General features: G+C 33.8%; 59 protein-coding genes and 4 pseudogenes (2 of these 63 running past the window's edge). 48 read left to right on the forward strand and 15 right to left on the reverse strand.

Going from position 1 to position 57,671, the window contains the following annotated elements:
• Window positions 1-1,172: the 5' portion of an MDR family MFS transporter gene (locus tag BM350_RS12525; RefSeq protein ID WP_090914814.1), read on the reverse strand. The gene continues 40 nt to the left of window position 1, outside the view; only the first 1,172 of its 1,212 coding nucleotides appear in the window; the start codon lies at window positions 1,170-1,172; its stop codon lies off the left edge, out of view.
• Between the two features lie 100 nt (window positions 1,173-1,272).
• On the opposite strand from BM350_RS12525, the gene BM350_RS12530 reads away from it, so the two are divergent.
• On the forward strand, window positions 1,273-3,048 hold the full coding sequence (locus BM350_RS12530; RefSeq protein ID WP_090914812.1) for an SgrR family transcriptional regulator: 1,776 nt from the start codon (window positions 1,273-1,275) through the stop codon (window positions 3,046-3,048).
• A gap of 62 nt (window positions 3,049-3,110) precedes the next feature.
• Here the strand turns inward: BM350_RS12530 and BM350_RS28030 are convergent.
• Window positions 3,111-3,182 (reverse strand): annotated as a pseudogene (locus BM350_RS28030) (recombinase family protein); the annotation flags it as partial.
• Between the two features lie 167 nt (window positions 3,183-3,349).
• Complete coding sequence (locus BM350_RS12540; RefSeq protein ID WP_090914810.1) at window positions 3,350-4,015, reverse strand: TetR/AcrR family transcriptional regulator; 666 nt, start codon at window positions 4,013-4,015, stop codon at window positions 3,350-3,352.
• A 169-nt stretch (window positions 4,016-4,184) separates the two neighbouring features.
• Here BM350_RS12540 and BM350_RS12545 point away from each other — a divergent pair, with 169 nt between their 5' ends.
• The 8 genes and pseudogenes from BM350_RS12545 to BM350_RS12585 all read left to right on the forward strand — a co-directional run bounded on the left by BM350_RS12545 (window position 4,185) and on the right by BM350_RS12585 (window position 11,411).
• Window positions 4,185-5,153 (forward strand): aldo/keto reductase, encoded by a 969-nt coding sequence (locus BM350_RS12545; protein ID WP_090914808.1) that lies wholly within the window; start codon window positions 4,185-4,187, stop codon window positions 5,151-5,153.
• 111 nt (window positions 5,154-5,264) lie between these two features.
• Window positions 5,265-5,470, forward strand: a pseudogene (locus tag BM350_RS12550) (oxidoreductase); the annotation flags it as partial.
• 65 nt (window positions 5,471-5,535) lie between these two features.
• Window positions 5,536-6,381, forward strand: coding sequence for a hypothetical protein (locus BM350_RS12555; RefSeq protein ID WP_090914806.1), 846 nt, complete (start codon window positions 5,536-5,538; stop codon window positions 6,379-6,381).
• A 196-nt stretch (window positions 6,382-6,577) separates the two neighbouring features.
• Window positions 6,578-7,075, forward strand: a complete 498-nt coding sequence (locus BM350_RS12560; protein ID WP_090914804.1) for a DinB family protein — start codon at window positions 6,578-6,580, stop codon at window positions 7,073-7,075.
• Window positions 7,076-7,403: 328 nt separating this feature from the next.
• Complete coding sequence (locus BM350_RS12565; RefSeq protein ID WP_170857699.1) at window positions 7,404-8,729, forward strand: RNA-guided endonuclease InsQ/TnpB family protein; 1,326 nt, start codon at window positions 7,404-7,406, stop codon at window positions 8,727-8,729.
• A 600-nt stretch (window positions 8,730-9,329) separates the two neighbouring features.
• Complete coding sequence (locus tag BM350_RS12575; protein WP_090914798.1) at window positions 9,330-9,953, forward strand: YhbD family protein; 624 nt, start codon at window positions 9,330-9,332, stop codon at window positions 9,951-9,953.
• A gap of 13 nt (window positions 9,954-9,966) precedes the next feature.
• The gene (locus BM350_RS12580) at window positions 9,967-10,677 is read left to right on the forward strand and encodes a polymer-forming cytoskeletal protein (protein ID WP_090914796.1); all 711 of its coding nucleotides are present in this window, start codon (window positions 9,967-9,969) and stop codon (window positions 10,675-10,677) included.
• 26 nt (window positions 10,678-10,703) lie between these two features.
• Window positions 10,704-11,411, forward strand: coding sequence for a cytoplasmic protein (locus BM350_RS12585; RefSeq protein WP_090914794.1), 708 nt, complete (start codon window positions 10,704-10,706; stop codon window positions 11,409-11,411).
• 150 nt (window positions 11,412-11,561) lie between these two features.
• Here the strand turns inward: BM350_RS12585 and BM350_RS12590 are convergent, their stop codons facing one another.
• Window positions 11,562-11,882 carry a hypothetical protein gene (locus tag BM350_RS12590; RefSeq protein WP_090914792.1) on the reverse strand — a complete coding sequence of 107 codons (321 nt, stop codon included), beginning with the start codon at window positions 11,880-11,882 and terminating at the stop codon, window positions 11,562-11,564.
• Window positions 11,883-12,567: 685 nt separating this feature from the next.
• Here BM350_RS12590 and BM350_RS12600 point away from each other — a divergent pair.
• The 4 genes from BM350_RS12600 (at window position 12,568) to BM350_RS12615 (ending at window position 15,964) form a co-directional block, all read left to right on the forward strand.
• The gene (locus tag BM350_RS12600; RefSeq protein WP_090914790.1) at window positions 12,568-13,425 is read left to right on the forward strand and encodes a DegV family protein; all 858 of its coding nucleotides are present in this window, start codon (window positions 12,568-12,570) and stop codon (window positions 13,423-13,425) included.
• A gap of 147 nt (window positions 13,426-13,572) precedes the next feature.
• Window positions 13,573-14,220 (forward strand): response regulator transcription factor, encoded by a 648-nt coding sequence (locus BM350_RS12605; protein ID WP_090914788.1) that lies wholly within the window; start codon window positions 13,573-13,575, stop codon window positions 14,218-14,220.
• Window positions 14,213-15,592, forward strand: a complete 1,380-nt coding sequence (locus tag BM350_RS12610) for a HAMP domain-containing sensor histidine kinase (protein WP_090914786.1) — start codon at window positions 14,213-14,215, stop codon at window positions 15,590-15,592. The genes BM350_RS12605 and BM350_RS12610 overlap by 8 nt, the downstream gene beginning before the upstream one ends.
• A gap of 141 nt (window positions 15,593-15,733) precedes the next feature.
• Window positions 15,734-15,964, forward strand: coding sequence for a hypothetical protein (locus BM350_RS12615; RefSeq protein ID WP_090914784.1), 231 nt, complete (start codon window positions 15,734-15,736; stop codon window positions 15,962-15,964).
• A gap of 183 nt (window positions 15,965-16,147) precedes the next feature.
• Here the strand turns inward: BM350_RS12615 and BM350_RS12620 are convergent, their stop codons facing one another.
• On the reverse strand, window positions 16,148-17,308 hold the full coding sequence (locus BM350_RS12620) for a tyrosine-type recombinase/integrase (RefSeq protein ID WP_090914782.1): 1,161 nt from the start codon (window positions 17,306-17,308) through the stop codon (window positions 16,148-16,150).
• A 351-nt stretch (window positions 17,309-17,659) separates the two neighbouring features.
• On the opposite strand from BM350_RS12620, the gene BM350_RS12625 reads away from it, so the two are divergent.
• The 3 genes and pseudogenes from BM350_RS12625 to BM350_RS12635 all read left to right on the forward strand — a co-directional run.
• On the forward strand, window positions 17,660-18,643 hold the full coding sequence (locus tag BM350_RS12625) for a DNA-binding protein (RefSeq protein ID WP_090914780.1): 984 nt from the start codon (window positions 17,660-17,662) through the stop codon (window positions 18,641-18,643).
• 339 nt (window positions 18,644-18,982) lie between these two features.
• Entirely contained in the window at window positions 18,983-19,585 is a 603-nt protein-coding gene (locus BM350_RS12630) for a DJ-1/PfpI family protein (protein ID WP_090914778.1), read from the forward strand.
• A gap of 212 nt (window positions 19,586-19,797) precedes the next feature.
• Window positions 19,798-20,226, forward strand: a pseudogene (locus BM350_RS12635) (FAD-dependent oxidoreductase); the annotation flags it as partial.
• Between the two features lie 121 nt (window positions 20,227-20,347).
• Here the strand turns inward: BM350_RS12635 and BM350_RS12640 are convergent.
• Complete coding sequence (locus tag BM350_RS12640) at window positions 20,348-21,109, reverse strand: DUF1836 domain-containing protein (protein ID WP_090914776.1); 762 nt, start codon at window positions 21,107-21,109, stop codon at window positions 20,348-20,350.
• A gap of 262 nt (window positions 21,110-21,371) precedes the next feature.
• Between BM350_RS12640 and BM350_RS12645 the strand changes: the two genes are divergently transcribed.
• The 3 genes and pseudogenes from BM350_RS12645 to BM350_RS12655 all read left to right on the forward strand — a co-directional run.
• Window positions 21,372-21,824 (forward strand): hypothetical protein, encoded by a 453-nt coding sequence (locus tag BM350_RS12645; RefSeq protein WP_090914774.1) that lies wholly within the window; start codon window positions 21,372-21,374, stop codon window positions 21,822-21,824.
• Window positions 21,812-22,120 carry a YxcD family protein gene (locus tag BM350_RS12650; protein ID WP_090914772.1) on the forward strand — a complete coding sequence of 103 codons (309 nt, stop codon included), beginning with the start codon at window positions 21,812-21,814 and terminating at the stop codon, window positions 22,118-22,120. The genes BM350_RS12645 and BM350_RS12650 overlap by 13 nt, the downstream gene beginning before the upstream one ends.
• 63 nt (window positions 22,121-22,183) lie before the next feature.
• Window positions 22,184-22,294: pseudogene (locus BM350_RS12655) on the forward strand (carboxymuconolactone decarboxylase family protein); the annotation flags it as partial.
• A gap of 49 nt (window positions 22,295-22,343) precedes the next feature.
• Here the strand turns inward: BM350_RS12655 and BM350_RS12660 are convergent.
• A complete protein-coding gene (locus tag BM350_RS12660; RefSeq protein ID WP_090914770.1) occupies window positions 22,344-23,168 on the reverse strand; it encodes an alpha/beta fold hydrolase in 825 nt (274 codons plus the stop codon).
• Window positions 23,169-23,416: 248 nt separating this feature from the next.
• Between BM350_RS12660 and ppaC the strand changes: the two genes are divergently transcribed.
• The 3 genes from ppaC (at window position 23,417) to BM350_RS12675 (ending at window position 25,736) form a co-directional block, all read left to right on the forward strand.
• Window positions 23,417-24,349 (forward strand): manganese-dependent inorganic pyrophosphatase, encoded by a 933-nt coding sequence (gene ppaC, locus BM350_RS12665; protein WP_090914768.1) that lies wholly within the window; start codon window positions 23,417-23,419, stop codon window positions 24,347-24,349.
• A gap of 478 nt (window positions 24,350-24,827) precedes the next feature.
• Complete coding sequence (locus BM350_RS12670; protein ID WP_090914766.1) at window positions 24,828-25,280, forward strand: DUF6884 domain-containing protein; 453 nt, start codon at window positions 24,828-24,830, stop codon at window positions 25,278-25,280.
• Between the two features lie 75 nt (window positions 25,281-25,355).
• Window positions 25,356-25,736, forward strand: a complete 381-nt coding sequence (locus BM350_RS12675) for a hypothetical protein (RefSeq protein ID WP_090914764.1) — start codon at window positions 25,356-25,358, stop codon at window positions 25,734-25,736.
• A 195-nt stretch (window positions 25,737-25,931) separates the two neighbouring features.
• Here the strand turns inward: BM350_RS12675 and BM350_RS12680 are convergent, their stop codons facing one another.
• Window positions 25,932-26,291, reverse strand: a complete 360-nt coding sequence (locus BM350_RS12680) for a cytoplasmic protein (RefSeq protein ID WP_090914762.1) — start codon at window positions 26,289-26,291, stop codon at window positions 25,932-25,934.
• Window positions 26,292-26,828: 537 nt separating this feature from the next.
• Between BM350_RS12680 and recQ the strand changes: the two genes are divergently transcribed.
• A complete protein-coding gene (gene recQ, locus BM350_RS12685) occupies window positions 26,829-28,946 on the forward strand; it encodes a DNA helicase RecQ (RefSeq protein ID WP_090914760.1) in 2,118 nt (705 codons plus the stop codon).
• A gap of 162 nt (window positions 28,947-29,108) precedes the next feature.
• Window positions 29,109-29,579: a DinB family protein gene (locus tag BM350_RS12690; RefSeq protein ID WP_090914758.1), complete on the forward strand. Its 471-nt coding sequence runs from the start codon at window positions 29,109-29,111 to the stop codon at window positions 29,577-29,579.
• 141 nt (window positions 29,580-29,720) lie between these two features.
• Here the strand turns inward: BM350_RS12690 and BM350_RS12695 are convergent, their stop codons facing one another.
• Window positions 29,721-30,407, reverse strand: coding sequence for a YukJ family protein (locus BM350_RS12695; RefSeq protein WP_090914756.1), 687 nt, complete (start codon window positions 30,405-30,407; stop codon window positions 29,721-29,723).
• A gap of 322 nt (window positions 30,408-30,729) precedes the next feature.
• Here BM350_RS12695 and BM350_RS12700 point away from each other — a divergent pair, with 322 nt between their 5' ends.
• Window positions 30,730-32,838, forward strand: a complete 2,109-nt coding sequence (locus BM350_RS12700) for a HelD family protein (RefSeq protein ID WP_090914754.1) — start codon at window positions 30,730-30,732, stop codon at window positions 32,836-32,838.
• 515 nt (window positions 32,839-33,353) lie between these two features.
• Here the strand turns inward: BM350_RS12700 and BM350_RS12705 are convergent.
• Entirely contained in the window at window positions 33,354-33,677 is a 324-nt protein-coding gene (locus BM350_RS12705; RefSeq protein ID WP_090914752.1) for a 2Fe-2S iron-sulfur cluster-binding protein, read from the reverse strand.
• Between the two features lie 180 nt (window positions 33,678-33,857).
• Here BM350_RS12705 and BM350_RS12710 point away from each other — a divergent pair, with 180 nt between their 5' ends.
• The 10 genes from BM350_RS12710 to BM350_RS12770 all read left to right on the forward strand — a co-directional run bounded on the left by BM350_RS12710 (window position 33,858) and on the right by BM350_RS12770 (window position 42,096).
• A complete protein-coding gene (locus tag BM350_RS12710) occupies window positions 33,858-34,553 on the forward strand; it encodes an RNA polymerase subunit sigma-70 (protein WP_090914750.1) in 696 nt (231 codons plus the stop codon).
• Between the two features lie 24 nt (window positions 34,554-34,577).
• On the forward strand, window positions 34,578-35,153 hold the full coding sequence (gene clpP, locus BM350_RS12715) for an ATP-dependent Clp endopeptidase proteolytic subunit ClpP (protein ID WP_090914748.1): 576 nt from the start codon (window positions 34,578-34,580) through the stop codon (window positions 35,151-35,153).
• Window positions 35,154-35,304: 151 nt separating this feature from the next.
• A complete protein-coding gene (locus BM350_RS12720; RefSeq protein WP_090914746.1) occupies window positions 35,305-36,357 on the forward strand; it encodes a P1 family peptidase in 1,053 nt (350 codons plus the stop codon).
• 35 nt (window positions 36,358-36,392) lie between these two features.
• A complete protein-coding gene (locus BM350_RS12725) occupies window positions 36,393-36,740 on the forward strand; it encodes an NIPSNAP family protein (protein ID WP_090914744.1) in 348 nt (115 codons plus the stop codon).
• A 53-nt stretch (window positions 36,741-36,793) separates the two neighbouring features.
• Complete coding sequence (locus tag BM350_RS12730; protein WP_090914743.1) at window positions 36,794-37,264, forward strand: HIT family protein; 471 nt, start codon at window positions 36,794-36,796, stop codon at window positions 37,262-37,264.
• Window positions 37,242-38,081: a PP2C family serine/threonine-protein phosphatase gene (locus tag BM350_RS12735; protein ID WP_090914741.1), complete on the forward strand. Its 840-nt coding sequence runs from the start codon at window positions 37,242-37,244 to the stop codon at window positions 38,079-38,081. The genes BM350_RS12730 and BM350_RS12735 overlap by 23 nt, the downstream gene beginning before the upstream one ends.
• 30 nt (window positions 38,082-38,111) lie before the next feature.
• The gene (locus BM350_RS12740) at window positions 38,112-38,678 is read left to right on the forward strand and encodes a GNAT family N-acetyltransferase (RefSeq protein ID WP_090914739.1); all 567 of its coding nucleotides are present in this window, start codon (window positions 38,112-38,114) and stop codon (window positions 38,676-38,678) included.
• Between the two features lie 1,242 nt (window positions 38,679-39,920).
• On the forward strand, window positions 39,921-41,111 hold the full coding sequence (locus BM350_RS12760) for a DUF2515 domain-containing protein (protein WP_090914733.1): 1,191 nt from the start codon (window positions 39,921-39,923) through the stop codon (window positions 41,109-41,111).
• Window positions 41,077-41,484: a CBO0543 family protein gene (locus tag BM350_RS27535; protein WP_090914731.1), complete on the forward strand. Its 408-nt coding sequence runs from the start codon at window positions 41,077-41,079 to the stop codon at window positions 41,482-41,484. The genes BM350_RS12760 and BM350_RS27535 overlap by 35 nt, the downstream gene beginning before the upstream one ends.
• A 90-nt stretch (window positions 41,485-41,574) precedes the next feature.
• Window positions 41,575-42,096, forward strand: a complete 522-nt coding sequence (locus BM350_RS12770; RefSeq protein ID WP_090914729.1) for a DinB family protein — start codon at window positions 41,575-41,577, stop codon at window positions 42,094-42,096.
• A gap of 110 nt (window positions 42,097-42,206) precedes the next feature.
• Here the strand turns inward: BM350_RS12770 and BM350_RS12775 are convergent, their stop codons facing one another.
• Window positions 42,207-42,698, reverse strand: coding sequence for a DinB family protein (locus tag BM350_RS12775; protein WP_090914727.1), 492 nt, complete (start codon window positions 42,696-42,698; stop codon window positions 42,207-42,209).
• A gap of 528 nt (window positions 42,699-43,226) precedes the next feature.
• On the opposite strand from BM350_RS12775, the gene BM350_RS12780 reads away from it, so the two are divergent.
• The 3 genes from BM350_RS12780 to BM350_RS12790 all read left to right on the forward strand — a co-directional run bounded on the left by BM350_RS12780 (window position 43,227) and on the right by BM350_RS12790 (window position 44,929).
• Window positions 43,227-43,856 (forward strand): TetR/AcrR family transcriptional regulator, encoded by a 630-nt coding sequence (locus tag BM350_RS12780; protein ID WP_090914725.1) that lies wholly within the window; start codon window positions 43,227-43,229, stop codon window positions 43,854-43,856.
• Between the two features lie 25 nt (window positions 43,857-43,881).
• Window positions 43,882-44,046: a DUF2197 domain-containing protein gene (locus BM350_RS12785; protein WP_090914723.1), complete on the forward strand. Its 165-nt coding sequence runs from the start codon at window positions 43,882-43,884 to the stop codon at window positions 44,044-44,046.
• A 250-nt stretch (window positions 44,047-44,296) separates the two neighbouring features.
• On the forward strand, window positions 44,297-44,929 hold the full coding sequence (locus BM350_RS12790) for a LysE family translocator (protein WP_090914721.1): 633 nt from the start codon (window positions 44,297-44,299) through the stop codon (window positions 44,927-44,929).
• Window positions 44,930-45,087: 158 nt separating this feature from the next.
• On the opposite strand, the gene BM350_RS12795 is transcribed toward BM350_RS12790, so the two are convergent.
• On the reverse strand, window positions 45,088-45,813 hold the full coding sequence (locus BM350_RS12795) for an MBL fold metallo-hydrolase (protein ID WP_090914719.1): 726 nt from the start codon (window positions 45,811-45,813) through the stop codon (window positions 45,088-45,090).
• 222 nt (window positions 45,814-46,035) lie between these two features.
• On the opposite strand from BM350_RS12795, the gene BM350_RS12800 reads away from it, so the two are divergent.
• Window positions 46,036-46,842 carry an HAD family hydrolase gene (locus tag BM350_RS12800; RefSeq protein WP_090914716.1) on the forward strand — a complete coding sequence of 269 codons (807 nt, stop codon included), beginning with the start codon at window positions 46,036-46,038 and terminating at the stop codon, window positions 46,840-46,842.
• A 30-nt stretch (window positions 46,843-46,872) separates the two neighbouring features.
• On the forward strand, window positions 46,873-47,472 hold the full coding sequence (locus tag BM350_RS12805) for an HD domain-containing protein (protein WP_170857701.1): 600 nt from the start codon (window positions 46,873-46,875) through the stop codon (window positions 47,470-47,472).
• Between the two features lie 326 nt (window positions 47,473-47,798).
• On the opposite strand, the gene BM350_RS12810 is transcribed toward BM350_RS12805, so the two are convergent.
• On the reverse strand, window positions 47,799-48,638 hold the full coding sequence (locus tag BM350_RS12810; RefSeq protein WP_090914713.1) for an oxidoreductase: 840 nt from the start codon (window positions 48,636-48,638) through the stop codon (window positions 47,799-47,801).
• 267 nt (window positions 48,639-48,905) lie between these two features.
• The gene (locus tag BM350_RS12815; protein ID WP_090914711.1) at window positions 48,906-49,517 is read right to left on the reverse strand and encodes a TetR/AcrR family transcriptional regulator; all 612 of its coding nucleotides are present in this window, start codon (window positions 49,515-49,517) and stop codon (window positions 48,906-48,908) included.
• A gap of 161 nt (window positions 49,518-49,678) precedes the next feature.
• Between BM350_RS12815 and kynU the strand changes: the two genes are divergently transcribed.
• The 5 genes from kynU to BM350_RS12840 all read left to right on the forward strand — a co-directional run bounded on the left by kynU (window position 49,679) and on the right by BM350_RS12840 (window position 54,451).
• Window positions 49,679-50,965: a kynureninase gene (gene kynU / locus BM350_RS12820; RefSeq protein WP_090914709.1), complete on the forward strand. Its 1,287-nt coding sequence runs from the start codon at window positions 49,679-49,681 to the stop codon at window positions 50,963-50,965.
• Between the two features lie 2 nt (window positions 50,966-50,967).
• Window positions 50,968-51,597: an arylformamidase gene (gene kynB, locus BM350_RS12825; RefSeq protein ID WP_090914708.1), complete on the forward strand. Its 630-nt coding sequence runs from the start codon at window positions 50,968-50,970 to the stop codon at window positions 51,595-51,597.
• A 36-nt stretch (window positions 51,598-51,633) separates the two neighbouring features.
• Complete coding sequence (gene kynA, locus BM350_RS12830; RefSeq protein WP_090914706.1) at window positions 51,634-52,473, forward strand: tryptophan 2,3-dioxygenase; 840 nt, start codon at window positions 51,634-51,636, stop codon at window positions 52,471-52,473.
• Window positions 52,474-52,596: 123 nt separating this feature from the next.
• Complete coding sequence (locus BM350_RS12835) at window positions 52,597-53,421, forward strand: NPP1 family protein (RefSeq protein WP_090914704.1); 825 nt, start codon at window positions 52,597-52,599, stop codon at window positions 53,419-53,421.
• Between the two features lie 121 nt (window positions 53,422-53,542).
• Complete coding sequence (locus BM350_RS12840; protein ID WP_090914702.1) at window positions 53,543-54,451, forward strand: serine hydrolase domain-containing protein; 909 nt, start codon at window positions 53,543-53,545, stop codon at window positions 54,449-54,451.
• 205 nt (window positions 54,452-54,656) lie between these two features.
• On the opposite strand, the gene BM350_RS12845 is transcribed toward BM350_RS12840, so the two are convergent.
• Window positions 54,657-54,992, reverse strand: coding sequence for a YqzG/YhdC family protein (locus tag BM350_RS12845; RefSeq protein ID WP_090914700.1), 336 nt, complete (start codon window positions 54,990-54,992; stop codon window positions 54,657-54,659).
• A 145-nt stretch (window positions 54,993-55,137) separates the two neighbouring features.
• On the opposite strand from BM350_RS12845, the gene sleB reads away from it, so the two are divergent.
• The 3 genes in view from sleB to BM350_RS12860 are tightly spaced (at most 18 nt apart) and all read left to right on the forward strand, a layout consistent with a single transcriptional unit that may run on beyond the window.
• Entirely contained in the window at window positions 55,138-55,905 is a 768-nt protein-coding gene (gene sleB, locus BM350_RS12850) for a spore cortex-lytic enzyme (protein ID WP_090914698.1), read from the forward strand.
• A gap of 18 nt (window positions 55,906-55,923) precedes the next feature.
• Window positions 55,924-57,264 carry a germination protein YpeB gene (gene ypeB, locus BM350_RS12855; RefSeq protein ID WP_090914696.1) on the forward strand — a complete coding sequence of 447 codons (1,341 nt, stop codon included), beginning with the start codon at window positions 55,924-55,926 and terminating at the stop codon, window positions 57,262-57,264.
• Between the two features lie 18 nt (window positions 57,265-57,282).
• Window positions 57,283-57,671 carry the 5' portion of a YhcN/YlaJ family sporulation lipoprotein gene (locus tag BM350_RS12860; RefSeq protein WP_170857702.1) on the forward strand. The gene runs 217 nt beyond the window's last position, so the window shows 389 of its 606 coding nt (coding positions 1-389); the start codon lies at window positions 57,283-57,285; its stop codon lies beyond the right edge, outside the window.

The following is a 57,671-nucleotide window of genomic DNA, read 5'->3' on the forward strand; positions in this document are numbered from 1 at the left end:
TAAGTTATAAAAAGATATTGGCAGGTGCCGCCAATAATAAGAAAAACGGCACAAATATTAAATAAGAAACTCCCGCTAAAGTGTTGTAATAATAACGCTCCAGCTGCTGGACCAAGCATGCGTGAAATATCCCAGTGCGTACCGTAAATAGAGAAATAAATCCCTCGCATATGTTCCGGGGCTAATTCGGAAACGAAACGTAACAGATGATTTAAAGCTATACTTTCTCCAATTGTTAAAATAAGTATTGTGAAAAATAGTAACCATAATGTATGAGAGTAGCCGTAGCCCATCGCAGCAATCGTATAACAAACATAAGAGATAACAATAATTTTTTGCATAGAAAATTTCTCTGCCCATTTTACGACTCCTACTTGCAAAACAATTTCCATGATTCCTTTACATGAAGCCATGAAAGTAAAAACAAACATAAAATTTGTGAATAATTCTTTTTCGGCATATATTCGATAGTTTGTTTCTATTTGAGCGTAGAAAAAACTAATCGGCAACATAAAGATCATAAGTCCAAACACACTAAAATGTTGTGATAAAAAATTTCTCCAATTCGTAGGTGTAGTTCTTTGTTCATCATGTTGTAATAGGGGAGCAGTTTCTGGAAGTTGTGCCCACACAAGAATAGAATAGAGAAATAAAGCAGTAGCTTCTAAGATAAAAAGAATAATTGGATTATCATTGTAGAATAGATATCCAAGTGCAGGACCAATGATTGCTCCGACTGCTCCAACTGTTTGAATGAGAGCAAATACTTCGGCTTGCTTTTCTTTCTCTGTTACATCAGCAATTTGTGCTCGTTGTGCAGGAATATAAAGAGAACGCCCTAGACCATTCATAATGTAAAAGAGAGCAAATAGTATAACGGATTCGGCAAAAATAAAACCAGTCATAGCGCATGCTTGTAATAATAGTCCAGTTAGAATAATTTTTTTTCGTCCATATCGATCTGTAATGCTACCGCCAAAAAGTGTAAAGATAATTTCACTAAGCGGTTGCAGCCCAAAAAGTAACATTGTAAACAAGGCGTTTCCATTTAATGCTTTGTTTACATATATGATAAAAATTAGTGCGAGCATTGCTCCTGTTATACTTGTTAATAGCTCTCCAAACAACCGGATCCATATAGGTTTACTGTAACGTTTTGCAAATGTCATCATTTCATTCTCTCCTTTCTATATGGAAATTTTATGATGGAAAGGAAAGAGGAAAAAGAGTAGAATGAAGCAAAGAAATTTTTCATCTTTTAGGGGGATATGCATGATCATTTTGGACCATTACATACAACTTTGGCTGCATTATGCAAAGGGGAAAGAACTTAGTGAAAACATAGAAATATCGCTGCAAGACATTTCAAAATCATTATATTGTACAGATCGAAATAGCAAATTCACAATAAAAAAACTAGAAGAAATACAATGGATTAGTTGGTTTCCAGGACGCGGAAGAGGAAATCGCTCGAAAATCGCTTTTTTACAAGATCCGGCAACGCTTATTTTTGAAAAAGGAAAAGAACTTGTAAAGCAAGGTGAAATTAAAAATGGAAAAAATTTCATTCAAACATATGCAGAGCATTTTCCCTACATAATAGAACAATTCCAAATTTGGATTGATACACTTTTTGGATACCACATTGAACATTCACCGCAAGGAAGAATCGATGTTTTACGTTTAAACATGCGCATACAACCAATTACATGTCTAGATCCTATGTATGTAACTCTTCGTTCTGAGTGTCACATTGTTAAGCATGTTTGTGATACGCTTGTTCATTATAATGAAATAACGAATGAAGTTGAACCGCGCCTCGCTTTTTATTGGGAATACAATCATACACATAAAATATGGACATTTTATCTCCGCAAAGGCGTTCATTTTCATAATCAAAAATCGTTTACTGCACATGATGTCAAATATACTTTCACTCGTTTTTTAAGTACAAAAGACAATCCTTATCGTTGGATGCTACAAGATATTGAAAGAATACATATTGTAGATGAATATACGATTGAAATTCATTTACAAAGAGAAAATGAATTATTTTTACATATTTTAGGTGGGGAACATTGTTCTATTATTTCCGAATCGCATGCAAAGGAGAATAATCAATACATATTAAATGGAACAGGTCCATTCAAACTCGTTAAAAATAATGATGCACTACTTATTTTAGAAGTAAATCCTTTGTATTTTCGTGAGCGCCCATTTCTTGATCGTATTGAGCTTTGGTATTCACAAGATATAAGTAGTCATAGCGGCTATGAAGTTTTATTAGATTCTTTACAGCATGATAGAAAGGACGTTCAAAAAGAAATGTCTCAATTAGAAGCGAACGTAACATATATAACACTCAATACAAAAAAACAAGGTCCTATGCAACATATGGTTTTTCGACAAGCATTAAAACAGATTATCAATGGCATGCAAATATTAAACGATTTAAAAGGTGAACGCAAAGAAGTAGCGACGAATCTGTTATTAGGAAAAACCAATGAAATAAGTAAAGAAAGTTCAATCAAAGAGTTATTAGGAAATAGTGGATATAACGGAGAAACATTATATTTATGTACCTTTCAAGAGCAAGATCATGTTGAGGATTCACATTGGATTCAAAGGGAATGTGCTAAGTATGGAATTAAAATAGAATTATCTTTTTTAGATGCACACGAACTTCTTACATTTCGAACAATACAAGAAGCTGATTTGATTCATGATAGTGCTACAATAAGCGAGCACGCTGAATTAAGTTATCTATATTTACTACTAACGACCAATAGTTTTCTTCATCAGCATAGTTCTTTCAATTTAAATGAGAAGTTGAAACGTGTATTTAAGGAACAGAACCGGAGTATGCGTATGCAATTGTTAGGGGAAACAGAACAGGAGCTGTTAGAGAATATTCATATCATTCCTTTGTATCGAAATTATATGACGATACATACGCATGAGACTATACAAAATGTAGCAATTAACTCCCAGGGCTGGATTAACTTTTATCATATATGGTTTAAGCATACATATAACGTAACAAAGTAATAAAATAAAGTGCTCATAACCCATCATTTCTTCGATCGTCGTACGATTTAACTCGGGGCGGTTTCGTTTAATTGTTGTTCTTGGCGATCTACATTTTGGTCAACTGTAGATACTCGCATATATCCAAATTTCATATAGTTCCTCCCATACAAAAACGCTATCCTTTCTTATGATTCTTATAGAAGGAATAGCGCATTTTTCATTTTAGGGGGTAATTTGTTGTATTAGCTTGATAGCTCCCTATAAGGTCTTTAAATGTTGAAAGAAATGGATGTAAAAAAAGTGTTAGTTAGCATCTTGTCTATATATAACTTGATACTTTTTGAACAATATACTGTATTGTGGATACCATTTTTGAATCATCTATCTCGTCCTTATATTTATGATGAATGACTTGTTGCTTTTTAAGAATGTAATAATCAAAAAGTGCTTGATATAAAGTCATATTGTTTTGAATTAAAATTGTAGGTTCAAAGAGCTTCCGCAGTAGTACATCGTCTTGGATAAGGATGAGTGCAGGGTTTATCTTGTTGAACACTTCTTTATTTATATGTTCTTCATAGAATTTTTTTAATTTATTATTTCGTTCGTTTTGAGCTTGTATGATTTGTTCATATAGTACAGGAGCACTATGTTTTAAATCTAATATAAAGGTATCAGATATATATATAGCAATGAGTAATGACTGCTCAAATGTTTTTTGAAAACGCTCTCCGAACGGGACTGATTCTTCAAAAATGGTTTGATCAATACTAGTAATATATTCGGCATAAACCTTGACGATGTATTGGATAATCTCATCTTTTGATGAGAAATATTTGTACATAGTTGCTTTGCTAATATCCATGTAACGAGCAATATCATCTGTTCGTAATGGGCTTATACCTTGTTTTTTTACAATTGGTAATAATTTAAAAATGAGCTTTTTTCTCATTTCTGCTTGATTATCAATATTGTTATTTAACATAACAACCCTCCTTGCGATTCATTTTATTATAAGTTAATTTATGAATTTACACAAATTAAACTAATTAAACCCTTTATACTAATTGAACCAAAAATATAAAAATAGTTTACTTGTTTTTGGGTGTATGTTATTCTCTTTTTACACCAACTTTTTGAAAGAAGGCGAATTTATGAAAAAGAAGCAACTAGGTTCACAAGGTTTAGAAGTAGCAGAAATCGGATTAGGTTGTATGGGGATGTCTGAATTTTATGGTCAAACAGATGAGACAGAGGCGACAAAAACAATTCACCGTGCTTTTGAATTTGGAATTACAATGTTCGATACAGCAGATATTTATGGATATGATGAAGAGGGAATAGGAACAAATGAAAAACTAGTAGGGAGAGCGTTACAAGGAGTTCGGCATGATGTGAAAATTGCAACGAAGTTTGGAGCGCTGCGAAATGAAACAAAATCACTAGGATACAACGGTTCTCCTCGATATGTGAAGGAAGCATGTGAAGCAAGTTTAAGAAGATTAGGAACAGACTACATCGACTTATATTATCTACATCGTGTTGATCCAAATACACCAATTGAAGAAACTGTAGGGGCGATGGAAAATTTAGTACAAGAAGGAAAAGTGCGTTATATTGGACTATCTGAAGTAACGGTTGAACAATTAAAAACAGCTCATACAATTCATCCAATTTCCGCTGTTCAAACAGAATATTCCCTTTGGTCTCGCGAACCAGAGAAAGATATTTTGCAGGCTTGCCGTGAATTAGGCGTTGGATTTGTTCCGTATAGTCCACTCGGTCGTGGGTTTTTAACGGGTAATATAACAAGTCGTGATCAATTAACACCTGATGATTGGAGATATTATAATCCGCGTTTTTCAGAAGAAGCGTTTGCTTCTAATATGAAAATTGTCAAAGGAATTAAACGGCTTGCGCTAAAGAAAGAATGCACGCCTGCACAATTAGCACTTGCTTGGGTTGTTGCACAAGGCGAAGGAATCGTACCAATTCCAGGTACAAAGCGAGTGAAGTATTTGGAACAAAATGTGGCAGCTCTTGAAATTACTTTAACAAAAGAAGAACTAGCATATTTAAATACAATTGCGCCAATTGGTAGTACGATTGGTAATCGATATTAAGATTGATTATCAATTCATAGTTCTTTCACAATAAAGTCAATTAAATAAAATCTAGGAGGGATTTATATGAAATATACAGTTATTCCGGGTGCTAGTTCAGGAATTGGGTATGAAACGGGATTTGCTAAACGTTCTTTTGGGCAGATGAATTCCAATATGAAGGTGTAATTCCTAAATTTCATACTGCAAAAGAAATGGCTGGATTTATGTTAGAACTTTATGATAGCGACAAGGTTGTTGGTATTGTGAATGGAGAAACGTATGAGTTTCAATTAAGAGACCCGATTTTTCCGCATGTGACAAGAATAAGAAAATAATTTAGTGTACCCAATTTGAAGTTTTAAATCATAATCAATTTAAATCCTAAAGGAGCGTAAAAAACATGGGGAAATTTGCAGACATTCAAAATAATCATTTAGCATTAATACAATACTATCGTTGGTATCAAGTATATGAAGTCCCATTTAACAAAGCACGTATTGATAATCAGTTAGATATTTTAGCGGATGAAGTCGAAATTTCATCGCAAGCTGGAACGACGAAAGGTAAAATGGGTTTAGCAGATAGATTAAGAATGTTTGAAGGATGGCAAAATGCGCATCATGTTGAAAACGCATCAATCAAACAGTTGAACGATGAGGAACTTTCATTAGAAGCAGATATTCTTTATCAAAATATACGCCCAGATGATAGTAGATACAGCTATAGAATTCATTATTCAACAATCCTGAAACTTAGAGAGAACGACTTGCCTCTTTTTACAAAGGTCCATTTAGAGCCAATCGGTACTGTAGAAAATCCAGAATTTACATCTGCCTATGCAGACAATAGAGCAAAATCATTTATGCATTATTGGTTATATTTAATGGAAACAGCATCTGTGAACGGTGACAAATTCAAAGAACTACTAGCAGAACCATTTGAATTGAATTTAAGTACAGCTTCTAAAATCGATACATTAAAAGGATTTAACGAATGGTTATCAACCGCTCCGAGTCAAGTGAAGGGAAGCGGACATTATCCGAAAAATCTCTCAGTTACAGAAAATGCAGATAATACAATAAGTGTTTCCGTAGATTTTGAATGGGAAGGTATTTCTGTTGAAAATAAGCCGATGGTCGCAGAAACGCATCATGAATGGGTACTTGAAAATAATTTAGATGAGAGATTTGCTCGTATGAAAATGATGAAAGTAACTCAAACAAAGCCATTTCAAATAGTAGAATAATTTAAAATATAGTCTTGATCTGAACAAAACAAGAAAATTGCACGTTAAGAAGTCGATGATTCTTGTTATTTTTTTCTCGTTTTATTTTCCCGTAATGGTCATAAATCTTCTATAATAATATATTTAGCGCGAATAAAGGGAGCGGAACAATAAAATCCGCAAATTAAAAAATAAAACAGCATGGGAGTCGGTTATTATGGAGCAATCAAATACAGCGTTTAGCGAGGCATTAGTAAAATCGTTAAAAGGAGAACGAGGACATCTTCCCATCAAGAATGCTTTGTCGGATATAGACGTGGCTCTTGCAGGGAAACGCAGAGAGGAACTGCCTTATTCTATTTATCAATTAGTGAAACACATGACCTACTGGCAAGATTTTCTCTTATTAGCCGCTCAGGACGAAAAGCCTGCACTGCCTTTCCATGTGAGAGAGAGCTGGCCTGAAGAAGAATGCCCTGGCAGTGAGGAAGAGTGGAAACAGACTATTCAGTATTTTCTTCAGGGGATTGAACAGGCTTGCACGGTTGCCCAAAATGTTCAATTGGACAAACCATTGGAGAGCTGGCCTGGTGAAACCCCGGGCGGTGTGCTACGCAATATTGCATCTCACAATTCCTACCATTTAGGAGAAATCGTACTGATTCGTAGATTATTTAGTGCTTGGCCACCGCCAACAGGCGGATATCCGGTCTAAACAAGGTTATGGGTTGAACCCTTTCCTTTGAAGTGATTCAATATAATTATATTGCGGATATTAAGTGAATTTTTGAGGAAATGGAAAGTTGTAAGAAGAGTTGAGCGCCATTATGTGAAGAGAAACCGCCTGTTAAAACAGGCGGTTTTTTCTTTTAACATATTTACCGAAAAGAAGTCCCCTTCCTCAAGGAGCGAGAAGTGTGTAGTCCAGCGAGTAGGTGGGGGATGAATTTTCGATAGGCGACAGCCTATATATGTTCTTTGTATGTACTTTTGAGACTATGCGATATAATAAATATGAAAATACGAAAGAAAGGAGAAGGTATATGGCAACCACAAAAGAGGGTGTGCATATAAAAGGAACAAAAAAGTCGTTACCGGATGGATGGTCTACCTATGCATTTCGATACGCTATTTTTCCCACACCTGAACAAGTAACGAAATTAGAAAAATCGTTTGGATGTGAACGAAAAGTGTATAACGAATATGTCTCTGGTTTGTATGAATATTTAGAATCTATCGGTTTTGAAAGTGGATGTATTCGTTATAAAGTTCCAAATTATACAACGATCACGGCCAAATATGATTACTTAGATAAAAGTAATGATTCTTTTGTTTATAATGACGCAAAAATGAGATTCCAGGCAGCCATTAAAAAATATAATGAAACCTACGCGAAACAACCTATTCAATATAAAAAGTCAGTTCGTAAAAAGATGCAAACAATCGGTTATGTTCCTACGTTGAAAGATATAAAAGGCATGCCTAAATTCCATAGTAAAAAACAGGGGAAATTAAGCTATACTACGAATCAAACCAACGGAAACATAAAAATCACACAAGAAAACGGTTCTTATTTTTTATGTATTCCAAAGTTTCAAGAAGGTATTTCTATTCATCTACATCGAGAATTACCGATGGATGGAATCATTAAAAAAGCAACAATTAAGCGAGAAGGATCAAAATATGTTGTTTCTCTTTCTGTTGATTATTTTTGTCCAAATGAAAAACAAGTAGAATTAGTGACTGCTGACGAAGTAATTGGACTAGATTACAGTCAAAGCGAATTGTATGTAGACAGCGAAGGACGAACAGCTCAGTACAGTCGGTATAACAAAATCATAGAAAAAAGGCAACGAAGAATAAATAAATCCTTAGCACGCAAAAAGAACAATGCAAAAACAGATGAAACAGGAAATATTGTATATAGTAAAAATTATGAAAAGCAAGTGAAAGAATATCAAAAAGTAACAACAAAAGCAAAAAACCAAAGAAAAGATTTTCTACACAAGAAAAGTAATCAGATAACCAATGATTATCATGCCATTGTTGTAGAAGATTTGAACTTAAGTAACCTTGCACAATGTTTGAGTTTAGGAAAAAAGCTACATGATAATGGATTTGGTATGTTTCGAACGATGTTACAGTACAAATCTAAGAAAAAAGGCAAATATTATATCGTTGCGGATAAGTATTTTGCATCGAGTAAATTATGCAGTGAGTGTAATCACAAAAAAGATAAGTTAAAATTATCTGAAAGAATCTATACGTGCGATAATTGTGGCACGAAAATCGATAGAGATTACAATGCGGGTCGTAATCTAAAATATTATGGCATTCGTATTCTGCACGAACAAAGTATAATTGCGTAGTTTGTATCGATTTTATTAGCGGTAGGGACGCCGCGAATTCAAGGCTTTGGACATGAGTCGCTAGGCTTGTGGATGAATTAGCAATAAAAGAGAAAGTCTTTTGACTTTTGAAGCCCCCACTTCAAACAGACCGTAAGGTCGTTAAGTGGTGGGTAGTTCACTAGTATTCTGACCTATATTCTTTTGGGCTATATTGTAAGCCCGACATAAATTTTTCTTGAATGATTTTTTCAAATCCATATTCAGTAAGTAAATGGATTTGACGATCCAGTAGGAAATAATGGTCTGAGTTCCAGCGTGTTCGTGAAGAGATTACAGCAAGCATTAAGTATTTTGCCGAAATAGGAAAATAGAAATTGATATAAAACATAATGTTAAAAGAAACTTCCTATCACCATGAGGAAGTCTCTTTTTATTTGAAAATAAAATAGCATCAGTTACCTTTGAAATGGATTGTGAAATATATTCTTCATATTGACGAATAGCTGGCCATTAAGCATAGTTATGATTTTAGTCTATTTTTCATAAAAATGGGAAAATGCATCTTTACAGCGTAACAGTGTTATGTTACATTGAATAAAAAGAAGGGAGAGCAAAATTTTGAGTCAGGACTTAATTTCGAAAAAAGATTTGCTAGATCTTACTGGAATCTCCTATGGTCAGCTATATAGGTGGAAAAGAAAAAACCTAATACCAGAAGATTGGTTTGTGCGAAAATCCACGTTTACAGGGCAGGAGACGTTTTTTCCTAAAGAAAAGATTTTAGATAGAATCGAAAAAATTCAAACGATGAAAGAAAATTTATCTCTTGATGATTTGGCGGATATGTTTTCACCAAATGTGAATGAGGTTTGTTTAACAAAGGAAGAAATTATACAACGTGGGATTGCTTCAGAATCAGTGGTCCGTGTTTTTATAGAGCAAAATCAAGAAATGAATGAATTTCGTTTTGCAAAAATCCTTTTTATTTATATTTTAGAAAAAGTACTTCAGTCTGGAGAGATTAGCCTTGAAGAAGGAAAAATGGTTTTACATGTTTTAAATGAGCACTATGAAATGATGAAGAACAAACATGGTGAGCTTATTTTTATTCGAAAGTTAGGTATTTCAACATGTTTCTTACTTTCGAGTGTAGAGGATTTATATTTTGATCAGGGTACTAAAATTGTTATACGTTTACCTTTAATGATTTGTACAGAAGAATTAAAAACAAAGTTGTTATGATGGAGGGAAAGTAGTGAAAACAGATGACTTATTAATTAATGGACATGGAATGTCGAACGGAGGGCAGTTTCGCAATGTACAATTAAACGGAAGAGGGACAGTAAATGGGGATTTAGAATGTGTGGATTTCGAATGTAACGGTTCTGGTCATGTAAATGGAGATATAAAAGCTGAGACAGTAAAAATAAGTGGTTCCGGAAAGATAAATGGAAAAATAGATGCCATGCAAATGAGCATTGAAGGCAGCGGCAGTATACAACAGGATGCGGTTGTAAAGAAAATAAAAATTTCCGGTAAAGGAACAGTCGGAGGAAATGTATCTGGTGAGGACATGAATATTCGCGGTAAAGCAATTATTGATGGGAATTGTGAAGTAGATACATTCAATTCAGAAGGACAATTTATCGTGGGTGGCTTATTGAGTGCAGATGATATTTTTATTGATATGCACGGAGAATGTAAAGCAAAAGAAATAGGCGGTCAAACGATTAATATAAAATATAAGAAATCCGCTTTAAGTTGGCTCTTCGAAACAATGTTTACTCCTCGAATGGAAACAGAGTTAATAGAAGGGGACAATATTATAGTTGAGTATACAAACACGAACACAATTCGAGGTAACAATGTTACGATTGGACCAAATTGTGAAATTAATCTTATTGAATATACAGGGGTTTGTACAATCGATAAAAACGCTAACGTAAAAGAAAGTCGAAAAATTTAAATTTTTAATAGAAAGGGAAAGATAGCATGAAAGAACAGTATAACCTTAGTTTAAATGGTTCTGGTAATTCATCAGGCGGTACCTACAAAAATGTCAAAATTCGCGGAGAAGGAACAATTTTGGATGATATTGATTGCGATGCGTTTAAGACGTATGGAGCGAGTGAAGTGCAAGGAAATGTAAAAGCACACATGGTAACTGTGTTTGGAGAGACGAAAATTCGTGGAGATTTACATTCAGAAAATGTGAAAGTTAACGGTAATCTTGAAGTTAGTGGTCCGGCAGAAGTGAAACGTACAAAAGTACGAGGGATGTTTGACATTGGTGAAAATTTTACTGGTGAAGAGATCGATATAACAGGTGGAATAAATGTGAAAGGAAACTTAGAAGCAGAGGATTTTACATTAAATGGAGGCTTTACGATTACAGATATGCTGAATGCGGGAAATATTAATATCATTCTAAGATATGAGCACAGCAATGTAAAAGAAATAGGCGGCGAGAAAATTACAGTTCAAAAAAAATCATCGTTTTTTCCTTTCTCAAAACACGGAGGATATCTTCATGCCAATATAATCGAAGGGGATGAGATTTATCTTGAATACACAAAAGCTGATGTTGTTCGAGGTAACAATGTTACGATTGGTCCAGAGTGTGAAATCGGTGTGGTAGAATATCACGAAAGTTACAAAAATGCAGATCAATCAATTGTGAAAGAATATAAACAAATATAGCGGGAGTACTGAAAAACATGATTTAAGAGCTATTTTATTCCGTGTTTAACCTCAAGATTTAGAGAAAAGTTTAAGTAAATTGAATAAAAGCACTCCCTTCATATGAAGAGAGTGCTTTTATTTTAATGATTCAGAAACCACAAACTGGAATTATTCTTCAATAATTTCGTATTCTTCATCTGCTAATAATAAAATTTGTAATTTCTTACCCTTATTATGTATTTCAATTACATCATACGTTCCTAAATTTTTTACTTTATTTGCTGAAGCATTTACCATTCCTTCAACAGAGTCGATTAAAATATCTTCTTCGATGTAAGATTCAGGTAAAGACATATCTTCAGTTTCTAATACACATGCATATAAATTTTGTAAATCAGTAGCTGATGGGTTTAATTCCTCAACATCAATTATATTTTTTACTGCATCTACATGCTCTTCTTTTGGTTGATATACTTTAATTTTAGCCATATTCTATTCTCCTTTATTTCTTAATCTAAGAGGCTATATATTATTATAACGTTTTTTATGAAAAACATGAAACAGTAACATAGCTATAAATAAAAAGTAATACAATTCTATAAACTTTTATCGATTTTTTATTTATCCCGCTATTCGTGGGCAGTAAAACCCCCACTGATGGAAGTTTCACTTTATGTATACAAGTTAAAAAATGACATACCCTCTTTCTTTTTAAGGGGAGCATCTGGCTGTGCATAGAAACGGTCTTACCACATACAAGGTTTAAAACAAAAAGAAAAAACGAGTATAGGTTATGTTGTATTCTGCATAGCAACGACTTATAAAGAAAAGCGGAAGCGGCTCGCTCAGAACAAGAGGGGGATGGAGCTTCTGACATAGAGGCGCTTTTTGCCTCGGCGGAAGACGCGAAGCCACCGACTGTTCTAGCCGCTGGAGCTGGATCATAAAGAAAAGCGGAGCCGACTAGAAGGTAGAGCTAGACAAAGATGTCGGAAAATTAAAATGGATATATATTTTAGAAAAAATTCATTGTTGCTTCCGTGTGTGAATACAATATAGTAGAAATGTTATATATATAATTTTTCCCTTTCTTAATTTTTGTATTGCATATATAATTTAGAGGAGACGAATCGGACTGTTATGTATTTATAAAAGAATTGAGGTTTAACGAACAATGACAATAAAAATTATTACAGATAGTGCGGCGGACTTACCGAAAGAACTGCTTCATACTTATGATATAGAGGTTATCCCTCTTCGTGTATATGATGAACAAGAAAATGAATTTTTTGACGGGATAACACTAGATCCGATTGACTTACTTCGAAATATGAGAGAAGGAAAAGTATATAAAACATCATTACCTTCTTTAGAAAAAATTCAAGAAGTATTTACTACATACGCAAAACAAGATGCTACCTGTATTTATTTAGCTTTTTCTTCCGAGCTTTCTGGCACATATCAATCTTCTGTTCTTGTAAAAGAGGAAGTAAAAGAAACATACCCTAATTTTTCTTTAGATATTATTGATACAAAATGTGTATCAATTGGTCAAGGATTAGTTGTATTAGAAGCTGCCAAACTGGCACAAAGCGGAGCAACAAAAGAAGAAGTATTAAATCGTATTGCATTTATGACTAAGCATATGGAACACATAGTTACTGTTGCAGATTTACAATATTTAGTTCGTGGTGGACGATTAAGTAAAGTAGCAGGGTTTATAGGTGGTTTATTAAATATTAAGCCTATTTTAAACATAGAAGAGGGAAAACTTATTCCGCTAGAAAAAATACGCGGCCGGAAGAAAGTATTTCAACATATAATAGATATGATGGAAACAAGGGGTAAGGACCTTGAAAATCAAACAATTGGAATTTCACACGGTGATGATTTAGAAAGTGTTAACATATTAGCAGAAATGATTACTGAAAAATTTGGATGCAAAGTATTTGTAGTAAATTCAATTGGTGCGGCTGTAGGAGCCCATGCTGGTCCGGGAACATTAGCTATCTTTTTCTTAAATGAACTATAAGAAGGAAAAAGTCTCTTGAAAATAAGGGGCTTTTTCTTTTTTATTTGTCACTTTGCTGTAACAAACACTAATTATAATCATAAATGGAAATAGCAGAAATGAGAGAGTATATTAGTAAAATATATGTATTGTATACGGGGGAATAATATGAGGATATTAATTGCTGATGATGAACAAGATATGTTGAAAATTTTAAAAGCTTATTTTGAAAAGGAAGGCTTTCAAGTTTTTTTAGCTAAAGATGGAGAGGAAGCTTTACATACCTTCTATCATGAGAAAATAGATTTAGCAATTTTAGATTGGATGATGCCGAAAATAAATGGCTTATCTGTTTGTAAAGAAATGAAGAAAAATTCCAGTATAAAAGTTTTAATGCTCACAGCAAAAAGTGAAAATGATGATGAATTAACAGCACTAAATTGCGGAGCAGATGAATATGTAAAAAAACCATTTCATCCAGGAATTTTAATTACGCGAGCAAAGAAACTTCTCAATAAAGGCGAAGTTGTTCGAATCAAAAATATAAAAATTGATTTGAATAAGTATAAAATATATAAAGATGAAGAAGAACTTGATGTAACAAAAACAGAATTTGAGCTAATTAAATGCTTCTTATATCATAAAGGAAGTATTTTAACACGAAAGAAATTACTAGATATGGCATGGGGATTCGATTATTTTGGAGAAGAAAGAACGGTTGATACTCATATTAGAAGATTACGCAAAAAAATAGGAGAAGGTATTATAAAAACACATCGAGGTTTAGGATATAGTTTGGAGGAACATAGTGAATAAACTTGGTAAAAAACTATTCATTAGTATATCGATTGCAATTTTTTTAATTTTCACCATTTCACTACTTTTAACGAATTATTTCTTACCAAAGTATAATTTATACAAAACGAAAGAACAAATAAATAAAGTTACAGCTCAAATAAAACAGCAGTCAAAAGAAGAATTTATAAATGATATTTCAAGAATAGAACAGCAGTACAATATATCTATTGTGTATGTGCCAATTAATAGTACAGCAGATGATATAAATTGGTCTTTACGTGAACGACTATCAAAAAAACAAATTACACTAAGTAAATTTTGGATTGTAAAAGAAGATTTAAAACATGTAAAAGAGGGAGGGAAAGTAAATACATTATATGATCAAGAAAAATTGAAAGCCAGCTTCTTTGCTAGTTTTATTGCTAAAGACGACATGCTTGTTTTAGTAGGTGTTTCTATTGCACATTCTAATGAAATTATACAAATGATCAATCAATTTAACCTATATATATTTGGTTTTTCAATTGTTCTTGTGATTGTATTAGTATGGGTACTATCTAAAAATATAACAAGGCCGCTAAAAGAATTAAGTGATGTTGCAAAAGATATTTCAAATCTAAACTTTAAAAAAACAAACATTAAAACAAATGATGAAATTGAAGATTTAGCAGTGAGTATTAATGTAATGAGCAATAAATTAAATAAGGCTCATCAAGATTTAACACAGAAAAATGAAAATTTAAAAGTATTTATGGCAAATATTACACATGAATTAAAAACACCTATATCGTTAGTAAAAGCTTATTCTTTAGGAATAAAAGATGGATTAGACGATGGAACGTATGTAGATACGATTATAAAACAAACAGATAATATTTCAAATTTGATAGAAGAATTGTTGCGGTTTTCTAAAATAGAACGAGATGCTATTAGTAGGGAAACATTTAATGTGGTCACGCTTTTTTATTCTATATTACAAAAGTATGAAATCGAAATACAGTCTAAAAATATAAAAATAGATATTGAAGCGAATCAAAGTGAGATGTTTATTACTGCTGATAAAGATCAGATGGAAAGGGTTTTCAACAATCTCATAACAAATGCTATTAAATACACAACGAACTACAAAATTATCGTGGAATTTAAAGAGTTAGAAGAACAAGTATTATTTAATATTAGAAATGGTGCAGATCAACTACACATAAAAGATATTGAAAAGATTTGGGAGCCTTTCTTTGTTTTAGAATCATCTAGAAGTAAAGAAATATCTGGGACAGGATTAGGTTTAGCTATTGTAAAAGGAATACTTGAGCGACATGGCTTTCAATATGGTGTGCGTACTTTTGAAAAGGAAATTCAATTTTATATGTATATGGAAAAGAGCTTATAGTATAGGCTCTTTTTTTGTTTTAACATAAAAGTATATACTGTGAGATAATTATTAAGACAAAATAGAGATTTTATTATATAATTTTCACATAATAAATATTAAAATTTAAACGTTTAAAAATTTTTTCAAGGAGATTTGTGCGTGAAAAACATTGATTTTATTCTTGAAAGTGATGAACTATTAAAGCCGTCAGAACGACTTATTTTATTATTATTAGAAAAACATAGAATACTATATACAAATGATTTACTCGTTTTATCAAATTTATCGTATAAAACATTAGTAGATTCTTTAGCAACACTTATTATGAAATCTTATATAATAAAAGAAACTGGAAAAGGCCGCAAACAAAACAGATATAGTTTAATATAATTTAATTATTGTAAACTAAAAAGAGGAAGAGCTTATTTGATAGCTCTTCCTCCCTTTGTTTTAAAACTCGCATGTGGCAGGAAAAAGCCCTGACCGCTTCTATGCACGGCCAGCTGCTCTCATCCTCCCCTAAAAAGAAAGAGATTTTTATGCTGTTTTTTTAACTTGTATATATAAAGAGAATTAAAACTCATCCTCGTGAATTAAAGTACCAGCGTCATGATCTTTCATTAATCGTTGCTTCAAATAATTCTCTTTCGTTGTTCTATCATCTTTATGACCAACAGTTGCTGCGATGATATGTGGAGGTAATTTCTTGTAATCGTATAAATATTGAACATAAAAATGCCGAAAGAAGTGCGGGGTTATTTTTTCATTCCTTGTAAACGATAAACCTGTTTCTTTTATAATTTTGGTGATATATTGTGAAAGATAATTTTCTTTATATGCTTTGTGATTTTTTGTCTGAAAAATTGTGCCGCCATGCTGGACTCCTAACTCAATTGGCAAGCGGCGGCGTATTCGGAAAGCAATAATTCGTTCAAATACAGCTTTATTAATAGGTACAATTCGTTCAGAATTCCCCTTTGTATTTACATAAAGATAATAACGATCGCGTAATGCATCAAATTCTAAGTCTTCCCATCTTGCATGTGCAACCTCCGCAACACGTAATCCAGTTGTTGCTAATATGGAAAGCAGGGCATAATTGATAGGATTATTTTTATAATAGGAAAGCAATTGTTTTACTTCTTCATAAGATAACTCTCTTCTTGGCTTATGTTTTTTTGTTATCGTTGTACTTAGTATATCAATGTACAAAGGTTCTTTAATGTATTCAATTTCATATAACCACTTTAAAAAAGAACGTATAATCCGTAACTTTCTACTTATTGTTGCTGGCTTATAAGTTTCATTTGATTGATAGGAAATAGCTTCTTCAGCAAGCCACTTTTGATAATTACGAATATGTCGTTTTCGTAAATTTATCCAAACTTTACCTTCTATGAAATGTTTCACATCCATTTGTAAAAATTCCGTATGTTCTTTAATAAAAAAATAAAATTGTGATAAATCTCTAGAATAGAGAAGACGTGAAGTATCTTTCACTCGTTTTTCTTTATCAAAATGCGTTTGGCGATTTAAATAATAGTACAAAATTTCTTCATCGGAAAAACCTTCATATGAATATGTATGTTGACGTTCATTTTGTTCTTTTCGATCTTCAGCTTCCTTTAAAAAATCTTCGTTCCAAATCGCAATCGTATTTGCGAATTTTTCTTTATTATTTTTACTATGTAATAACGAATATTGATTATGAATTGGTATTAAATTAAATTTCATGTTATATCAAATCCTTATTTATTTCTTTTATAGTATGAATGAAAGAAAATAAAATATATCTATTATTTATTTTAAAATGAGTTTATATAAAATACAATATTTATTCTAAATCATAGAAAATCACACATTTTCTATAGTTTAAAATTCATTTGTAAAATTTATATTTTGTAAGTTGAATTAAAATAATATAAAATTTAATTTAAAAACAAAAAGAAATTAAGTATGTTTGTAATATACTTATAGTTTCGTATTTACATGTGATATAATAAATTTATACTGTATAACATTTATCTTTTAAGTTCTATTTTCATATAAATTATATTTAGTTTTGATTAGAAAGGATTTATTTTTATGTACGATCAAACATACGAACAATATATGGATACAAATGAGGTAAAAGAATATTTACGTATTTCAAATTTCACATTTAAGAAATTAATGAAGGAACATAAATTAACGCCAATTAATAAAGCTACGTGGCGATTGGATGGAAGTTTTTTGTTTCGAAAAAATGAGGTTACTGCATTACAACCTCAATTATGTATAGAAGGAATGACATTAAACCAAGCAAGTAAACAGTTTCATATTAGTATGTATCAATTATGGAAATGGATTGAAGAAGAGAAGTTGTCCTATACAATTCAAATGCATAGAAATAAAGAAACAAAGTTTGTACAAGAAGAAGATGTAAAGAATCTGGCTGAAAAATTAGATGATACCAATAGTCTTTATACATATTCTCGAAAATATAATGTTGTTTTATTTCAAAAGTTTATACAAGGGAATACAATTGCCCGTATAACCTCCATTCCAAAACGGGGAGATATTATTGTAACAGATGAATTTGGAAATGAAATGACATTGCAGCAGGCAAAAGAAGGGGGCTTTTTTGCAGCATATCAATTATCAGACAAGCCAAGAAGCCACCATCAAAAATTCATTAAGTTTCGCTTTTTGAAAACACATAATTTACGAAACGATATTTTTCAGCGAATAGATTTCTTATTGCAATATGTTTCGCCACGAAACCTTCGAATTTCAGAAGAACACAATTTTTGGATCGTTGAAATTCGCCAATCGCTTATTCAAGTTCCTATACAAATTCAACAAGAGTGGATCGATTCTCTTATACCATATATAATAGAAGGAAAATTAGCAAAACGCCCCAATAATAGTATTTACTTAGATAGCAATAGTGTCACGAAAAGCATTGTACTATCTTCATCAGAGTATCAATCTATCTCAAATATTGTAAATGAAGAAAAGATTTCAATAGAGGATTTTATTACTTCAGCAATCCGTGAAAAATTAGATCGGTACATGATGAAAAACTAAAAGGCTTATCATATTGTTGATAAGCCTTTTTATATACAAAAATATCCAATTATTATTAAAAATGACCTTTCAGATTCGTTTTTAAGAGGAAATGAAGTGGAAAGTAATACGATAAGGTTTAATTTCTATAAAATTCTTTAAAGGGCCTTATAGGAGTCTTAAATTAATTTTGTCCTGTTTAAACCCGCAAATAGTTTACATAATAATTTTATGAAGCAGAATATTATATAAAATAGCGAAGAATAGATAACATTTTCTTATACCTCTTGATAATGATAATATTATGTAATTATTTTGCAAACTCATTTATCATGGATGCTATAAATGGGGGGGATAATAATGAATATTCAAATCGTATTATTTGATGGATTTGACGAATTAGATGCGATAGGACCATATGAAGTATTGAAACGTGCAAATGAATTTGGAGCAAATTTCGATGTAAAAATGGTTTCATTACATTTGAATTCGGTGACTGGATTTTATGGTTTAATAGTGGAAGTCAATGATTTTCTTAGCGAAGACAATTGTCCGGATATTTTAATTGTACCAGGAGGCGGATGGAACCATAAAGGTGAGAAAGGAGCACGAATAGAAGCAGATAAAGGTGTGTTACCTGAATATATTGCTAAGTTTTATAAGCAAGGTGCTATTATCGCTGGTGTTTGTACAGGTGGAATGTTAATGGCTGTTTCAGGAATTACAGCAGGACACAAAACTACAACGCATTATCTTGCGCAAAAAGAAATGGAATCATACGGTTGCAAGGTATTAGGGGATAGAGTTGTAGATGATCATGAAATTATAACAGCAAGAGGAGTAACATCCGGCATCGATTTAGCTCTATGGATTATTGAACGTTTTGTAAGTTCTGAAATAGCGGATTCCGTTGAAAGAAGACTGGAATATGAAAAAAGAGGTACGGTATGGAGAAGAACATAATTTTAATTTGCAGAAGAAATAAGTAAATTTTTAGAGGGAATCAGTACTTTATAATGAAGTGCTGATTTTTTATTTATCCCGCTATTCATTGGCTACAAAAAAGTGAAAAAAATATCTTTACTAATGAAAATATAGATTTCTATACATGAGAATAAATGATATAATTTCAATTAAGGTGTAATATTACACCTTAATTGAAGGGGGAGGATATATTGAAAAGCACTAAGCTGATAATTTCTCTAGTGATATATACAAGTTTACTAACTGTATCTATACATACATATACAAAACAACTAGCGCAACCTGTTATAGCAGATGCCGGACGGCTACTTCCGACAAAGGTTAAGAGAATAGAGAGTGTTGAAGATGAAAAGAAATTACAACAATTTGTTCGGTATGCAAATGCTTCAAATGAAAAACTCTCTATTGCGGGGATGCAGCATACGCAAGGTGGTCATACATACTATCCAAATGGCACTGTTTTAGATATGAAAAGTTACAATAAAATATTGGGGTTTAATCCAGAGCAAAAAAGAATAAAAGTACAGAGCGGTGCAACGTGGAATGACATTCAAAAAGTAATTAATCCATATGGTCTTGCGATTCAAGTTATGCAATCACAAAATATCTTCACGATTGGAACGATTTTTTATGTCGCTTCTATTCTATATATGATAAGTGGAATCGTACTATGGCTCACTAACAACGAAACAACATATAACCGATAACATTTGTTTTCGGTTATATGTTGTTTGCGAACGTTTAATTCACATTTAAGTGTTGTAAAAACAACGTAGCTGATACGTAGCGCTTTGCTAATTTTTGTACATAAGCAGTATGAACAGATAACGTTGCAATAACAATTGCATTTCGAATTGCTTCGCGTTGTTCCTTGTTTATATGCTCAATTTTAGCTGCCAACTGATCAGCATTTTCTTTAATAGTTTGTTCAATGGTATAAATTGTATTCGTTGTATTGAATTGAATGAAACCTCGTTGATTTAATTTTTCAAATAGAGAAGAGTAAAAAACATATAATTGAATCGGGTTAATTAAATCGTCATTACGATCGGCAGGGTCATTCACAATAAGCTTTAACAACTTTCGAATGGAGTCAAAATCGAGCGCTGTTTTTAAATCTTCTACAATAAATAATAAGGCCGCTTGTTCAATTGAATATTTTTTTCCTTTTTGCGGAGAACCAATCATTTCTTTTATATCGCGTTTCACCCAATTTTGCAGTGCGGTAACAGAAAAGTTAGTATTTTCAATTTGATTCCCAAGAGCTACAATTTCATTTAAAGAGAATCCAATATCCGTTTCTTCTATTTTAATAAGCTTTTCGAAAATAGGTGCTAGTGCAGTTGTAATAATGGCTGTAAAACTTTGACCGTTCTCAATATCTTCTTTATGTGACTTTGCCCAGGCTTCTTGTAAAATTGCAAGAGGCTTTTTTGTATCCCATCCTCTAAGAGAAAGAAGGAGCATCGCCATTTCGTTTCGTGTGAGATGAAATGTTTCCATCTTTTCACCTCCAATAATATAAAAGTTCTTATGAACTTATATTATGCATTGCTATATGTAAAGTCAATTGTATTTTTATAATTTCTCTTATAGTTGAACAAATTAACAATCATAAAAATTTACTCTTGATTATTATAGAAAAAGTTCATATAATAAGTTCATAAGAACCTCTTGAAACACCTTAAAAACAATCTATCTTTTCATAATTTAAGAGAATGATAGATGTTATATACATTTATAGTAGAAGGAGAATGAATCGTATATGTTAAAGAAAATCGTTACAATATTGACAGCGTTTATGTTTGTCTTTGCTGCTAGTAGTTTCGTATCAGTAGATAGTGCTTACGCAAAAAGCTACAAATCTGGTAAAAAATCATTTACTCCAAGTTCAGGTCAAACACAAAAATCAAAAGTAGATTTGAACAAAAAAGATTCTAATGTAAATGCAAATAAAACAACAGATTCAAAAACAAAAGCAACAAATACAGCACCAAAAAGTAATAAAGGAAGCTTTATGAAAGGTCTTTTACTTGGTGGTCTTGGTGGTTTATTAATGGGAAGCTTATTTGCTAACATGGGAGCTCTTGGTTCTGTATTAGCATTTATGGTGAATATGCTAGTAATGGCTGGTATTATAATGCTAGCGGTTCGCGCATTCAAATATTTTAAAAATCAACGTAAGAAACAGGTGGAAGAAGCTGCATGGAAACGATAAAAATCTCTGAACAAGAGCTAATCAATGCACTCTGTGTATATATTGCCCAAAAACGTCAAGTTGCCCCGGAACAAGTCCTGGTGGAATTGATGTACGATGATGATTACGGTTTCTCAGCTGAAGTAGAAGTAAACGGCCGTCAGCAAATTTTAATTCAGGCAAATTTAATCGAAGCACTTCGCTTATGGCTTGATATGGAATATAACATTAATCCGTTTGCTGCAAGACTACAGCTTGAGTTACATGATGAAGAAGGTATTATTGCGTTTGCGAATTTAAATAATTCTTATGAGTAATAAAAAAACAGCTGTTGAGATGTAACAATCTCAGCAGCTGTTTTTATGTTTGTAAAAGAGTATAAAGGTTGCATTGATCAAGGGTGCTCTGATAAGGAGCTCTTAAAAGTTTGCGGCGTTGCAGCAGCGTTTGCTGGCGGAGCTGCGATGAGTCAAGCTGTTACACTTGTGTAACAATGCATGGAAGAATTGCGTTAACAAACATGTTAATAAAACACCTTCATCAAGAAGGTGTTTTATTACTATCTATAGATTGAATAAAGGTATCTACCATTTTATTAAAACGGTCCGCTTCTTCTAAAAATGGACAATGGCAGCTATCTTCAAAAATGATAAGTTGAGAATTTTTGAGGTGCTTGTGTAAATGCTCGCCTGCTGCAACAGGAATGAGCTTTTCTTCTCTACCAAAACAAAGTAAAGTAGGAATCGTAATTTGAGCTAGGTAGTCTCGATAATCCACAACAGACTGGTCGAACAAAATAGCACTTGCAATAGACTCTGGAATTGTAGTTACTTCTTTTAATATCCACTCAAAATCATCTTCAGAAAGAGGATGTTTGAACATTAATGATATAAATTCTTGTAGGAAGCCGATTCGATTCATTTGCATTTCTCGCATAATATGAATAAGGGCAGGGAAATCAAAAGCTCCAATAGGAAAATCATCCCATTTAAAATCAGAGGCTAATTCATCTACAATAACAGAGGCTTTCACATTGCTTTCACCAAATTGTTTTACATATTCCCAAACAACAAATGCCCCCATAGACCAACCAACTAATACAACGTTCTCAAGAGATAATTTTTTGATAAATGCATGTAGATCGCAAGCATAGTTTGCAATAGTATGCCCAGATTGAACATGTGAAGAACGGCCATGACTTCGTAAATCCAGTGAAATCGCGCGGTGGTTTTCACTAAAATACGGTAGTTGTTTATGAAAAAAGCGACTGCTCATCCAAACTCCGTGTACGAATATAATTGGGGTTCCCTGGCCTTGGTCTTCATAATATATATTCACGTCATTATCAAGTTTGATATAAGGCATGTTCGTGAACCTCCTTTTCACAGAAAAAATAAGTTTATATATTCGAAAATATGCTTTATTGCAGTTATGTATTCAAAGCTTTAAAAAAAATACCATCGACTTTCTTTGCGAAATAGTCTTATACATCGGTACAGAATCTCCATTTTTTACGTAATTTTAAAAGAAACCTCGATTATTTCTAAAAAAATTCGCCTAAAATATTGTCATATCCTGTCCTTTAAGATATCCTTTTGTAGAGAGGTGAAATCATGGAAAAAATACTTATTTTCGGGCATAAAAACCCAGATACAGATGCAATTTGTTCTGCAATTGCATATGCAGAGCTAAAGAAAGAATTAGGAATGGATGCTGAGCCTGTTCGTTTAGGTGAAATCAGCGGTGAAACACAATTTGCTTTAGATTATTTTAAAGTAGAAGGACCACGTTTTGTTGAAACAGTAGCAAACGAAGTGGACAATGTTATTTTAGTTGATCATAACGAACGTCAACAAAGTGCGAATGATATCGAATCTGTTCGTGTATTAGAAGTAATCGATCACCATCGTATTGCTAACTTTGAAACAAGCGATCCTTTATACTATCGTTGTGAGCCTGTTGGTTGTACAGCTACAATTTTAAATAAAATGTACAAAGAAAACGGCGTTGCAATTCGTAAAGAAGTTGCAGGATTAATGTTATCTGCAATCATTTCCGATTCTTTACTATTTAAATCTCCAACTTGCACAGAACAAGATGTAGCAGCAGCTCGTGAATTAGCAGAAATCGCTGGTGTAGATGCGGAAAGCTACGGATTAGAAATGTTAAAAGCTGGCGCAGATTTAAGCGGTAAAACAATGGAACAATTAATTTCCCTTGACGCAAAAGAATTCCAAATGGGCGATGCTAAAGTTGAAATTGCACAAGTAAACGCTGTTGATACAAATGACGTTCTTGTACATCAAGCAGAATTAGAAAAAGTAATCTCTGCAGTAGTAGAAGAAAAAGGTTTAGATCTATTCTTATTTGTTGTTACAGATATTTTAACAAACGATTCTGTGGGCCTTGCAATCGGTAAAGCAACACAAGTTGTTGAAAAAGCATACAATGTAACATTAGAAAACAATACAGCTACTTTAAAAGGTGTTGTATCTCGTAAAAAACAAATTGTTCCTGTATTAACAGAAACATTCCAAACTCTATAAGAGCAGCTTTGGACGAAAAGGAAAGAACAAGCAGATATACAGTCTACTTGTTCTTTTTTTGTTTTTAGGAAGCATAAAATTTCGGATATTAAAGTCTGTTATTTTAATGTTCGTATAGGAAAGATGGAAATTGGTTAGGGAGAAAAGAAAAACCTGATATTTTTATCTGTGAATGAAAAATGCTATGATTTTATTGCTATATAAATCAAATTAAAAAACCGACATAAAACCATTCTTTTTCGGTGGGCGAGAGCATCTGGTCATGCATAGAAGCGATCAGTAACTTTTCCTGCCACATGCAAATTAAAATAAAGGGAGAAAGCAAGTGCAGACTCCTTTTGTTCTGAATATCCGCAATCTTATATGTCAAAAAATAAAATAGATCCATATAATTACTTATGTTATTTCTTAAAAGTAATAATGAAAAAATAAAGCAATTTATATAGGATTGAGAGAGAAAAGAGGTAAGAAAATACCAATGAAAAGACTATGCATAATTCCATGTGGGAAAAAGAAGATTTGGGATAAGTGTCCTGATATAGGGCCGACAGAAGCGAGAGAAGTGTACATTAGTCCATTCGGAAAAGCTTGTCAAGCGTATGCTTCTCAATTTTTTACACACTGGGTTATTTTATCCGCAAAGCATGGATTTCTACTGCCAACCGATATAGTGAAAGAAAACTATGATCTTGCTTTTCATTCGAAAAGTAGTGAGATTATTCATATAGAACAACTAAAAAAACAGGTGATGGATAAAAACTTGCTAGACTTTGATGAAATTGTTCTGCTTGCAGGCAAGAAGCATAAAAAAGTAGTGACAAAGTTATATCCAAAAGAGATTATTTCTTATCCATTAGAAGGCTGTAAAGGGATTGGATATATGTTGCAGAGGCTGAAGAGGGCAGTTGAAAATCATAAGGAGATTCAGTAAAGGTGTAATAAAGGTGTTGTGTATTGTTAGAAATATAGGCTGATAAGGCGAAAAACTAGATGAGGAGATAGTAAAATGTCCTACAAAAATGAAATTGATAAATTGCTATGTATGCTCGAGCGGTTAGAAACTCATGAGGTAGAAATATTAGATATTACAGAAGAAATGATGCCTGTTTATATATTTTCTAGAGATGAGTTTGAAGAAGGACAATTAGGTTATAGTGTAGGATTAGAGAATGAATCTCTTATTGGAAACGAAAAAGGAGATTGGAAAGAAAGCTGGTTTGTTATCGGATACGAGGAGTTAATGGGTGATCCATTTTTTGTTGATGTAAAAGATGTTAATTTCCCGGTGTATACAGCTGAACATGGAATGGGGGAGTGGGAGCCGCTTTTATATAGTAATTCACTAGAAGAATTTTTAGCTGAATTAACATATCGAGAGGAAGATTAATAATTATATAAATCCATTTTAATGTTCCAACACATATGTCACTGCTATACAAAACACAATATGCCCGCTACTGACTTGCTCCTTTTGTTTAAAACATGGCATGTGGCAGAAGGCCCTGACCACTTCTATGCACGGCCAGTCGCCCACGCCCTCCCATAAGAAGGAGAGCGGTTTTATATTTTGTATATATAAATGTTAGTAATAGTTTATCACTCGCTCCATAAGATTTCTTATCTCTTTAACGGGTGGTTTTTTATCGTATATATCAATATATGAAGAGTAATAATTTAAATTTCTAACAAGGCCTTTTCCGATTTTTTCTTTTAGGAAAGGGAATATTTGTCCAGTGTAGTCTTCGAGAGATTTACAATAGTATTTTTCATCCAAATAAATGCTATATTTACATGTTAGCTCTACTAGTGGGTTACCTTCAGAATCATATACATCTTTCGATTCAATAATGTCTATTAGTGCAAATCGATCATTAAGATAAACTTTTTTCTTCTTTTCAGGCTTATTAGAAAGAATAAAAGCGATACCTATTGCGTTAATCAATATGTTGCCTCCTATAAATATAAAGTGAAACTTCCATCAGTGGAGGGGCTTCATCCCCCACTGATGGTTAGTGGAACCAATCGGGCTTTTACGGGCAGCACATCTCCCAACTAATTCCTTTGCCTTTGCTGAATTTTGAGGTGGGGGTCTTACTGCCTATTAATACGGTATAAAAAAAGATACTAATAAAATATATCGATATATGTTAAATGTAAAGGGGTAAAGTGGATTTGGAGAAGAATCTGTTCATTATGTTGGAGAAGCAAATAGTATATACATGTAATTTGTTTTCAAAAATTATGTTTATTACTTAGATAGCAATGGAAATAATCATAGCAAATAGCGAATGATTATTTTGATATTAATCATTTTTTCATTAATGTTATTGCTAAAAGTGATTTTCTCTAGCTTTACATGAGTTGTTAATAATTATTCATAAGCATGCGAAGTGTTGGAGTGAAGTAGTGAGTACAATGACTTTTGACTAATGGTATAATATTAATAGATGAAAGACTAAGAAAAGCAGGTGAATCTTTTTTGTTTACAAAAGCACAAGAACTTTTAGCTTCTTATTTTGGCTACTCGTCATTCCGTAGAGGGCAGGATGAAACAATTAAAAATATATTGGATGGGAAAGATACCGTTTGCATTATGCCAACAGGCGGCGGGAAATCTTTATGCTATCAAATTCCAGCGTTAGTATTAGAGGGAACGACATTGGTTATTTCTCCACTTATTTCCCTTATGAAAGATCAAGTTGATACCTTAACACAAAATGGTATTCCAGCAACATATATTAACAGTTCTATTTCAATTACGGAAGCAAATCAGCGCATTCAGCTAGCGAAACAAGGACATTATAAATTGTTATATATTGCGCCGGAGCGCCTTGATTCGATTGATTTTGTTGATCAACTTATCGATATGAAAATCCCGTTAATTGCAATTGATGAAGCACACTGTATTTCACAGTGGGGACATGATTTTCGTCCGAGTTATTTACATATTCATCGTGTACTTGATTATCTTCCAGTTCAGCCAATCGTACTCGCATTGACGGCAACGGCAACGCCGCAAGTCCGACAAGATATTTGTAGTGCTTTAGACATAGCAGAACAGAATACAATTATGACAACTTTTGAACGAGAAAATTTATCGTTTTCTGTTGTGAAGGGACAGGACCGTGATGCTTTTTTATCAGGGTATATTCGCCAGAACAAAAAAGAAGCGGGAATTATTTATGCAGCAACGCGTAAAGTTGTCGATGGGCTGTATGAAAAATTAAATAAAGAAGACGTTTCTGTCGCACGTTATCATGCTGGTATGAATGATAACGACCGAAATGAACAGCAAGAACGTTTTTTACGAGACGAAGTAAATGTAATGATTGCGACATCTGCATTTGGGATGGGAATAGACAAGTCGAACATTCGATACGTGATTCATTATCAACTTCCAAAAAATATGGAAAGTTATTATCAAGAAGCAGGACGTGCTGGACGTGATGGGTTAGATAGTGAATGTATCTTGCTGTATTCACCGCAAGATGTGCAAGTACAGAGATATTTAATTGACCAGTCAACAGGAACGTCTCGATTTTCTAATGAACTAGAAAAATTGCAGCATATGACAGATTATTGCCATACAGAGAATTGTTTACAATCATTCATTCTACAATATTTTGGTGAAGAGCCAAAACAAGATTGTGGTCGCTGCGGCAATTGTACTGACGATCGAAATAGTGTCAATGTTACAAAAGAAGCACAAATGGTACTATCATGTATGATTCGAACAAATCAACGTTTCGGTAAGCAAATGATTGCACAAGTATTAACAGGATCAAAAAATAAAAAGGTAATGGAATTTAATTTTCATACATTACCAACGTACGGGCTTCTATCAAATCAAAGTGTAAAAGAGGTTAGTGAGTTCATTGAGTTTTTAATCTCAGAGGAACTTATTGCAGTTGAACATGGCACGTATCCGACATTAAAAGTAACAACAAAAGGAAAAGATGTTTTACTTGGGGACCAACTTATTTTCCAGAAAGAAAGAGTAGAAACAAAACAAATAGTGAAAGATCATCCATTATTCGAAGAGTTACGTCATGTGCGTAAAGAAATTGCCCAAGGAGAAGGGGTACCACCATTTGTTATTTTTTCTGACCAAACATTGCAAGATATGTGTGCAAAACTACCGAAAACACTAGAGGAAATGCTAGGAGTAAAAGGAATTGGGGATCATAAACTTGATAAATATGGAAATGTATTTTTACAAGTTATCACAAATTTTCTCGAACAGCATCCCGATATAGATGCGATGATTACAACCGAAGTTATAACAGAACGAAAGCAGTCAAAAAAGGCAATGAAAAATTCTCATCATGCTACATATGAAATGTATAAACAAGGGAAAGAACTTTCTCATATTGCCGATGCACGAGAACTGTCTTTGCAAACTGTAGAAAATCATTTAATTCGTTGTTTTGAGGAAGGAATGGAAGTAGATTGGTCAAGTTTTGTTCCGAAAGAATATGAGTCTATGATTGGGGCCGCTATAGAGCAAGCTGAGGGTGGATTGAAGGCCATTAAGGAACAACTTCCTGATTGTATTAGCTATTTTATGATTCGTGCTTACTTACAAATGAATAAATAGTAGTGTGCTAGTAAGGGCTAATAACATGTATGAAACCATTTTTCTTTACAAGTAATGATGGATTTGTAAAAAGTAGAATCAATATTTATTTTATGTGTCTTCTAATGTACCTAGATTTTTCATATATTAAGGAATGAAGGAAATTTGAAAGGGGAGTAAGGTATGGATAAACTAGTATTTAAACACCTTAAGATAACAAGAGGTTATTTTATTAAAAATGTGGAATCACTTTCGAAGGAAATAGTAAATGTGCAGCCAGACGGTTTTAACAACACGATCCAATGGCATATCGGCCATGTATTAACGGTTGCTGAACAGTTTATGCTTGGCTTTCCGCATAAAACGACCCATCTTCCCGCAAATTATATCGAATTATTTGGAAACGGCACAAAGCCGGCTGATTGGAAAGAAGATGTCCCTACCGTAGATAAACTCATTATAGAGTTGAAAGATCAGTTAGTTCGTCTTCAACAAATTCCTGCTGAACGGTTAAATGAAAAGCTGGAAAAACCACTTATGGGACTTGAAACCTTTGGAGAATTAGCAGGTCTTACATTAATGCATGAAGCAAATCATTTAGGACAAATTCAAGCGATGAAGCGCATCATTGAACAGACAGGAGTAAAGAATTAGTAAACTCCCGAAAAATAACTTAGTGACTTTCAAAAGGGGCTATTCTCAGAGAGATAGCTCCTTTTGATTATGGATTTTAGTTTGTTGAGACTGAAGAAGGGATGCCTAATGGGTACGGGTGTGTACCTTATTAGTCTTGGCTTAATGACCTGGATTCTTATAACTACAATCTTTTACGGGTTTAATAGCATGTCCATTTGAATCTGTACACCAAGATTGAGATTGGAATGCTAAAAATATTCCTACCCATCTATTCTCTTCTTCAAAGTGAATTAGAATGCCGCCATCTTGCCAGATTCCGTCGTCAGATTTCCATCTAGCGATATTCCCTTGATTCATATGAATGTCATGTATACCGCTACCAGGGACAAAATTAAAATATTTATCTGGCTCATTTTCCTCTGGTCCCCATGCTTCACCGAAAGCATATAAAGTTGCATTTTTGTTCATGGCTTCATCCATATAGCCTTCTATTTTTTCTTTTAAATCGTTATTAGCTCCTGGCTTATCATGAGGAAGAGGAATCATTTTCGTATGGTCAAATAACTTTCCTCTAACATAATCTAAAGCAATATCCCTATTGTCGCTAGTTATTGAAGTAAATCCAGAATTTAATTGTGGTAATTTTGTGATTTGTTCTGAGTTGAAATTCTCACTAGCAAAATAAAGAACTTCCGATGGACGGGATCCGGACTCAATGTTAACAGCAATTCTGTAATCATGTTTTTGGTCATCTTTAATATGAATTTCGAAATGTGGTTTTCCTGACTTGGCTATGTCCGTATCAACTACTTTTCCTTTTAAAACTGTATAATTTCTTAATGGCATATGTATATCCTCCAAATCGAATTATTTTGTAACATCAATAGAATTTGCAGTTAGTACAGTAATATTCAAAAAAAGCTCCTTTATATTCTGGTTTGTTTGCAAAAAAATAGCGCGTATAATACACGTGGTATAAAAAATGTTAACAAACTTGCTAATACCTATACAAAAAAGATATAAAATGTTGTTGATATATCACTTATAAATAGTATAGTTATTCGTTTTTCCTCTGAAAATTCCTTCTAAACACTTGACTTATAGGTTTCCTTTTTAATAAAATTAATCTTCGACTGAAAATTTCAACGAATGGGAGGGAATTACGAAGATGAAAGACATTTATGAACTAGAGTTAGAGAAATTAAATCATACGCTTTCGCAAATTAATCATCAATTGAATAAGCTAGAGAGTATCCCAGTTTATCATGGAGAAAATTTTACAGAACAAGTGCTTGAAACTATGCGAGAATCTAGTCGTCAAAAACTACGCATTGCCAACGAGGAACCTTATTTTGGACGATTGGATTTTCAGGAAGAAGGGCATGCACAGCCAGCGCCTATTTATATTGGTAAAGTTGGTGCTTCTGATGAAGAAACGCAGCAACCAATCGTTGTCGACTGGCGGGCGCCTGTTGCCAGTATGTTTTATTCATTTACAGGAGGAGAAGATGAAGCTTTTTATGATTCTCCAGAAGGAATCGTTGAAGGAATTGTTCACTTAAAACGCAATATTGCTGTTAGAAAGCAAACACTTGAACGTGTTGTAGATACATATGTAAGGGGAAGTGAGGATCTGTCACTAGCAGATGATTTTCTTCTCTATCGCTTAGGGGAAAATAAAGATAATAAATTAAAAGATATTGTTTCAACAATTCAAGCGGAACAAAATGATATTATCCGTGCTGAAAAAAATGTTCCTCTTATTATTCAAGGTGTTGCAGGTAGTGGAAAAACAACGATTGCTCTGCATCGTCTTGCTTTTTTAATTTATCAATACCATGAGCAGCTCAAGGCTGAGAAAATGATTGTTTTTGCACCTAACAGTATATTTCTCGATTATATTTCCAGTGTCTTACCAGAACTTGGTGTTGGTGATATTCATCAAACTACGTTTCAAGACTGGGCATTACATACTTTAGAAAATAGTATTTTTGTAAAGAATACTGATGCACAACTACAACAAGCATTCTCCATTCATAAAAACAAGCATGAGATTATGGCTGGTAAATTAAAAGGATCAATCGAGTTTCAACTCTTTATTAAGCAAAGTCTATCGTGCTATGAGAAAGACATAGTGCCAACGAAAGATTTTGAAGCTTGGGATGGTTCAGTATTACAAGGAAACGTAATTCAGCAATGGTTTGAAGCGGAATATAAACACTATCCAGTTGGAAAGCGAAGAGAGCGAATTGTAGCTCGTATGAAGCGTTGGATTGAGATGGAACTCAAGATGATTTCAGACACAAATAAAAAGAAACAACTGAAAAAACAAGCAACACAAAGACTGAATGGTTATTTAAAATGTTGGCCGAAGATGACCGCACTATCCTTTTACAGTATGCTAATGAAACAGGATGATATTTTAAGTATGTTGCCAGCTGAACTTGTCCAAGAAACAGCAAAAAACTGCCGAAAAAAAGAAGTGGCACTAGAAGATTTAGCACCGCTCATTTATATTCATCACTATATAGAGGGCATAAAACTTGGGCAAAAATTTCATCATGTCGTAATTGATGAAGCGCAAGATTTCTCACCATTTCAACTTTCCATTTTAAAAGAAATAACACTTGGTAATTCGTTTACTATTTTAGGTGATTTATCACAAGCTATCCATGAGTATCAAGGTATCGATGATTGGAAACAGTTTCAAGATGTATTTAATCAAAATGCACAGTACTATGAATTAACAAGAAGTTATCGCTCAACAAAAGAAATTATTTATTTTGCAAATGAAGTGATTCAAACAGCAAATATTCCAGTAGATCTTGCTAATCCTGTGTTTCGCAGCGGTGAAAGTGTAAAAGTCGTCTCAACAAAAGATCAATTTCAATCTATTTTATCTACTATAAAAACTATGCAAGAACAAAATGTAAAAACGATTGCGATTATCGGACGAACAGAGGAAGAATGCCGTGAGATATATGGAAAACTCATAGAAGCTGGTATTTCTACAAATATAATAGAAGCTAATCAAAGCAAATATGAAGGTGGTATTTCAGTCGTTCCTGTTTATTTAGCAAAAGGATTAGAATTCGACGCAGTACTACTTATCGATGTAGATGCAACTCACTATAAACAAACAAAACAAGATGCCAAATTGTTATATGTCGGATGTACTCGCTCCCTACATGACTTATGGATTTTTTATTCAGGAATATGTTCACCTTTAATTCAACAAATTCCAAAAGAGTTATACGAAGAAAGGATAGATGTTTAATTAAGAAGGAAATGAATTTAGAAGCTATAACTCTAAAAGCATGTTATGTACAATGTTACTTTTAGAGTTATAGCTATATACATACAAATTAAAAAGCCGACATAAAAACCCGCTTTCTTTTTAGGCGGGCGAGAGCATTTGGCCATGCATGGAAGCGGTCAGGGCTTTTTTCTGCCACATGCAAAGTTTAAAACAAAAGGAGAAAACAAGTAGCGATTACGTTGGATTCTGCGTAGCAGCGATTTATATGCCGAAAAATTAAAATGGATATATTTTTTTCGTGAGTTGTTTCTTCTGAGAATGAAGTTTATAATGCGTTTACTATATAAATACAAATTGAAAAAATGGCATAAAAACCCCTTTCTTTTTTTATGTGGACGAGAGCATCTGGTCGTGCATAGAAGCGGTCAGGTCCTTTTCCTGCCACATGCAAGGTTTAAAACAAAGGGAGAAAGCAAGTAGTGGTCATATTGTATTCTGCATAGTAGCGACTTACATATTGAAAAATTATATAGTTAATCTTCAACTGGTCTTGGTCCAGCGTTCATTCCTGATGTCTCTACTGTTAAAATAGGACGCACTGTCATATCTGCATTTACGTATACTTGACATGAGAGACGTAAATGATCTTCTACACCTTTTTCAGCACATGCAGACTTTTCAATCTTATCAGGTTCACAAAAGTCACCTTCTAAAATTTCCACACGGCAAGTTGTACATTTTACTTTCCCGCCGCAGCGATGAAGAATGTTCACACCATTATCTTCTAGCGCCAATACTAATTTTGTTCCTGCTTCCACTTCAAAAGTTCCTTTTCCTGGAACGGTTATTTTTGGCATTTTACACTCTCCTTATATAAAATATGAATAACATAATTATCACCTTACCCTGTAAAAGGTAAACATAAGAGCAGCAATATTTCCTAGATGAAAAACTTATTAAAAAAATTCATAACTCCCGTAACTTTTTTCTTTATTTAATCGTTTATTAAATAAGCGCGCTTAAAAGGAGTGATCACTTTGAATACGAAAAGAACGATGATTTTACAACCTAATTCAGAAATTCAACAATCAAATAGATCTATTATTATTAAACATTATGCGGAACTAAAGCGTTATTGTACATTTTTAACGAAAAACATATGGGACGGAGAAGATCTCGCGCAAGAAACGATTTGTAAAGTGTTAAAAAAATATACGGATACGGAATGGAAGCAAAGCATTTGTTTAACGTTGCTGTACAAAGTAGCTCGCAATCAATGGCTGGATCAAATGCGGACAAAAGCATATGAAAAAGAAAGTAATAAAGAAGCTTCTTATGAACCACATGAAAACGTTGCTGAATTATATGCTTTAATCGAAACGATGCTATCTTGTTTAAATGAAATGCAAACTGTTATTTTCTTATTAAAGGATGTGTTTGAATATAGCTTAGCTGATATCGCGGCCATTACTTCTATGTCAGAAGGAGCAGTAAAAGCTTCCTTGTTTCGAACACGTAACAAACTGAAAACGATCAAAGAAGAGGAACGTCTTGTATCTTCAAAAGATATGGAAGAAGAAACTGAAATACTCGTAAAAGCAATTCGGCAACAAAGGCCAGAGCTATTAGTAAAACTCATACCAACACTGCAATTTTCAAAAATTTCACTACAACAACCGTTACTTTTATTACACAAAAGATCTTCTTATAACTGTTTCTCATGTGCTGCTTAAACTAAAATGGTGGAGGGATTTTTCATGAATGCGATTCCTTATGTGATAGAACAAACGAAACTTGGAGAACGTTCGTATGATATTTATTCTAGGTTACTAAAGGATAGAATTATTATGATTGGTCAAGAGATTAATGATCAAGTTGCTAGTAGTGTTGTGGCACAATTATTATTCCTAACGGCAGAAGATGCAGAGAAGGATATATCTATTTATATTAACAGTCCTGGTGGTTCAACTTCTGCGGGTTTTGCCATTTTAGATACGATAAATTATATTAAGCCGGATGTGCAAACCATTTGCATTGGTTTAGCAGCTTCGTTCGGAGCGTTATTGTTATTATCGGGAGCAGAAGGGAAACGCTTCGCTTTGCCAAATAGCGAAATTATGATTCACCAGCCACTCGGCGGAACGCAAGGGCAAGCAACTGAAATTGAAATTTCTGCAAGACGGATTTTGAAATTAAAAGAACATATCAATCAAATTATTGCCGATAAAACAGGACAGCCAGTTGAGAAAGTAGCAAACGATACAGAACGGGATTATTTTATGAGCGCAGAAGAGGCGAAAGCATATGGCATTGTAGATGGGATTATCGGTTAAAGCTGAAGAGAGGTTATTGAACCATATTGTTCAATAACCTCTTTTTTAGAATGAAAAACAATTGAATTTTCTCAATTTATGGAATAAGATGAAAATATTATATATTTCTTCGTATTAATATATAAAATACATATTATTTAAGGGGTCTACAATGCAAAGAAAAAGACTAAGAGATTTAGATATTAATATCGGAAAATTAAAACCAGGAACATGTAATGCGATTACAGATGTAGAGGGTGTAATCGTCGGTCACAAAACGATTTTAGATAAGGATGTTTGTTCCGGACTTACCGTTATTCTACCTAACAACGGAAATCTAGCTGGATCGCATTTTCCAGCAGGCTTTTTTTCTTTTAATGGAACGGGTGAATTCACAGGAAGTCATTGGATTGATGAAACAGGTACTTTAGTAACACCGATTGTTTTTACTGGTAGTCATTTACTTGGATTAGCACATCATTTTCTTTCACGTGCTACAAGAAGAATCGAAAATTTAGAACCTTTCTCAAATGGAATAGTAGCAGAGACGTGGGATGGATGGTTAAGTGATTTAGAAAAAACATCCATGACATATGAAGATTTAGAAGAAGCGATCTTCCATGCCAAATCTGGTGTAATCGAAGAAGGAAATGTCGGCGGCGGTACAGGAATGATTTGTTTTGAATTTAAAGGCGGTATCGGTACTTCTTCTCGCATTATTGAATGTGAATCAGGGACTTATACAGTTGGGGCCCTTGTACAAACCAATTTTGGTAGAAGAGAAGATTTTATTATGAATCATAAACCTGTTGGCAGTATCTTAAATGAAACGGAAGTACCATTACCATGGAGTACCCCGGAAAATGCTGGATCTCTTCTCGTTACAGTAGCAACGGATGCGCCGTTATTACCTTCACAATGTGAAAGAATATCAAAAAGAGCATCGCTAGCAATGGCTAAATTAGGTGGTATTGGAGAAGAAGGGAGCGGAGACTTCTTCCTGACTTTTTCAACTGGGAATTGCTATTCTTACGATAATGAAACACCTTATCCTATCAATATGTTTCCATCAGAACAGTTAGATTTTATTTTTGAAGCAGCGATTGAATCTGTTCAAGAAGCAATTGTTAATTCTATGTGTATGGCAGAAACTATAACAGGACAAAAAGGGAGAAAAGTACATGAACTGCCGTTAGAGCGATTGGTAGAAATCTTAAAATCTTAAATTGGCAATGTATTATCACCGACAAGGGGGACTTTATGTTTTATAGACGAAAGTTTTATATTGTAAAAAGCGAGTTTGTCGAGATTTTTAACAGGCATTTTAATGAAACCAATTTACCGAATCAACTGAAATATGGTTCACGGCTAGTAGGTCGATGGATGAAGGATAATGGAAATGATACCGTTGAAATTTTTGCTATATGGGAATATGACAGTTACGAGGATTATGTAGCAATTGAATCCAAAGTTAAAATCGATCAGGCTCATCTGAAACGAATTCATGACTGGTACGAAAAAAACGGTGGAAGAGAGCATGTGTTGAATGAATTTATACTGGAAATGAGAAACGAGGCTTTAGAATCAACTGTAATGGACGATGAGTGACATATAAACAAGGATGTATACGTTTTTCGATTTTAAGAATTGGAGGGGCATGTATGTTTTCTCATGATCAAAACTGCTTTATTTGTCAGAAACATGAAGGAAATATATCCGTACCAGGCGGTGTCATTTACGAAGATGACTTTGTCTATGTTGGACATGTTTATTGGGAGGAAGAGGAAACATATTTAGGCTATTTAATGATCGATACGAAAAGACATACACCGGGATTAGCCGAATTAAGCGAAAAAGAAGCGCAGGCATTTGGGCTCATTGTTAGCAGAGTGAGTCGTGCCTTAAAAGAATGCGAAGGTGCAGAACATATTTATGCATTTGTATCTGGAAATGGTGTACCGCATATGCATATGCATCTTATTCCGCGATATCCGAACACTCCGAAAGAATTTTGGTCTCCAACAAAAGTTGCAACTTGGCCAGGGGCGCCTCTAGGAAGAGAAAAAGAAATCGAACAATTATGTGAAAGGATTAAAATGTATTTGGTGAATGAATATGAATATAATGGATAAACCTCAGCAGTTTTCATGGGTAGGGAATAAAGAGATGTGTATCGATCAAATAAAAATTGATCAATGCAGCAATGTAATCATCGGGAGATATGGCGGAAACAAAACCGCTGGTGCTAAAAAGAACGAAGACGGAGCATTAGTATGGGCACATAACGACTGGGAACTCGCTATGATTTTAGATGCTCATTATAGCGCGGAAAGTACAGCATTATTAGTACAAACGATGCAAAATGAGTTTCCTAATCTAAAAGTCTTGTTAGACGAACCGATAGAAACAGTATTTAAATCTGTGGAAAGACATATATTATCTGTTTTTCAATCTGAATCATTTCAACAATCTTGTCAGCGTATAAAAGGAGAGACGGCTTGTTTAATTTGTGTACGAAAAGCAAATTATCTCTGGTGGTTATCCGTTGGGGATTGTTTAGTATATCTTTTGCATGATGAATTACATAAATTAGGTCAGTACACTCTGAATCAACGAAACTTCTATGAATGGGTTGGCTTTATCAATACATTTTCGTTACCAGTTCCTTGTTATTCATCTGGAGTTCGAGAGTTGCGAACAGGACATAACCGTATTGTAATGGTAACAGATGGTCTATTAGAATGCGGGGAACAATATTACGAAAAACCATTTAATTTATATACTGATCTCTATGCAAATAAAGAGAATATCCAGCTAACCGAGTGTATTGAAAAAGCATTACAGCATGTACATCACCAGCATGGAAGGGATAGTGCGACTATTATTAGCTGGGATTATATGAATTCTTTGCCATCTACTTATCCAAGCGATCAAATATTTCAAAAGTAAAGCTTAATTCTTATAAAGAAGGGGAGTAACATGGATTTAGAAATAGTTTTTGAAGAATTTCCGATTTTGGAATCTACGAATTTAGTATTAAAGAAGATTGAAGATGTTCATTTACAGGACGTATATGCAATCTATAGTAACGATAAAGTATTTGAATACTGCGGAATTATCCCGAAACATAATATGAAGACGGTAAGTAAGATGATTCAACACTTTGAGAGAGACTATAACAAACAGAGTAGAATTAAGTGGGGGATTTTCCAAAAGAATAAAAGCGATACATTAGTTGGGATTATTGAAGCGATGGATTTTAATCGAAAGGTAAATATGGTCACAATCGGATACTTTTTAGCTGAAGAATACTGGGGGAAAGGAATTGCATCTGAAGCCGTTCATACAGTTGTAAAGTTTTTATTCGAGGATGTCCATATAAATAGAATTCAAGCTGAAGTTATGCCAGCAAATGACATATCAAAAAAGGTACTTTTAAAGAACGGATTTATAAAGGAAGGATTATTAAGACAAGCTACTTTATGGTCTGGGAAGGGAATTGTTGATTTAGAAATATATAGTGTTCTGCAAGAAGATTATATATGATATATAAATCCAAATTAAAAACCTGATATAAACCCCTTTTCTTTTTAGATGGTCGAGAGCATCTGGCCATGCGTAGAAGCGGTCAGGGCCTTTTCCTGCCACGCGCAAAGTTTGAAAACAAAGAAAGATAGCAAGGTGCAGTGCCATTTTTATCTTCATAGTAGCAATCTATATGATGAAAAATGAAAATAACTTTCTATAGGTAATAAGAAGCGTATTTTCGCTGGAATCATATTCCTTACCAAACTTCTAAATGAAATGTATGGCTGAGTAGTTACGCCAAATTTATAATACCTCGGCAAAACAAGAAAAAGATCTTCGTTAATGAAGATCTTTTTCCACATTAAATAACAACAATATAAAATTACCCACCACTAGTAGTTAAGTGTAATGATCCCGTATTATAAATTACCGTTTAATCTTTAATTTTCCACCTACATATCATATGAAGTCGCCCTTCTTTTAATTCTGCTTGAAGAGACCCACCCATTTTTAGCATTAGAGTTTTCGTAATAGATAAACCTAATCCCGTCCCTTTTTCATATCTAAAGATTCTCTCTTTCAACCTTTATGATGTTAAATCTTTTTCCATTTGCTAAATAAACCTCTGCAACTATATGTTGTCTCCTGATAATCGCATCACTTAAATAAATAAATTTTCTTTCGCCACTTCCTTCACATCCGGATTTTCTTTTACATATTCTTCTCATACCTAACTTTGGATTTATGAAATATGACACCTAAGAAAATGCAGAAAAGTAAAAAACACCCTCTTACAGATATACTACCGAAGAGGGTGTTTTTTATCAAACTTTATTTCAAAGCTACATGAAACAAACAGCAAACCTAAAAATAATCTTATCCTCAGGGTAAAAATTATATTCTATTCCATTAACGTAACTACTCAGTCACTCTATGAAAACCGATAGAAAAGCATTTTTTTAAGTGGTCAAGAGGGACTGGCCATGTATAGTAGCGGTCAGTGTCTTTTCCTGCCACGCGCAAAGTTTGAAAACAAAGAAAGATAGCAAGGCGTAGGTCCATTTTTATCTTCATGGCAGCAATTATAGGTAAGCGTATTTTCGCTGGAATTATACTCTTTACCAAACTTCTAAATGAAATGTATGGCTGAGTAGTTACCTATTAACTTAATAACGATAATAATAAGAAACAGTCATCATTTATTCTCAGTGTTCGTAATAAAATGATACAAGAACATTCGTGTTAACGGGAGGAAGAAGAATGCACCAAAACGATCGGAAAAAGAAATGGAACGACTTTTCCAAAACAATTCCGCATTCTCTTTTAGATGTAAAAAATGAACTAAAGAAAAAATGCGAACAAAAACAACTTCCCGTTAAAACATGGAAGTTAACAGAACAAGAAACAATGCTAATTCATAAAATTAAAGAACAAACAAGTGGGCACAACAAAAATAATGTGACGCGAACACATGCTTATTATCGTTTTTACCGCCGATACCCAGAAATACAATGGGCATTACTTGGGCATATGGTATCGCGTAATGGTGGTTGGAATATGACCGATTTAAGAGGGGAGTTATATACTAGACTATTGTCAGAAAAAGATCAATTCACCTTCTTTTCTTTTTTAGAACGAGGGAACTGGTTAATCTTCCAGGATGTATATCCGCAATTTTTGTTGTACGAACAAAGTGTAAAAAGATCAAAAAATTTGTTCTATCTTCTACCTTTTTTTCATGTATCAACGTTTATGGAAACGATATGGAACTATTTTTGGAGCACAGGTGACCGCTATACATTAGCCATTGCCACCGTTATTAATGAACAAAGCTATTTAGAAAAAAGGGTTATTCAAAATGAATATTTTAAAAAAACTGTACTGAATAGTATTGCATTCAAACTTTACGATTTTTTTCGCTTTAATCATATTCTTCTTCCATTCTATAAAGATGAGACTAAACAAAAAACATTGCTATTCGGTGAGACGATGAAACATTTTACTTCCCTCCATGAACGAATTCTACTCGGAAAACGATTATACTCACTATTATTTCGCCGCGAGAACATCTTACAAAGGGTAATAAACTGGACTCATGATCATCCACATACTGGTTCAAGAAAAGACTACTGGCCGCATTTGTTTTATGATGTAAACGAATCATTTTCCCGTGCATTTTATGAACGCCGTATAAAAAACTGTAAATTAAGAAAAGGTGCGAATCGCTTATATAGCCCGCGATTAATATACGCATGGAAAGACCGTAATCATGAAGAAGCGGAAAGTCAAGACTGGTTTGAAGATTGGCGCATTATGGATTATTTAATCGATAAGGGAGAAAGTACAGATGGAAAGATTTATAACGAATACTGCAAAACGCTTGAAAAAATTGAGCTTGCCATCTTGGTCAAAAAAAATGTCTTGCTCCGAGAAGAAGCAGAGGAAGAATAACTATAAAGCTATTGTAGCCACGATCCTTCTTTCTTGTTTAATCGGAACATATTTAGACTTATTGTTTGTCAGTAAACAAATGTACGCCTTTCCCATGAGGCCATTCCCGCATATATTTACAATTAATATCGCATTTACGTTATTCATATTACCTATTTCCACTGCTCTTTTTGTGTGGATTATGAAAATGTTACCTACATTTTCAAAAATCATATTTATCATTTTGATTGGACTTTGTATGAGTATTTCTGAACGATTTGCGGAACAGCTAGGATGGTTCACTCATAACGAATCATGGCATCATTTTTATTCCATTTTTGGATACATGATTTTCCTGCTTTTTATATGGAAGTTCTATCGTTGGTTTCAATAAGATTTAATTTAACGGATTATACAAAGGCGAAAAGGAATAAGTTATTTAGATAAGGAATATTAAGGAGAGGGACGATAAGGGGGCGATTGTATAGCTAATCATGTAGAAAGTCTATATAACTATCATGTATGGGCAAATCAACGGATTTTTAATCATCTTAAGACACTTTCTCCTGAGAAATATCAAGAAGAAATAAAAAGTGTCTTTTCCTCTATCTCAAAGGTTTTGTCTCATATCTATTTGTCAGAATATCTATGGCTTAATATCCTTGAAGGTCATAGTATGAATGAGGCGATGCAATTATCACTTCAACTTCAAGAAAAGATTGAGAAACTATCCATCGAAGATTTAGAAACAGAATTTCACACTTTAACAACTCGTTTTATTTCCTTTTTGAACAGACAGGAAGATATAGAAAAGAGAATTATGCTGGATAATCCATATGCAAGAGTAAGAGAAACAAGTCTATCTGAAATGGTCTTACACGTTGTGAATCATGGAACCTATCATAGGGGGAATATTTCAGCTATGTTGCATCAGTTGGATGCTTCTTCCGTTATGACTGATTATGCTTTTTATTGGTATTCAGAAGATGCTATTCATCAAAAATAGGCTTTGTTAAGTAGTATTGTTGTTTTTCAGGTATAAAATACGGGAACGTCCGATTTGGACGTTCCCTTCTTATTCCATTAAAGCCCCCTGTAATGGAACTGTAAAGCTTTTTAAAAGCTGCGTTTCCCTGCCCAAGCTCCTTGCATTTTACTTAGGAATACAATTTGCCCAATATGATATGCGTCGTGCAATGCTAAACTCTTCAGTTCAAGCACTAATGATCTTTCTCCAGGGATGTGTCTATACAAATCTTCATGTTCTGATTTTGCTAGTATTTTTTCAAGTTCACGATGAACATAAAAGTATTCTTGTTTTGTTTTCTTCCAATTTTGAAACGTCTCAGTTGGTAATCGAAATGTAGATTCATTATCTTCTGCCTGGGGTTCATTCGCTGTTTCACCAAGAAATCGCATCAGAAGTCTCTTTTTATAGAAAAGTAAATGACAAACTAATTCCCAAATGGAATTCATTTTCCCCTCAACTGGCTTCCGAATTGCCTGTTCAAAAGTAATCTCCTCTAGCACTTTTTCAAGTGGTGGAAACCAGTCTTCTTCATCTAAGCAGCTTGCCCATTGTTGTAACAAAAGTGTCTTTACATCCATTTTCTATTCCCTCCAATTTAATCCCTTTACTAGATAATCCCTTTGGTCAAAATTCATATGCGTCGTGTTGTAGATAGCTCACTAATTAAGGTGTCATGCCAATTCCTTGTTCAATTAAACTGACCCTTTAACGGAACAATGAACGTTTTGTTATTTTGAAAATTCTGATAATGTCAGTTTATCATAAGTTGTGTTAACTGAGAAAGAACAACTGTCTAAAACCATTTTAGTTATCGTAAAGTTATCTTTTATATGTTTGATGGTGTCTTTATTATGGAGATCTTTTTGAATACTTAAATGCTTAAATTGCCGGTTTGAAACAAAGATGCACCGTTTGTAAGAAAGTCGTCCCGTTTATAAAAAAGATGAACTGAAATAATTTATCTAAGTGGCGAAGGGATTTCATCTTTTTTATTTAACCGTTACTCCTTCTACCACTAATAACAGGGTTATTGATGTAGTCTGCCATATCTAAAAATCCAAATGGTATTTATTGTATTTTTTGAACGGTTGTGCTAAAATATAACCATGAGTATAAAAAATAAAACAAACGAGCAAAAAGAAATGTCATTTATCGGAAAAGCCCGTAGAGCTCAAATTGTGGAATGTGTGATTGAGACAATCACTGAAGTTGGTTATGCACAAGCTTCTTTGGGACAAATTGCTAAACGCGCAAAAATAAGTAAGGGGGTTATTTCTTATTACTTTACAAACAAAGAAGAACTTCTCGAGCAAGTTGTAACTGATTACTATATAGCTTGCCAGTCCTTTATTTGGCCGCAAATCGAAGCTCAAACGTCCCCAAAAGGAATGCTTCAAACGTATATTGAATCCAATCTGAAATTTATAGATGAAAATCGAAAGCATGTATTCGCTGTTATAGAAATTGTTTCGAATGAAAGAACAGATGAAGGGAAACTTCGGTTTGCAGCGAAACATGATGATACTATTTTTCTTCCCATTGAAAATATTCTACGTTTAGGTATGCAAGAAGGAGTATTTCGAGAGTTTTTCGCAATGTCCTTAAGGGTAATGGCGTTAACAATCAGGCATGCTATCGACGGGTTTAGCCTGGAGCTAATGAGAAACCCGGATCTTAATGTTAAAGATTACACTAAAGAACTTATCACGATCTTTGAGCGGGCAACTCAAAAGTAACGTATCACCCTAAAGGGGGAAGTACATGATATTTTATGAGGTTATTTGTTTTTGTTGTAAAAATGTATTTCGGGTATATGAAGGAACTAAAAAATATAAGCAATTCAAAAAAAATCCGAAAGGGAAATATTGCTGTGACGAATGTAGTCATAAAATACAACTTGAAGCAATAAAACATTTTTTTAGATAGTGGTAATATTTACCAGTTCTCACCATAGATTGCCATCAACTTAAGAAAACAGATTGACCCTTATAAGAAAAATTGAGTCAGAACGCTCATATAAAGATATGATTTTAGCTCTGGAGAAAATGGATGAAACAGATGTTCAATCATTAATTCGATACGGAAGAAATAAAATGAAATGTAAAAACTTGTTGTTTTCATACAATTTTTTATATTATGAATAAGGGCGCCGCAAAAATAAAAAAGAGGTGTCAAAATGTATGGAATCATAAATTATGAGGTGTTTTTAGTCACGGGAATTCTTTTAAATTTAATACCTGGTGCAGACACAATGTATATAGTAGGGAGAAGTATTTCACAAGGTAGAAAAGCTGGTGTTTATTCTGTTTTTGGTATTATTACTGGTTCCCTCGTTCATACATTATTAGTTGCTTTCGGCTTATCAATCATACTTACAAAATCTATTATTCTATTTAATACGATTAAAATTATTGGTGTGATCTATTTAGTCTATTTAGGAATTAGAATGATGATTGATAAAACAAATGTCAATTTTCAAGCTAGTGCACCTAACAAACTGAACCTTAGAAAAATATATGTACAAGGACTTTTAACAAGTATTACGAATCCAAAAGTTGCTTTATTTTTCATTGCATTTCTCCCGCAATTCATAGATACAAAGGTTTCTAGTCCTGTATCCTTTATCATTTTAGGACTTACATTTACAATTACTGGATTATTTTGGTGTCTATTTATTGCTTATTTTTCTTCCCATGTTACAAAAAAACTAAGAGGAAATGAAAAAGTGGGAATGGTGCTAAATAAAATAACAGGAATAATTTTTATCGGTATGGGGTTGAAGTTGCTTCAAGCAAAAGCTCCTCAATAAACCTGAACTTTAAAGAAATGCCCCCTTGTAGGAGAAAGAAAAAGCCTCTTTAGTTGAACTTTAAAGAGGCTTTTTCTTTGAAGATATTGTAACTAAAACATTTATTTTACTACTTCTTAAGTATAATAATCATACATTTTATACCTAAGTATTGGATTTTATAACTTAACTCGCTCTACAAGATTTTGAATTTGTTCTTTCGCATTATCCTTATATACGCCTCCGTGATAACAAATGACTGATTCAATATCAAAATCTAAATATTTCTCTAAAGAAGCAAGGGCTGTATTCATGTCTAACGTTGTTCTCTGAACAGGTCCTTGTAAAGAACCATCTACACATATCATCGCATCACCGGCAACAAGGGTTTTGCTTTTCTTTACATACAGGCTAACATGTCCCGGAGTATGTCCGGGTGTATGAATCACTTGAATACCTCCGCAATACGGAAGTTCTTGTCCGTTTTCTAAAATCTGATTTACATTACATTTAGGAGGGTTCGTATATAACAATTGCATTTCTTTCGGAAGCGATGCCCATGCTTCTTTGTTCATACGTTCAGGATCTGTTTTTATAAGTGGGAATTTCCCCTCGATATATGGTTTATCAAGCTCGTGTGCATACACATTGATTTGATTAGTGGCTGCTTGTAGTAGTTCTGGAAGGCTTCCGATATGGTCAATATCTTGATGTGATACAATGACTGCCTTTAATTTTTCAATAGGAACCCCTAGATCATTCATCGCAGTACGTATTTGTTCCAATTGACCAGGCATACCAGAATCAATCAAAACAGCTTCTTCATCATCCCAGATAAGCGTTGGATGTAAGGTGAAACCTTGTATGTTTAATTCAAGTGCAGCAACTCCATTTGAAATCTTCATTGATTAAGCCCTCCTTAGTAGGTGTGTTTGTATAGTAGTTAACTACTACATAGGTTAATTTATCACGCCTCGTGACATTAATCAATGTATAAATTTTAATCATAACACAATCAAAAACTTTTGTCAAGTTTTTGATTGTGTTATGATTAAGTTTAAATAAAGAGGATTTCCAAACCATATATAGAATATGAAAAAGATATTTTCATACAAGGAGATGTTCACATGGATCTTATATCAAACGTTAAAGGGATTGTTTTAGACTTAGATGGTACGTTATTAAACTCACAAAAAGAAGTGTCGAAAAGAAACTTACAAGCTATCCTCGCATGTTATAGAAAAGGAATAACTGTTATTTTTGCGACTGCAAGACCCCCGCGTTCAGTAAAAGCCTTTCTTCCTCAGGAACTTCAAGACATGGCAGCGATTGTGTATTATAACGGCGCCTTAATCATCGATAATACATCAGAGTACAGACAACATTATCCAGTTGAATCAGCTATTACAGATGAAATTTTTGAATATGTAATTACTCATCATTCAGATGCTTGTCTTTCTATCGAATCTGAAGATACATGGTATAGCAACAAGACGCTAGATTATAGTAAAGCTATGAATGCAATTGTAAATCCAATTGTAGTTTCGTTAGATGAATTGAAAGAAATTAAGGCTTCAAAATTATTAATCACACAATATCCGTATTACGAGAAATTACAAAAGCAATTTGAACATAAGGTAAACACTGTATGTACCGATTCGGGAACTTTAATTCAAATTATGGCCAAAGGTGTTTCTAAGAAACAAGCCGTAATGGATCTTTGCATTCAAAGTCAAATACCTATGAACAATATAATGGCATTTGGTGATGATTGGAACGATTTAGATCTTTTTCATGCGTGCGGTTTTCCGGTCGCTATGGAAAATGCAATACAAGAATTAAAAGAAGTGGCATATGTCGTTACGAGATCCAATGATGAAGATGGTGTAGCGGAAGTGTTAGAGAAGTTAATTTGTACTGTTAGTAAGGGTTAAAAATGTATTGGAAGAAGGGAATTAGCAAGTGTGGAAAAGAGAATTGAACAAATAATAGAGTTTTTACGGATAATAGATCAGTTCAAATCGATTGAAAGAAAAACAAAAGTTTCTCATACTAATCGTCATGAAAATGATGCAGAACATACATGGCATATGTGTATGTTTGCTCTTTTATTACATAAAGAAATAGAAGAGGAGATTAATTTTGAACGAATTTTAAAATTAATATTAATACACGATCTTGGTGAAATATATGCTGGTGACACTTATGCGCATGATTCTTTTGCTCGAATAAATAAGAAAGAACGAGAAACGGAAGCGATCCAAAAGTTGTTAAATGAGTTGCCAAATGATCTAAAAGTTGAATTTCACGAACTTTGGAATGAATACGAAGCAAACGAAACGCAGGAAGCACAGTTTGTTCAAGCGATAGATAAAATGCAGGCATTTACACAAAACGTACATACAAACGGGGAGGTATGGAAGGAAAATAAGGTAACCTCTAATAAAATCATTAAATTTAATGAGAATTGGACAAAACAAAATAAGACATTTGAAGATTTGTTTGGTTATCTTTGGAAAGTTGCTGAGAGTAAAAAAATGTTTTATACAAAAAAAGAGGATTGAGTCTTTTGAATAAAACTATTGGTGTAATGCTTATTTAATATTATAGAGCACTTTTAAAAATTTTGTTCTATGTAAAACAAAAATTAAGAGGATTTGATTCAAAAGAAATCTAGCTGTCTTTTGAATCAAATCCTTCTTATATGTTCACTGATATATCGGCGATTTTTCAAATATATCGACCATTTTTCTCAATATATCAGCGACTTTTTCGATATATCGGCGATTCGACAGAAGATAAAGACACTTCGACAACGTTCGACATTCCAAAGGTACCAGTAGGAGCTGACAGTAGTCCATTTTCGAGTCAGTTCTCTTATTTTTTCACACTATTTAAAACGCCTTAAAACAAGAAATTCCCACCATTTCCACGGTAGTATGTTCTTTATGAGCATCATTAATTTTACACCTTTTCCAATTGGATAACGTAAAGTTGGATGCTGTGATTGTGCAATACTTACTATTTTCTCGGCAACATCTTGCGGGTCTCCAAAACTCTCATTCCCGTTTTGAATATGTTGTTCAATTTTTTTCATGTAATCTTTATAAGATGAATGAGATTCGGAAGAGGTTTCCGCAAGTTTTTGTCCGATTTCCCATATGTTTGTGTTATATGATCCTGGCTCAATTAATGAAACATCGATTCCGAATGGTTTAACTTCTAGACGAAGGGACTCACTCCAGCCTTCAAGGGCATATTTAGATGCAACGTAAGGGGAGAGGCCGGGGAATCCAATTTTTCCGCTGATGCTACTAACATTAATGATTTTTCCATGTTTTTGTTTTCTCATTATTGGAAGAATAGCTTGTGTTACGGAGATGGCCCCGAATACGTTTGTCTCAAATTGTTTCTGATACTCTTCAAGTGGAATTTCCTCGACAAACCCACCGCTTGCATAGCCAGCATTATTCACAAGTATATCTATTCGTTCAAGAGTGTTTATAAAAGATGTAAAATTCTCAATAGACTTTCGGGAAGTGACATCAAGTTGTTGAATTTTTATATTACTCTCTATATGTAACGTCGCTGCCTGTTCAAGCAATTTTGTTTGTTTTTTAACATTCCGCATCGTAGCGATGACAAGATAGCCTTTTTTAGCAAACTCTAATGATGTAAGAAGCCCAAATCCGCTTGATGAACCTGTGATAATCGCAATTTTTTCTGTCATTTGTTTCTCACTTTCTATTGAATTTCAGTTTGATTTCATCATATCGAAAGAAGGAAGGGGGATTCAATAGATTATTTCATAGACGTATTTATATTCTTATATAAAAAAGTAGATTTATAGGGAAATTCCCTTTTATCTGTCAGAATATGCGCTTACCAGGGAAATAAAAGGGAAATGCTATTTCCAATAGATAACCTAGAAATACGAGAAATGAAAGTGTACGGTATAGAATATACACTTTAAAAGGCCTGTTTTATACGGTACATTTTAAGAATAAAGACCGCCCATATACATTTCCGTTAATGTATGTACAATGTCTTCGAGAGAAAAGTCTCGTTCATTTCGTACAATTTCCCATAAAAACATTTCATTCGCAAAGAACCAACTTCTTGCTGCTAAAAAACAATTTAAATCTTTACGTGCTAAACCGCTTCTTTGTGAATATGTAATATCTTGAACAATTCGTTCAATAAATCGTTCTCGAATAGCATCCCATTTGTTTCGAACTTCTTTAGAAGTACCGATTGCTTCTTCAACAACTTGTAATAGTTGTCTTTCTGTTTCTGCCATTTGTAAAAATGCATGAACTTGCTTTTGAATCATACTGTGAGCTGCTTGCTTTGTTACCGGATGAAAGACACGTTCTGCAATTGTATAAAACTGGTTCATCACATCGTCCATTAAAACAATGAGCAAATCATCCTTATTTTTAAAGTATACGTAAGCTGTTCCATATCCTGTTTCTGCTTTTTTTATAATTTGGGAAATTGTTGTTTTTTGAAATCCTTGTTCTATAAATACTTCACGACCAGCTGATAATAATTTCTTTTTTGTTTCTAGCGAACGGCGTTGTCTTGCCGAAAAAGTATCTTTAGTCATATGTACCACACCTTTATGCTGAAATATCAGAAAAATTAACTTTATTGTAGGGGAAATAGTAATATACTGTCAACTGACATTATGTCATTGACGTTATGTCAGTTTTGATGATATATTTTAACTAATTAGAATTAAGGGAAAATTCAAAGGAAGGTGACAGAATGTACGCAAAACCATTTGAACCATCTTATGAGTATGCTTGTCAATGTAATCGTTATGATGAGCTTGCATCGTTTCAACATGAATTCTATAAAAAAGACGGAATCATTTATTTAGATGGAAATTCGCTTGGACTTTTATCAAAACGAGCTGAGAAGTCTTTATTAACATTGCTAGATTCATGGAAACAATCTGGCATTGATGGCTGGACAGAAGGACAGTATCCTTGGTATTTCTTATCTGAACAATTAGGAGAATTAAGTGCTCCTCTTATTGGCGCCACGCCCGAAGAAGTAATTGTAACTGGTTCTACGACGGCAAATTTACATCAAGTTGTTGCTACGTTCTACGAACCGAAAGAAGGAAAAACAAAAATCCTTGCTGATGAATTAACATTTCCATCTGATATTTATGCTTTGCAAAGCCAAATTCGTTTAAAAGGATTGGACCCTGCACAGCATCTCGTTCAAGTGAAAAGCAGGGATGGAAGAACGTTAAATGAAGAAGATATCATTGCAGCGATGACGGAAGATATTGCACTCATAGTACTTCCAGCCGTGTTATATCGAAGCGGACAAATTTTAAATATGAAACTTCTTACGGAAGAAGCACATAAACGCGGGATCCATATTGGCTTTGATCTTTGCCATTCAATCGGTTCCATTCCGCACCATTTCGAAGAATGGGACGTCGATTTTGCAGTTTGGTGTAATTATAAATATTTAAATGCTGGTCCAGGCGGTGTTGGCGGCTTGTACGTAAATAAAAAGCATTTCAATCGTCTACCAGGATTAGCAGGTTGGTTTGGCTCTCGAAAAGATAAACAGTTTGATATGGAGCACGAACTTACACCAGCTGAACATGCCGGCGCCTATCAGATTGGAACACCGCACGTATTAAGCGTTGCACCACTGATTGGTTCTTTAGAGATATTTAAAGAAGCGGGCATTGATCGACTACGACAAAAGTCTTTGCATATTACACGTTATATGATAAACCTCATAAATTATGAATTAAAAGATATGGACTTTACACTTGGTAATCCATTAGAAGATGAAAAACGAGGCGGACATATTTATTTAGAACATAAAGAAGCAGCACGTATTTGCAAAGCATTAAAGGCAAATGGAGTTATTCCTGATTTCCGCGCACCAAATGGAATTCGTTTAGCTCCTGTTGCTTTATACAATACGTATGAAGAAGTGTGGAATGCTGTCCGAATTTTAAAGAAAATTATGGTGGAAGAGGAGTATAAACAATTTGAAAATAAACGAGAGGTTGTGGCGTAAAGATGAAAGAAAACAAGTGGATTGATATTTCTCAACCTCTAAACAATGATATTGCCACTTGGCCTGGTGATACACCTTTTTCCTATGAAGTTTTATGGACAAAAGAGCAAAGCGGCTCTGTTAATGTTGGTAAAGTTTCGATGAGTATTCACACCGGCACACATATTGATGCTCCGTTTCACTTCGATAGCGACGGTAAAAGAGTAAGTGATTTAGACATTAACGTCTACATTGGCCCTGCTCGAATTATAGATGTAACAGGTCACGAAAGCATCGGAGCAAAAGAACTTAAAGCCCATGATTTAGAGGGGGTTAGTAGATTATTATTGCGGACCTCATCAAAAATAAATCCACATGTATTTCCTGAAACGATTCCATATTTACGTGCGGATCTTGCACCTTTTCTTTATGAAAAGGGAATATGTTTAATTGGTGTTGATGTTCCGTCTGTGGACCCACTTGATGATAAAGAACTAGCAGCACATCATGAGTTATTTAAACGCGGTATTCATATTTTAGAGAATGTTGTGTTAGAAAATGTACCAGACGGAGACTACGAACTTATTGCCCTGCCGCTTTCGCTAACAGATGCAGACGGTAGTCCAGTGCGTGCCGTACTAAAACCATTATAAAAATAAGTATATACTGCATAGAGAGGATGTACACGCATGAATGAAAATGAAAAAGTGATTATGGAGAAGGGGATTCATACAGATTTTCGTAATAACATGACATACGGGGAATATTTACAACTCGATAGTTTACTATCGAGTCAAAAGCGGCTGTCTAATCATCATGATGAAATGTTATTCATTGTGATTCACCAAGCAAGTGAACTTTGGATGAAATTAATTTTGCATGAATTAGAAGCAGCTATTGAATCCATTAAAAATGATAATCTTGCTCCTGCTTTTAAAATGCTTGCACGTGTTTCAAAAATTCAATCGCAAATTATTCAGTCGTGGGATATTCTTGCTACGCTCACACCGTCTGAATATATTGAATTCCGTGATTCACTTGGTCAAGCATCTGGATTTCAATCTTATCAATATCGCATGATTGAATTTGCACTCGGTTATAAAACACCACATGTTCTTAAAATCTATGAAAAAGATGCAGAGTTGCACGCTCGTCTACATAAGGCACTTCATACACCGAGCCTATATGACGTTGCGATTCAATCACTTGCAAAAGAAGGCTTTCCAATTAACAAAAGCGTTCTTCAAAGGGATATTACACAACCATATGAGGCGGATGCAACAGTAGAAGCAGCATGGTTAGAAGTGTACTCAGATGTGAAGAAATACTGGGATTTATATCAATTAGCTGAGAAGCTAATCGATATTGAAGATTGGCTGCAGCAGTGGCGATTCCGTCATATGAAAACGGTAGAACGTATTATTGGGAATAAGATGGGCACTGGCGGATCTTCAGGCGTTTCGTATTTAAAACGTGTACTTGATCAATCATTTTTCCCAGAACTTTGGGCTATTCGGACAAAACTATAAACGATTAAACAATAAGCATAAAAGTTTTCTTTATGAAAAAAGCTTTTATGCTTATTTGCATATTTTTAAATTGAAATTATGTATTATAGTATTGTTATACGAAATAAAGTAGGTGAAAAAATTATGTTTAGTAAGCAAAATTTCTTTAAAAAGACATTCATAACATTTTCTGCAATAGGGGTATCTTTTGGAATCCTTTCATCAAATGTTGAAGCAGCTCCCAATCCATCGGCTTATTTAGCAACACTTCAATTTGATGGAACAGATTGGATGGATACAGGGGAAAAAAATTTCCCTCACGCTTTTCGTTTCCAGTCTTATGATAACGATATTGAACATAATAAAGAAAATGAAATTCGTTTCAAAATTGGAAATGCCGTAACAGGAATAGGATCAACAGGGTTAACAAATCGTGGTCCAAATAATCAACAACCAGCTGTCTATTTTCATATCGCTAAAAAAGGAGAATATGAAATATATGAGTATTGGCTTTATTATGCCGATAATGATTGGATTAACAACCATGAACACGATTGGGAAAAGTATTTTGTTTACTTGAAAAATGGCGTTCCAACACATTTGCTTATATCGAGTCACAATGGTTATAAAATAAAGCCATGGGCAGAAGTTTCAAAAGATGATGGGCATCCCTTAATTGGTGTTGATGGAGGAGCTCATGCGATGAAATGGGATAAAGAAGATGGAGTCCAAATTCGTTATAATGGAGATATTACAAAAAATAATGGACGTCTTGATGAAGGGGATCAAACGAATCAACCATGGATTCTCTATAGCAATGATCCAATTGATGGTGTAACAAAATATGTAGCTGCTCCTGATACGTTTTATTACGGTGATCCAGCTTATCTTCTCTATTCAAACGAACATAGCGACTCTCGCCAAGCACCTTGGAAACGCGAAGAATGGGATAATCCGCCGTTCCCTTAAACATAACGCTCATATGAATACATATAAAAAGAGTAGAAAAAATCTACTCTTTTTTGTTTCTCATTTCAAAATTCGTTATAATAAGTCAAATTAGTGCTAAGTAGTAATGGAGGAATGTATATTGAACTTATCAGAATTGGAACATACATTTAAAAAGAAAAAAGTAAATGCTTTCCTCGTCTATCAAAAAGGAGAAATCGTTACAGAATATTATAAAACAGAGAAATGTGCACAAAACGTATATAAAATTAATTCGATAACGAAAAGTATTATCTCTATTCTAATTGGCATTGCACTTGAAAAAGGGTATATCCATAGTATTCATACACCTATTGTAGAGTGGATTTCAAATATGCCAAAAGAAAAACAGCTACTAACGATGTATCATTTATTAACGATGACAACGGGAGAAGACTGGAAAGAGTTTGGTGACGGTGTTATTTTCCCAAATGATTTCGTAGAGTCACAAAACTGGATTGACTATATTCTTAATAAACCGATCACCAAGCAACCGGGTACAAAAATGAACTATAATTCTGGTTCTTCACATATATTAAGTTACATTTTGCAACTTGCGACAGGAATGACAACAGCAGCGTTTGTTGATAAATATTTATTTGAACCGTTACACATTACGAGCTATCAATGGCAACAAGATCCACAAGGAATTTTTGTTGGCGGTTTTGGTATGAAAATGAAACCAAAAGATATGCTGAAAATCGGTCAATTATGTCTACAAAACGGCTATTGGAACGGACAGCAACTCGTGTCTTCAAACTGGATTGAACAATCGCATCAAAAGAGATTTACAACGTATGAACGTGTTGGAGCATACGGATATCACTGGTGGATCCTAGATAGAGAGACATGCAACGTGCCATATCATACATATTTTGCGATGGGATACGGCGGACAGTATATTTTAATTGTACCTCAATTAGAACTCACCGCAGTCATTAGCAGTCAAATGCCTAAACGAGGTTTAGTACCACTCAAACTGTTTGTGAAATATTTACAAGAAATGTACTAAAAAACAGACTTTGTTTGTCCAAACATATTGTAATGCAACAAAACCGCTCACTGAATTTGTTGCGATGCTTACATACGATTTTAAAGCCATGATTTCCATACTTACGTACTACCAGAATATAAACTCCTTTAATGGAATAGAGTTCACCTTATATAATATTTACCATGAAAATAGCTTCTTCTTTTGGCATGGCATGTCGCTTTTCTTATCTTGGAGTTTCTTTGAAAGAAATGCTAATAAATTTTTCTGTTTTTGCGTCAAATTCTACATCAACAAATACTCCAAATTCTTTTCCGTTTTTCTCCCGCAACCACAATTTAAATTTTTCAACTGATATATTTACTGTTTTTGGTCTTCTTCCAATATGAAGATAATCGATAATATCAGCTTGCGGGTATTTTTCTTTCGTCTTTTGCACCGCAATCTTTCCCCATTTCGCATATGGAGGCTGCGCATGAACAGCAGGAAAAGGTTTATAAATAAATAAAACAATTGCAACAAGGCCGATGCATATAAATAAACGAGTATATAAACGAGTCATATTAAGCTCCTTTATAGCATTTTTTATAGTATTTACATTTAGGCATATTCATATGAATGTGCTTTTTTTGGTCTTCATTACATAAAATCGCATTATTTACAAAAAATAACCTTGAAATCATCGTCAAATTCAAGGAGGTTGAACTATGCAGTGTAAAGCTTTCTTCAAAGTACCGCTTCTACTCATTACGGTGGCGATTACTTTGTTGGTAAGTAGTGTTCATGAGAAGCAGGTAGGTGCTTTTTCCAATCAAGTCATCCAAAAGGGAGCTTCTGGAGAAGATGTAATCGAACTACAATCAAGACTCAAGTACATTGGATTTTACAACGGGAAAGTAGATGGTGTCTTTGGGTGGGGTACATATTGGGCACTTCGGAATTTTCAGCAAAAATTCGGATTAAAGGTTGACGGACTTGTTGGTACAGCGACAAAACAAAAGCTCGTTAAAGCTACAAAATACGAAAAACAATCAAGTAACATAGCAAACAACCAAAAGAATAAACCAGCACAAAATAATAAACCGGCACAAAACAAAGGCACAAATGTTCCGAATGGATACTCGCAAAATGACATTAAAATTTTGGCAAATGCTGTATACGGAGAATCGCGCGGTGAACCTTATATCGGACAAGTTGCCGTCGCAGCTGTTATTTTAAATCGCGTTAGCAGTCCATCTTTTCCAAACACAGTCGCAGGAGTTATTTATGAGCCGCGCGCCTTTACTGCTGTTGCAGACGGCCAAATTAATTTAACACCAAATGAAACAGCAAAAAAAGCCGTGCTTGATGCAATTAACGGATGGGATCCTTCTGGAGGAGCAATTTATTATTTTAATCCAAATACTGCAACAAGTAAGTGGATTTGGGGCCGCCCGCAAATTAAGAAAATTGGAAGACACATTTTTTGTAACTAGTTAGGAGGTGGATGAGATATGTTTAGAGGTTTAATTATTGTTTTATTAACAATCGGAGTTGTAGGCACAGGATATTGGGGATATAAAGAGCACCAAGAAAAAAATGCGGTATTAATTCACGCTGAAAATAACTACCAGCGTGCTTTCCATGATTTAGCCTATCAAGTTGATTTATTACATGACAAAATTGGGACAACATTAGCAATGAATTCACGAACATCATTATCACCTGCATTAGCCGAAGTGTGGCGCATCACATCTCAGGCACATTCTGATATTGGTCAATTACCACTTACGTTACTCCCGTTTAATAAAACAGAAGAATTTCTATCAAATATTGGAGAATTTAGTTACCGTACAGCTATACGTGATTTAGATAAAACACCATTGAATGACCAAGAATATAATACACTCCAGCAACTATATAATAATGCTGCAAATATTCAAGATGAACTGCGTAAAGTACAACATCTTGCTCTAAAAAACAATTTACGTTGGATGGATGTTGAATTAGCGCTTGCTTCTAATAAAAACCCAGCCGATAACACGATTATAGACGGGTTTAAAACAGTAGAAAAAAACAGTAACGCTTATTCAGAAAAGCGTTTTGGACCAACGTTTACAAGTTTGCAAACAGAAAAAAAAGGTGAGACGCACATATCTGGTCCAAAAATTTCAAAAGACCAAGCAATAAATATCGCAAAATCTTTCCTTAGCTTAAAGGGATCTGAAACGATTTCTGCTGAAAAAAGCAGCAAGGGAGCAAAAGAAAAATTTTATAGCATTACAGTAAAAGATCCTAAGACGAATAGTGAAACGAATATGGACATTACTGAACAAGGTGGCTATCCAATTTGGGTGATGAACAGCCGTGAAGTCAAAGAACAAAAGATTAGCTTAAATGAAGCAGGAGAAAAGGGACTTTCCTTTTTAAAACAAAATAAATTCAAAGATATGGAGTTATATGAAAGTTCACAATACGACTCTATCGGTGTTTTCACATTCGTAACGAATCGGGACAACGTGCGTATATATCCAGAATCCATTCAAATGAAAATAGCGCTTGATGACGGTTCGATTGTTGGCTTCTCTTCTAAAGACTATTTAGCAGCTCGGAAAGATATAAAAATCCCAAAACCAACACTATCGGTTTCGGATGCGCGGAAGAAAATTAATCCTAATTTAAAAGTTATGGAAGAGCGTCAGGCAATCGTTGTAAATGACTTGCATAAAGAGGTACTATGTTATGAATTTTTAGGAACACTTGGGAAAGACACCTATCAAATCTTTATTAATGCCAATAGTGGTACTGAAGAAAAAGTGAAAAAATTGCAAAGTGTAGAACAAATTTTTGATTAATGAATAGGAGTGACACCTTTGAGGAAAACCTTATATTTTTGTATCTGTTTACTTCTATTAGCAAGTTGCAGTACAAAAAAGAATGATAATGCAGCTAATCCAAAACCAACTTCAAATATAAATCAATATACAACAAGAAATGTAACAAATAAAGAAAATACTCGCAAATCAGATGAAACAAAAGCTGATCATCTTGCGAGCATTGCTTCTAGTATACCTGGTGTAAGAGATGCAACGGCTGTTGTTCTTGGTAAGTATTCCATTGTCGGCATTGATGTAGGTGCTAAGTTAGATCGTACAAGAGTAGAAACAATAAAATATTCCGTTGCAGAGAGCTTAAAACATGATCCACAAGGTTCAAACGCAGTTGTTGTGGCCGATTTAGATACGTACGAGCGCTTAAAAGA

Origin of the sequence: Bacillus sp. 103mf (assembly GCF_900116295.1) — a bacterium.
Classification (GTDB): Bacteria; Bacillota; Bacilli; order Bacillales; family Bacillaceae_G; genus Bacillus_A; species Bacillus_A bruguierae.

What these genes read in the sequence shown, in the direction of transcription:
- BM350_RS12560 (WP_090914804.1), top strand. Translation starts at nt 6,578, where the DNA reads ATGGAGCAATCAAATACAGCGTTTAGCGAGGCATTAGTAAAATCGTTA.
- clpP (WP_090914748.1), top strand. Translation starts at nt 34,578, where the DNA reads ATGAATGCGATTCCTTATGTGATAGAACAAACGAAACTTGGAGAACGT.
- BM350_RS12585 (WP_090914794.1), top strand. Translation starts at nt 10,704, where the DNA reads ATGAAAGAACAGTATAACCTTAGTTTAAATGGTTCTGGTAATTCATCA.
- sleB (WP_090914698.1), top strand. Translation starts at nt 55,138, where the DNA reads ATGCAGTGTAAAGCTTTCTTCAAAGTACCGCTTCTACTCATTACGGTG.
- BM350_RS12690 (WP_090914758.1), top strand. Translation starts at nt 29,109, where the DNA reads ATGGATAAACTAGTATTTAAACACCTTAAGATAACAAGAGGTTATTTT.
- BM350_RS12670 (WP_090914766.1), top strand. Translation starts at nt 24,828, where the DNA reads ATGAAAAGACTATGCATAATTCCATGTGGGAAAAAGAAGATTTGGGAT.
- kynB (WP_090914708.1), top strand. Translation starts at nt 50,968, where the DNA reads ATGAAAGAAAACAAGTGGATTGATATTTCTCAACCTCTAAACAATGAT.
- BM350_RS12815 (WP_090914711.1), bottom strand. Translation starts at nt 49,517, where the DNA reads ATGACTAAAGATACTTTTTCGGCAAGACAACGCCGTTCGCTAGAAACA.
- BM350_RS12540 (WP_090914810.1), bottom strand. Translation starts at nt 4,015, where the DNA reads ATGTTAAATAACAATATTGATAATCAAGCAGAAATGAGAAAAAAGCTC.
- BM350_RS12845 (WP_090914700.1), bottom strand. Translation starts at nt 54,992, where the DNA reads ATGACTCGTTTATATACTCGTTTATTTATATGCATCGGCCTTGTTGCA.
- BM350_RS12785 (WP_090914723.1), top strand. Translation starts at nt 43,882, where the DNA reads ATGATATTTTATGAGGTTATTTGTTTTTGTTGTAAAAATGTATTTCGG.
- BM350_RS12600 (WP_090914790.1), top strand. Translation starts at nt 12,568, where the DNA reads ATGACAATAAAAATTATTACAGATAGTGCGGCGGACTTACCGAAAGAA.
- BM350_RS12640 (WP_090914776.1), bottom strand. Translation starts at nt 21,109, where the DNA reads ATGGAAACATTTCATCTCACACGAAACGAAATGGCGATGCTCCTTCTT.
- BM350_RS12650 (WP_090914772.1), top strand. Translation starts at nt 21,812, where the DNA reads ATGGAAACGATAAAAATCTCTGAACAAGAGCTAATCAATGCACTCTGT.
- BM350_RS12795 (WP_090914719.1), bottom strand. Translation starts at nt 45,813, where the DNA reads ATGAAGATTTCAAATGGAGTTGCTGCACTTGAATTAAACATACAAGGT.
- BM350_RS12530 (WP_090914812.1), top strand. Translation starts at nt 1,273, where the DNA reads ATGATCATTTTGGACCATTACATACAACTTTGGCTGCATTATGCAAAG.
- BM350_RS12675 (WP_090914764.1), top strand. Translation starts at nt 25,356, where the DNA reads ATGTCCTACAAAAATGAAATTGATAAATTGCTATGTATGCTCGAGCGG.
- BM350_RS12705 (WP_090914752.1), bottom strand. Translation starts at nt 33,677, where the DNA reads ATGCCAAAAATAACCGTTCCAGGAAAAGGAACTTTTGAAGTGGAAGCA.
- BM350_RS12760 (WP_090914733.1), top strand. Translation starts at nt 39,921, where the DNA reads ATGCACCAAAACGATCGGAAAAAGAAATGGAACGACTTTTCCAAAACA.
- kynU (WP_090914709.1), top strand. Translation starts at nt 49,679, where the DNA reads ATGTACGCAAAACCATTTGAACCATCTTATGAGTATGCTTGTCAATGT.
- BM350_RS12700 (WP_090914754.1), top strand. Translation starts at nt 30,730, where the DNA reads ATGAAAGACATTTATGAACTAGAGTTAGAGAAATTAAATCATACGCTT.
- BM350_RS12775 (WP_090914727.1), bottom strand. Translation starts at nt 42,698, where the DNA reads ATGGATGTAAAGACACTTTTGTTACAACAATGGGCAAGCTGCTTAGAT.
- BM350_RS12620 (WP_090914782.1), bottom strand. Translation starts at nt 17,308, where the DNA reads ATGAAATTTAATTTAATACCAATTCATAATCAATATTCGTTATTACAT.
- kynA (WP_090914706.1), top strand. Translation starts at nt 51,634, where the DNA reads ATGAATGAAAATGAAAAAGTGATTATGGAGAAGGGGATTCATACAGAT.
- BM350_RS12555 (WP_090914806.1), top strand. Translation starts at nt 5,536, where the DNA reads ATGGGGAAATTTGCAGACATTCAAAATAATCATTTAGCATTAATACAA.
- BM350_RS12810 (WP_090914713.1), bottom strand. Translation starts at nt 48,638, where the DNA reads ATGACAGAAAAAATTGCGATTATCACAGGTTCATCAAGCGGATTTGGG.
- BM350_RS12790 (WP_090914721.1), top strand. Translation starts at nt 44,297, where the DNA reads ATGTATGGAATCATAAATTATGAGGTGTTTTTAGTCACGGGAATTCTT.
- ppaC (WP_090914768.1), top strand. Translation starts at nt 23,417, where the DNA reads ATGGAAAAAATACTTATTTTCGGGCATAAAAACCCAGATACAGATGCA.
- BM350_RS12835 (WP_090914704.1), top strand. Translation starts at nt 52,597, where the DNA reads ATGTTTAGTAAGCAAAATTTCTTTAAAAAGACATTCATAACATTTTCT.
- BM350_RS12695 (WP_090914756.1), bottom strand. Translation starts at nt 30,407, where the DNA reads ATGCCATTAAGAAATTATACAGTTTTAAAAGGAAAAGTAGTTGATACG.
- BM350_RS12740 (WP_090914739.1), top strand. Translation starts at nt 38,112, where the DNA reads ATGGATTTAGAAATAGTTTTTGAAGAATTTCCGATTTTGGAATCTACG.
- BM350_RS12630 (WP_090914778.1), top strand. Translation starts at nt 18,983, where the DNA reads ATGAATATTCAAATCGTATTATTTGATGGATTTGACGAATTAGATGCG.
- BM350_RS12660 (WP_090914770.1), bottom strand. Translation starts at nt 23,168, where the DNA reads ATGCCTTATATCAAACTTGATAATGACGTGAATATATATTATGAAGAC.
- BM350_RS12730 (WP_090914743.1), top strand. Translation starts at nt 36,794, where the DNA reads ATGTTTTCTCATGATCAAAACTGCTTTATTTGTCAGAAACATGAAGGA.
- BM350_RS12545 (WP_090914808.1), top strand. Translation starts at nt 4,185, where the DNA reads ATGAAAAAGAAGCAACTAGGTTCACAAGGTTTAGAAGTAGCAGAAATC.
- BM350_RS12590 (WP_090914792.1), bottom strand. Translation starts at nt 11,882, where the DNA reads ATGGCTAAAATTAAAGTATATCAACCAAAAGAAGAGCATGTAGATGCA.
- BM350_RS12565 (WP_170857699.1), top strand. Translation starts at nt 7,404, where the DNA reads ATGGCAACCACAAAAGAGGGTGTGCATATAAAAGGAACAAAAAAGTCG.
- BM350_RS27535 (WP_090914731.1), top strand. Translation starts at nt 41,077, where the DNA reads ATGTCTTGCTCCGAGAAGAAGCAGAGGAAGAATAACTATAAAGCTATT.
- BM350_RS12625 (WP_090914780.1), top strand. Translation starts at nt 17,660, where the DNA reads ATGTACGATCAAACATACGAACAATATATGGATACAAATGAGGTAAAA.
- BM350_RS12780 (WP_090914725.1), top strand. Translation starts at nt 43,227, where the DNA reads ATGAGTATAAAAAATAAAACAAACGAGCAAAAAGAAATGTCATTTATC.
- BM350_RS12645 (WP_090914774.1), top strand. Translation starts at nt 21,372, where the DNA reads ATGTTAAAGAAAATCGTTACAATATTGACAGCGTTTATGTTTGTCTTT.
- BM350_RS12720 (WP_090914746.1), top strand. Translation starts at nt 35,305, where the DNA reads ATGCAAAGAAAAAGACTAAGAGATTTAGATATTAATATCGGAAAATTA.
- ypeB (WP_090914696.1), top strand. Translation starts at nt 55,924, where the DNA reads ATGTTTAGAGGTTTAATTATTGTTTTATTAACAATCGGAGTTGTAGGC.
- BM350_RS12605 (WP_090914788.1), top strand. Translation starts at nt 13,573, where the DNA reads ATGAGGATATTAATTGCTGATGATGAACAAGATATGTTGAAAATTTTA.
- BM350_RS12800 (WP_090914716.1), top strand. Translation starts at nt 46,036, where the DNA reads ATGGATCTTATATCAAACGTTAAAGGGATTGTTTTAGACTTAGATGGT.
- BM350_RS12725 (WP_090914744.1), top strand. Translation starts at nt 36,393, where the DNA reads ATGTTTTATAGACGAAAGTTTTATATTGTAAAAAGCGAGTTTGTCGAG.
- BM350_RS12735 (WP_090914741.1), top strand. Translation starts at nt 37,242, where the DNA reads ATGAATATGAATATAATGGATAAACCTCAGCAGTTTTCATGGGTAGGG.